Origin of the sequence: Coxiella endosymbiont of Dermacentor marginatus, from assembly GCF_907164955.1 — a bacterium.
Taxonomy (GTDB): Bacteria; Pseudomonadota; Gammaproteobacteria; order Coxiellales; family Coxiellaceae; genus Coxiella.
Genome location: NZ_OU015521.1, coordinates 115,343 through 173,013 on the forward strand (window position 1 = coordinate 115,343; position 57,671 = coordinate 173,013).

A 57,671-nucleotide genomic window follows, 5' to 3' on the forward strand; every position below is an offset into this window, starting at 1 on the left:
CCTAGCGCATAGCAAGCAATTACAATTCCTTCTAATAATTGATGAGGATTAAACCGTAAAATATCACGATCTTTAAACGTGCCAGGCTCACTTTCGTCAGAATTACAGATAACGTATTTTTGTCCTTGAATATCACGCGGAACAAAATTCCATTTTAACCCCGTTGGGAAACCAGCGCCACCGCGACCTCGTAAGAAAGATTCTTTAATTTCATTAATGATTTTTTCAGATGGTATTTTTTCCTTAAGAATTTTGCGTAATACTTTATAGCCCCCAATACTCTCGTATGATTTTAGTGTCCAAGGTTCAGCCAAATGAAGAGTACGATAGCAAACTGCATTAAGAAGCATTTGTTTTCGACTCCTGCTCTAATTTATCAATTATGGCCAACATTTTTTCTGGCGTTAAATTTTCGTAATATTCGTGATCATCAATCTGGCACATAGGTGCTCCCCCACAAGCTGCCATGCATTCCACACTTTTTAGGGTGAATAAGCCATCGGGCGTGGTTTCATTAAAATCAATTCCTGAGTGCTCTTTAATACACGCAACGATTTCGTCGCTTCCGCGTAAAAAACAAGACACATTCTGACAAATTCCAATTTTATGTTTACCAATCGGTTTCAAGTTATACATTTCATAGAAAGTAGCCACTTCATAAACCCATACTCTCGGTAGTTCTAGATAATCCGCTACAGCATGCATCGCTGCTCTGCTTAACCATCCGCCATTTTGTTTTTGTACAAATAACAACGCAGGTACAATAACTGATCTTTTTTGATCACTTGGGTATTTTACTAACCAAAGGTTAATTTCTTTTTCCACCTCTTCACTAATAATAAAGGATAATGAACTAACTTCTTTTTTCATTAGCGATCTATCTCACCGAAAACAATATCAATACTAGAGATAATAGTGACTAAATCAGCAATCATATGTCCACGACACATTTCATTTATTGCAGCCAGATGGGGATAGCTTGCCGCGCGTACTTTAACACGATAGGGTTTATTCGCTCCATCAGAAACAATATAAACTCCAAATTCACCTTTGGGTTGCTCTACAGCTGCGTAAGCTTCGCCTTCGGGAACAATATAACCTTCAGTGAATAATTTAAAATGGTGAATGAGCGCTTCCATATCACGCTTCATTGCTTCACGTTTTGGTGGCACGATTTTATGGTTATCGATCATTATAGGTCCAGGATTCTTACGCAGCCATTCTATGCATTGACGAATAATGCGACTGGATTGTCGCATTTCTTCAACGCGAACTAGATAACGATCATAACAATCGCCTTCACTACCGATAGGAACATCAAAATCTACTTGATTATAAGCCGCATAAGGTTGTTTTTTTCGAAGGTCCCATTTGATACCTGATGCACGTAACATTGGTCCTGTAAAACCTAATTGTAAAGCTCGTTCTGGGGAAATAACTCCAATACCTACAGTGCGTTGTTTCCAAATCCGATTGTCTGTTAATAGTGTTTCATACTCATCTACTAATTTGGGAAATCGCTCGGTAAAATCCCAAATAAAATCTAACAAAGAACCTTCCCGAACTTTATTTAATTTTTTAACTTCTTTTTCACTATGCCAATACGAAGGCTTATATTTTGACATGCTATCAGGTAAATCACGATAAACACCCCCAGGGCGATAATAGGTAGCATGCATTCTCGCACCAGATACAGCCTCATAGCAATCCATTAAATCTTCTCGTTCACGAAAACAGTAAAGAAAGACGGTTACCGCCCCCACATCCAATGCATGAGCGCCTAACCATAATAAATGGTTTAATATGCGTGTAATTTCATCAAATAGTGTACGAATATATTTCGCACGCATAGGTGGCTCAATTCCTAATAATTTTTCAATCGCTAATACATAACCATGTTCATTAGCCATCATTGACACATAATCCAAACGATCCATATAACCAATTGTTTGATTATAGGGTTTACTTTCTGCTAATTTTTCTGTAGCACGATGCAATAAGCCAATATGAGGATCCACGCGTTGGATTACTTCACCATCTACTTCAACAATAAGTCGCAACACACCATGAGCTGCAGGATGTTGCGGCCCGAAATTAAAAGTGAAATTACGAATTTTAGCCATTTATTCGTCCTTTTTATATCGGTTGTCGGAACGAATGACCTTTGGCACTGATACTCGAGGTTGAATACTTACAGGTTCGTAAACACAGCATTGTTGCGCTGCATCATAACGAAGTTCAACCTCTCCAATCAAAGGAAAATCCTTACGGAAAGGATGACCTATAAAACCATAATCGGTTAATAATCGTCGCAAGTCGGGGTGTCCACCAAAAACAATTCCAAATAGATCAAAGGCTTCTCGTTCATACCAATCTGCCGAATTCCATACCTTAATGACGGAGGGTGCCATCGGAGAATCACCATTGACATAAACTTTCAACCGCAAACGGTGGTTATTACGTAATGACAATAAATGATAAACAATAGCAAAGCGTGGTTTGTTCCAAGAAATCGTTTGTTCTTTTATGCTTTTTCTAAAACCGCGACTAAAGCTCGTGTTTGTTGTTTTTTCAGTACTCCATTCGCTAGTACCATATTCTAAATAATCCACACCACAAATATCTAACAATAATTCAAAATGAAAAGGGGGTTCATCTCGCAAAGCCATGCATACCTCTAGAAGAGAGGTAGGAAGTAATTCTATCGTTGGTATATCAAGCTCATCATCCAAGTTTTCTATAAGAGTCGAAAAACGATTTTTAATGGTCTTAGTCAAATTTTTTCTATCAGACATTCTGATCCTTTAAATCTTTTCGATTAAATACATTTTGGTGCCGAACTTTGTTTCGTAACTGAATGATGCCGTAAAATAAAGCTTCTGCTGTGGGCGGACAGCCTGGTACGTATACATCAACTGGTACAATTCGATCACAACCCCGTACTACAGAGTAAGAATAATGATAATATCCTCCTCCATTTGCACAAGAACCCATAGAAATTACCCATCGAGGCTCGGTCATCTGATCATAAACCTTACGTAATGCAGGAGCCATCTTGTTACACAATGTACCGGCCACAATCATTACATCGGATTGACGTGGGCTTGGACGAAACAGACCTGCTCCAAATCGATCTAAATCATAACGAGAAGAAGCACATTGCATCATTTCAATCGCGCAGCACGCGAGACCAAATGTCATAGGCCATAGAGAACTGCTGCGAGCCCATTGGACTAAATCATTAATCGATGCAAGAAGAAAACCTTCTCTGTTTAATAATTGCTTCATTTATTCCCAATCCAAAGCACCATGTTTCCATTCGTAAATAAACCCGACTACTAAAATCGTCAGAAAAACTATCATTGCCCAAAATCCTAACCAACCAATATGCCGTAAAACAACAGCCCATGGAAATAAAAAGGCAGTTTCCAAATCAAAAATAATAAAGAGAATCGCCACTAGATAAAAACGGACATTGAAAGGTAAGCGAGCGTCGTGAAAAACTTCAAAACCACATTCATAAGGAGATAATTTATCTCTATACGGCCGACGAGGGCCTAAGAACCAACCCATTGTCAGAGCTATCATTCCGATAAAAATACCTATACCAATAAATACTAAGATTGAAAAATAATGTGCTAACACGCGCTATTTCCGTTAAAAATAAAAATCAAAATCCCCTCTGAGTACAGAGAGTAAGTCTAGTTTTACTAAAAATTATCAGGTTTGATCTTACTACATCTATATAAAGTACAACAAAACCTTTTTGACAACAGCTGAGCTGGTGCCGAAGGCCGGACTCGAACCGGCACGGGCCTTCTTTCCCACTGCCCCCTCAAGACAGCGTGTCTACCAGTTCCACCACTTCGGCAATGTCAATTGAGCGTGGGTATCTTTGTTCCAGGTTAAAAGTTTTTCAGTGGTTGTGCCCGTAAAGGTTGCGTTTTTATCCCTTCACCTGAGTGATGTGACGCTAGATAACTAAGCCCAATACTCGTAGCAAAAAAACCAGCTGCCAAAATAATCGTCACTTTCATAAAAAAAGGTGTCGCACCCATACTTCCAAACATGGTATTAGAAGCACCGCTACCAAAAGCGGCACCTGCATCTGCTCCTTTACCATGTTGTAATAATACTAATCCAATCAAGCAACTTGCAATCAGTACATGAATAATTAACATAATTGATTGCATTGTTCTCCTATTTTTAAAAATTGTTCCACTTCCAAAGAAGCTCCTCCTACCAAAGCACCATCAATATTTTCCATTTCAAACAAAGCTTTTGCGTTCTCAGGTTTTACACTACCTCCGTATAAAATTTGTGTATTCTTAGCTAATGTAGCATCATATTGCCATAATTGTTCCCGGATAGCAGAATGGATTTTTTCTATCTGGATAGGCGCAGCGCTTTTACCTGTTCCAATAGCCCATATTGGTTCATAAGCAATTATGATATTATCTAATGATACCTGATTATCGTGCATACTTAATACAACCGCAAGCTGTTCTTGAACGATTTTTAATGTTTTGTCTGCCGAATACTGTGCTTTAGTTTCTCCGACGCAAAGTATAGGACGAATTCCATTCTCTAGAGCTTTCTTTACTTTCCGAGCCACAGATTCGTCTGTCTCACCATGTAACTTTCGCCTTTCAGAATGACCGACAATAACGTAATGGCACGAAAAATCGCGCAACATGGCCCCTGATATTTCACTTGTGTAAGATCCAACTTCATGCTCTGAGACGTCTTGAGCTCCCCAAGAGATTTGAGTTCGCAATAGAGCTTCTTTGCATTGTGGAATAAAGATATAAGGAGGAAAAATAACTAGCTTCGCCGTTTCCACACGTTCACAGCCATCTTTTAGCCCCTCTAATAGTCCGGCAACGGTTTCAGTACTCCCATTCATTTTCCAATTTCCCGCCACTAATGGACGACGGTTCATATGCTTTACCCTCTATGACATTTATAACTCCCACATACAGGAGTTAAGTCTTTTTAAGATCTCACCCTTCTGTCTATGCACAAAGAAATTTATTTATGATTTAACATAGCAGTTGGACTACCTTGTATCATGATTAGGATTACCGAAACTGTCTTGCCAAATAAACACCCAGGCCTCCTAGAGAATATCAGTCTCTTCTTAAATAGATATATTTCCATGTTTGAGCACCACACCGCTCCTTCATTATTTACTTTAGAATATAATACATCAAGATCCTGAACATTTCGTTTTCCAACAAAAGTTTCTACGTTACCTTGGTCTCCTTGAGAAATATGAGACAAGAACTATAACTAAAGTATGCTAATTAATAGCATTTTTCATTTTTCATCATTCATTGATCACGGATTATCATTAATAGAGATTAGTTGTTAGTAATAATAATTATCTACCGTTTTTATCTTAATTTTAATCTTCTAAATTATAAGGAGATTGCTAGTTTCATTTATGTCTAAATTATCTGTAATTACAAGTCAAAGAATTTTTCAGAGAGAAACTACTGAAATTACACAGGAAAAAATCATCTGTTTTCTTGAAAAACAAGCAACTTCCTGATTATTTGATGTAATTCTTGCATTTGCTTTTACGGGATTTTACTTTCTTCTGAGCTAGATTACAAATAAATTTGAAATTTTTTAAGGGAAAATAAGGTATGCAATATATCGTGGAGGTTTCGCAATATACACATTAACTCGTGACCTATAAACTCATACGACTCATATAAAATGGCGGAGCGGACGGGACTCGAACCCGCGACCCCCGGCGTGACAGGCCGGTATTCTAACCAACTGAACTACCACTCCTCTGCGGAAAAAAAAGACTAACAGCGATAGAAATTTGTCTTCTGTCCTCAGTCTTCCGGTCGTTCACAAATGGGTGCTAAGGGATTCGAACCCCTGACATTCGCCTTGTAAGGGCGACGCTCTACCAACTGAGCTAAGCACCCACAACATGTTCCGTTACTGCTAAACTTCGATATTCTTACTATAACATTCTCGGATACACGTCAAAGCACTGCCCCAACATTACTGAATAATCTGGGGCAATGAAGATAGCGAATATATTTAGGTTAATCAAGCCTAATTTTTCTTACTTTATTCAAAGCTTCTTTAAGCTTTTTGCCAGCTGAAAATCTCACCACTGTACTGGCCGGAATTCGCATAGGTATACCTGTTTGTGGGTTGCGTCCAGTGCGAGCTGCGCGTTGGCTCACTTTAAAGCTCCCAAAGTTAATCAAAACAATATCCTCATGTTTTTGCAATGATTGCGTCACAGAATCAATAAATGCATCCAGAGCTTGAGCCGCTGCATTTTTCGAAATGTCAGCTGATTTTGCCATGACTTCAATGAGATCGTTTTTATTCATAAATTCCTCTCGGTAGTTCCATCAATTAATGGTCGGGTTTTTACCCTTTCCTTAAATTCTTCAGGTTATACCAACTGATTTCCCTGACTGTCAAGCATAAGACTTTATTTTTAGAAGAATTTAGGAGCTTCTGAGTAATACCTACTTTATAATGCTTTTAAGAGAAAATCTCTTCATATAATAGAGTGTAAGGACTATATAAACAAAAGCTAACGAAATAGTGACTGATCTAGTATTGTTCAGTTCCACCTATCGTCAAAGCGTCTACTTTAATGGTTGGTTGTCCTACTCCAACAGGAACTAATTGCCCTGCTTTCCCACAAATACCCATTCCGGAATCAAGTGCTATATCACTTCCCACCATTGATACTTTAGTTAATATATCAGGTCCATTACCAATTAAGGAAGCACCCCTAACAGGCCGTGTGACTTTTCCTTTTTCAATTAAATAAGCTTCACTAGCAGAAAAAACGAATTTTCCTGAAGTAATATCAACTTGACCTCCAGAAAAATCTACCGCATATAATCCTTTTTCTACTGAAGCAATTATTTCTTGTGGATCACTTTTACCTGGCAATAAGTACGTATTAGTCATACGAGGCAGTGGCAAATGTGAATATGATTCACGACGACCATTACCTGTTGGCGTCATTTTCATTAGACGAGCATTGTGACGATCTTGCATATAATTTTTTAAAATTCCATTCTCAATTAAAATTGTTTTTTGCGTTACAGTCCCTTCGTCGTCTACACTTAGAGAACCTCGTCTATTCAGAATTGTTCCATCGTCTACCACTGTGCATAAGGGAGAAGCAACTCGCTGACCTACTCGTCCACTAAAAGCAGAGGTTCCTTTGCGATTAAAATCACCTTCTAAACCATGTCCAATAGCTTCGTGAAGAAGAATTGCTGGCCACCCAGGTCCCAAGACCACAGGTAAAGTACCCGCCGGCGCATTTTCAGCCTTTAAATTTTGACATGCTTGACGAACAGCCTTATCTGCATAGGAATAAGCGGTTGATAAAAATATGCCATAATCACATCGAGAACCTCCGCCCCCAGAGCCTTGCTCTCGGTGACCATTTTGTTCTACAATAACATGGACTCTTAGATTTACTAATGGTCGCAAGTCAGCTGCTATTAATCCTTCACTATTTAAAACTAATATGACTTCATAATTTCCTGTCAAGCTGACAGTTACATGCTTCACGTGAGGATCTTTAGCCCGAGTATATTGATCAATACATTTTAGTAATTCAACCTTCTCCATGGTAGTCATGGAATTAATAGGATTAATCGGAGAATAAAGAGGTTTAATAGATGCTTTATGTAAAGTATCTATAAGTATAGAGCCTCCAAAATAAGAAATGCTCTTTGCAGAATGCGCTGCTCGTAGCAAAGCTTTCGCATTAATATCATCAGCATAAGCGAAGCTAGTTTTTTCACCGCTAATAACTCGTAATCCAAATCCCTGATTAATGGCAAAATCACCTTCTTTCACAATACCCTCTTCTAATACCCAACTTTCTTCTTGGATGCTTTGCAAAAAAATGTCAGCACTATCAATAGAAGGGCCCATAACTCTCCCCACGATTTTTTCCAAATTATTAGCATTAAGATTAAAAGGTTTTAAGAGAGAATCAGTAGCAATTTGAATCAAGTCACTCATAGTTTTTATTTTCTTATTTATTTGTGCATTTAAAAATTTTGCCAGCAAGAGTCGGTAAGATGACTGCTGGCTTATTCCAAAATCCCAAAATATGGTAATTCACCTTAGCTGCTTTTCCAACATGTGGTGCTAAAACTTGATTGGCGACCCAGGTAATAACGCCTGCTAAAGGTCCGCCGGCAAGACTCACAATCAACGGCAAGGTAGAAGTTATATTTGGGATAATTTCTAAATGAAAATCATAATCCTTATTTACAAATCCAATAAGACCTTTAATCTGAACCCAGGCAATATCTCCTACTAAAGAAGCGTCTTTGGTCTTAGCAATTCCTTTAGATAAAGAAAAATTCCCCCTAAATAAGTTGAATGCAAATCCTTTTTTAGAAAAATTAGCAAGATTAACCGGTAGTTTTGGTAATGATTGTAAACTAAATAAATTAAGTAGGCGACCAAAGCCCAATTCGGATTCAGCTCCTTTCGTTAGTTCTGTTATACGTCCCTGATAAAAATTAATTTTAATACTTCCACTTAACCGAGCAGCTACAAATTGATCAGGTGATCCCGACCATTGTAACGAAAAATCAGTTCGACCCTTTCCTCCTTCGAGAACTTGAGTAACCCTCCATTTCTTAAGAAGCCCCCCTAAATTGGGGCTAACAAACTGTCCTACTAGTCGTGTTTCTGTCTGATCCTTTTTGCGCTGCCATTTTCCTGTAGCTCTAATATAAAATAAGGGACTTATTACAGTAAAATTATCAATATTTAACCCGGTTCTTATTCGCGACGTTTGCAATACTAATTTACCTGATAAATTCTTACCATAACGAAAATCGTTAATTGCTAAATCAATAGGTGGCAATTTTTTAGGATTCCATTTCATTTTCTTATCTTTTGCTTTTTTATTAGGCAAGTAAAAACGTAAAAAATACCCTTTCCATTGACGTTGATCAGAAGGGATTGAAAGGTCACCTATAATCAAAGGGCTATTTATATTCACAGTCCAACCTTCGTGTCGAGGAGATAAACCAAGCCATGTATCTGCTTTGGCTATCAAATGATTTTTATAATGGACTTTAATTATCAAGATTTTATTATTGCGAAAAAATGAGGTCAAATTTAAAAGAGCAGAATCTTGTGCTAATTTAGAATAAGGGGGGGGCAGCATGGATCTAATCCCAATTAAATTAGTTATCAGAAAAAAACTATTGGCTATAGAATCTTTGTTGCTTCGTAGTTTTAACAATGCACGATAGGAAGTTAATCCAGATAAATAATTTAAAATTGGAAAATTAAACTGCTTTCGTAACATCTTAGCTGGAATTTGCCCACTCATCCTAATCTGAAACACTGGTAGAGATGTACCTTGATTTGTAGTAGCAATGGAAAAATTGATTGGTGAATTCAAAAATTGAGCCTCAATATGGTCGGCTGAAAAATTTTCGTTAACAAAATTAAAATTTCCAGTGATTTGATCAAGCTTTATTCCCCAATTTTTTAAGAATAGTTGCGCGTTATTAACGAATAAATGTCCATCCACTTTTGCATTCACCCTACGCTGATTTACCGGAATTTTTAGATTTAAATTTATCTTCAAAGGCCCATTTAGGATAATAGCTTTGACTTTTTTAGCTATTAAAAGAGGAGTTGCTTGTAGAAAACGAAAACCGTCTGCTAGATTAGAAACAGCATCTCCACTAACTACCAAAATAGGGTTAGTCCAATGAGCAATAGTGGCTCTTAAATGGTTCAAAGGATTTCCCATGATTTCTGCGTGATCTGCAAAAATATCTAAACCATCGTCGTGAAAAGAAATTATACCATGAATATTGTGAAGATTCGGCCATTTAGGATTGTAATGTAATGTAACCCCATTCACATCAGCAACGACATTAAAATACCCCTCTTTGTGGGAAAAAGGAAATTTCTTAAGTGGGCCTTTTAACTCTACAGTGCCCGCAGTTATTTTCCCCGATATAAATGCTTTATTCAACCAGTCTGATAGATTGGAACTCATGTAACGGTAGGGTAAGTAAGATTTGATGCTATTTACATTTTCTACTTTGAATTTACCTTGTAAAGAAATATAAGGTGATTTGTTCACAGGCAAGAATAAATTTACTTTTCCCCACCATTGCCAATTTCTGCTAACTACATATGATCGTAATACATTAATATTCCATCCCTTAGGGCTCTGATACCATTGGGTAATTAAATGTAATTGTTTTAATGTAAGGGGATTTTTAAAAACTCCCGGAATTTTAATCACATTAGTGTTCGATTGTAATTTCAGTTTTCCTCCTGAAGGAGTTAAATCTATTGAACCGAATAATTGTGAACTACTGGACACATGATCTCGAGGTTGAAAACTTAAAGCAGTAAAATCTGTTTTTATGTGATAATAAGGCCTTTTTTTATCTGGAAAATAAAACAAACTGAAACTATGGAGCTCTCCGGATAGTTGAATCTTTCGATAAAGTTTTTGAAATTTTTCCGGCCAATACTTTATTTTTTTAGCAAGTGGACAGATGTCTTTTAATTGAAGGTAATTTGTTTTAAATAAAATCGTAGGGATTAAATTCTCATAAATAACACGAACGCCGAAACTATTTTCCAGCCATTTTTTTCCTCCTGTTTGCAGAAAAACATGATTGCCTATTAATCCCCAACCATCCGTATAGGGTCGCCAAAATAAATTTGCTGAAATGTGATCGAGTAATAATAAATGGCTTTGATTAAAGGTCAATCGAATATGATTACCTATCATCAAGCTTTGTATTGATTTAAGCATTCCCTTATGAAATCTTGCCCATAGTTGTATATCGCCTTCCCCAGATGACACTGACAAATTTTTGAAATACTTCTGTAAAAAATAACTATCTAGCCATTGTTTAAAAATTACTTTTTTAGCTTCAACATAAAGACTTGTATTATTGAACGAAGTAATAATCAAAAATTGAAATGGCATTAGGACTTTTTTTGATAAATTCCCAAATCCAGTCATCTGATGATGTAAAATTCCATTACTTATCTCAACACACAAATTACTAATAGAAATTAGATTCCCATGGAATGTGTGATAATTGATGCTAATCGCTTTTAGAGTGATACTAGATTTCTTTAACATCCAAAAAAGAATGTTTTTTTCATCTCCTAAATTAGTCAACACATATTTATGACTGAAATTGGTTATTCCGCATACATGCAGACTTCCATTTTCTGTTTCAGAAACATCAAATCGAGCTCCAGAAAGCACTAAATGACTAGGTAACAACTGCCAATGAAATAGGCTAAGAAATGGATTAATTCTAACAGAAAGCTGATTGATGTGTAACAGTAATTTCTGATGAACAGAGTTGATAATAAAAACATTTCGAAAGCTAACAACAAAATCAAGTCCGTACCAATTAGCTTTAATACCACCAACATATACCGATTGATGTAAAAAATTGCTTGCCCATCGTTCAAAAAAATAACGCTTATGATTAAGAACAGGAATTGTTAAACGGGCGACATTAATTAATACAGAAAAGAGAATGATGGCGCTCACCGCCATCATTAGCAACCATTTTCCACAACGACGCACTAAAATTTCAACATTCATCAGTCCAATTTAAATAGATGTTGGTAATCATTTAATAAAAACCTCAGCCATGGCCATAAAAGTGTAATACTTATGAAGGCATCCAGTATTTCCCAGTCAATAGAGAAGAACCCACTATTACCATGATCCAATATTGTAACGCGAGATACACTACTGTAGTGATCAAAACCAATATCATTTGTTGCCAAGCAGGAAGACTATGAATAATGATTTGAAAACGAATGAAAAAATAAGCAAGACGAGTAAATATTAGTGCGTGTTGTCCCAAAATGGTTCCCGTAAGCAAATCAAGCAAAAGACCTACTATAAAAGTTGTTCCGATTCCCACTTGATAAGGAATAGTAATCATCCAAAATAAAAGACTCATAAAAATCCAGACAGGTTGATACCATACAGCCCATTTGGGAAGAGGTAGGATAGTTAACATCATCCCTGCCAGAAAAGTGAGTCCAATGAAAACACTTCGTTTAAAATTATTATTTTCCACTTTATTTGGTCCTTTATTGAAAAAGACGCCAACTCCTCTCATACAGCATTTGTTAAAGAGCCCTATGGGGCCAAACCATTAATACTTGTTGCGACTGGTCTAAATGGGCTGATATGGCCGAAGGATAATTGTAGCAAAACGTTTAGTTAGGATTATGTGTTAACTTAGAAACTATTCCAACCGGATACCCTATTGGATAGCATAACCCAAGCCCAGAAGACATAAAAAAGTCACCTTCTTGGATATTGCTAGTATTTGGGACGTTAACTAGCATTAACTTTCCAGAGCCTCCCATGCCAACTGCAATTTCGGTAATTCTGAACAGGAACAGCACTCTTTTGGATTGGAAATTAACATAACTTTACTAGTTAGAAGGCTTGCATCAATCACTCGCCCAAAAATACCATAAGCATCTAACAACAGGTTGTCCTACATAAATATGGGATTGTGTTCCTCTATCAATTGTAACTTGTTGAAGATTTGGGTCTAAATCCGCATCCAGCTAATTGGACAACAAGTATTCGTACTGAGAAGCTGATTTTAATAATTTACGTAACTGAGCGTTCTCATTCAAGAAACAGAAGTTTTTGTAATCTCGATTCTAGATAACCACTTATGTACATGCAAACGCGCATTATCTGCCACTAACTGTTGTTGAGTGATAATATTTGTAGCATCCAATGCATTTGTTTTAATTGGTGTATTCACCAAATATTGAATAGGAAGCACGACTAATGACAGATTAGCACTAATCTTATGAAAAAATTCTGATTTTTGACTAAAAACAATTAATATAATTGATAAGCCCATATAAAAAAAAGCTCGCAACCCAGATTCAAATATTGAAGAACGTTTAAAAATTAATTTAATAGGCTACGTATTTTTTAAAACATGAAAATTCTTCCTTAATTGATTCTTAATTAAAACATTACAAAAAATATAAACTTACTTTAACCGAGAATTAAAATAGAAAACAAGGAATCAGAGAACATCCATCTTATTGATTAAGTGCTTTTCTCTCAAGCGCTACTCAAACCTATCTTCCATTGCTGATCTTCTGTATAATACACCCCATTATTATGGATGGATTGAATAATGTTTATAAACAAAATCAATATTGATAAAACAGCAGATTTAGCCAAACTCGTCATTTCTAAAAGTGAAAGTCAATTACTAGAACAAAATTTAAATGCAATTTTTAAGCTTGTGGATAAAATGAATCAAATAGATACAACACATATCGAACCCCTCGTATATTCTTTTAATGGAATACAGGGTCTTCGGAAAGATATTGTTACTGAAATGAATCAACGTACTTTATTACAAAAAAATGCACCTCAGGTAGAGGCTGGACTTTATATAGTTCCTGTAATTATTGAGAGCAAAGAATAACAGATAAAAACATGCACCGAAAAACTATAGTTGAATTAAGCAAAAACTTACACAACAAGAAAATATCAAGTTTGGAACTTACGCAGCATTTTCTCGATCGAGTTAAAAAATTTAATCCAAAACTAAACTGTTTTATTACCATTAGCGAGGAGCAAGCTATAGAACAAGCTAAAATAGCTGATGCGCTTTTAGCCAGAGATGAAGCAACAGTTCTTACTGGTATTCCAATTGCTCATAAAGACATTTTTTGTACCCAAGGGATTAAAACCAGCTGTGCATCCAAAATGCTCGATAATTTTATTGCTCCTTACGATGCTACTGTTGTAGAGCGTTTTAAAGCAGCCGGAACAATTTTAATCGGTAAAACTAATATGGATGAATTTGCAATGGGTTCTTCTAATGAGAATAGTTATTACGGGCCTGTTAAAAATCCATGGGATATTACTCGCATTCCAGGTGGCTCTTCAGGTGGTTCTGCGGCTGCTGTAGCAGCCCGAATAGTTCCAGGAGCAACAGGAACCGATACTGGCGGCTCTATTCGTCAGCCTGCCGCCTTATGTGGCGTCACCGGACTAAAACCTACTTATGGTCGCGTCTCTCGTCACGGCATGATTGCTTTTGCCTCAAGTTTAGATCAGGGTGGGCCATTAACCCAAACGGCTGAGGATGCTGCCTTGCTTCTTAACGTTATGGCAGCTCATGATAAAAGAGATTCTACAAGTATAAACAAAGAAACTCCTGATTATTCATCTACATTAAACCAAACTTTAAAAGGTATAAAGATTGGTTTGGCAAAAGAATATTTTGGTGAAGATTTAGATTCAGTCGTAGTGGAATCTATTGAAGCCGTAAAAAAAGAATTCGAAAAAATGGGCGCTATTTTAGTCGACATCAGTTTGCCTCATACAAACTACGCTGCATCGGCTTATTATGTACTCGCTTCTGCTGAGTGTTCCTCTAACTTGGCGCGTTATGATGGTGTCCGTTATGGGTATCGTTGTACTAATCCTATCGATCTAGAAGATCTTTACAAACGCTCACGTACCGAGGGCTTTGGTTCTGAAGTCAAGTGCCGAATTATAATAGGCACCTACGTGCTTTCAGAAGGATATTACGATGCCTATTATTTAAAAGCACAAAAATTACGTCATTTAATTAAAAATGATTTTTTAGAGGCGTTTAAACAGGTGCACGCTATCTTAACTCCTGTAACACCTACCCAAGCATTTAAATTAGGTGAAAAAACAAAAAACCCCGTTGCGATGTATTTATCAGATGTTTATACCATCTCCGTCAATCTTGCAGGATTACCTGCTATTGCATTTCCAGTAGGTTTTATAGACCAACTACCCGTTGGAGCTCAATTAATTGGAAATTATTTTAAAGAATCACGGCTATTAAAGATGGTACACTGCTATCAACAAGAAACAGATTGGCATAAAAAATTGCCACCCGAGTAGGAAGATAAGATGGAATGGGAACCTGTTATTGGTTTAGAAGTTCACGCGCAATTACGTACAAAATCAAAAATTTTTTCTGGTGCTTCCACAGCTTACGGTTCTAAACCTAACACTCAAGCCTGTGCAATAGACTTAGGATTTCCTGGCATTTTGCCTGTTTTAAATAAAAAAGTCGTAAGATTGGCTGTTCGTTTTGGCCTTGCTGTTCAAGCCACAATTTTAACTCATGCTGTTTTTGCTCGGAAAAATTATTTTTATCCAGATTTACCAAAAGGCTATCAAATCAGTCAATATGCTTTACCCATTGTTAAAGATGGCTATTTAAATATTGAAATTGAGGAAGGCATCTCTAAACGTATTCGAATTTCCCGTGCACATTTAGAGGAGGATGCAGGAAAATCTATTCATGAAAGAATACAAGGTTATTCTGGTATCGATTTTAATCGAGCCGGAAATCCTTTGTTGGAAATTGTTTCTGAACCAGATGTTTGCTCCGCTAAAGAAGCGGTAGCTTATTTAAAAACTTTACATACGTTAGTCCGTTATATCGGCGTGAGTGATGCCAACATGCAAGAAGGTGCCTTTCGTTTTGATGTTAATATTTCTTTACGTCTTAAGGGAGAAAAGGAGTTTGGAACACGAACAGAAATTAAAAATTTGAATTCGTTTCGGTTCGTTAAGCGTGCTATTTTGTTTGAAATTTCTCGGCAAAAAGAACTTTTAAAAGCTGGAAAAAAAATTACACAAGAAACTCGACTTTATGATGCAGCTTGCGATGAAACTCGGCCCATGCGTACTAAAGAAAAAGCACGCGACTATCTGTATTTTCCGGATCCAGACCTACTGCCTCTTGAAATTAAGGCGGAATTTATCGAATCAGTCAAGAAGGAGCTGTCTGAGTTGCCCAAAGAAAAATACCACCGCTTTCAAGAAAGCTATCAATTGAACAGTTATGATATCAAATTGCTTACCAAAGATATAGATACTGCTAACTATTTTGAGACTTTATTAAAAATAGATAACTCAATTTCTCCAAAGCTTGCTGCTAATTGGATTACTGGTGATCTTGCAGCTGCTTTAAAAAAAAATAATCTTGAGATTAGCGAAAGCCCAATTAGCGCCGAGCAATTAGTAGAACTCCTACGGCGAATCGCGGATAACACATTATCCGTCAGTATGGCAAAACAAGTATTCGATGCAATGTGGAGTACCAAAGGAGACGCTGATGCTATTATTGAACGTCAAGGCTTAAAACAAATAACAAATATCAGCGAGCTTGAAGAAATCATTAATGCAATTATCGCGAGTAACCCTCAGCAAGTGGACGAGTATCGCTTGGGTAAAATTAAATTGTTTGCTTTTTTTGTTGGGCAAGTTATGAAAGCTACTGTGGGTAAGGCCAATCCTCAACAGGTAAACGAGTTATTGAAGAAGAAATTATAATCATTATTGGCTTTGGGGAGGACTTTCTCTTTATAGCTCAGAAAACAAAGTATATGGAAGACTAATACCATAATTTTTACTTATCAAATCTATAAGAATAATTGATTTTAAGATGTTGTCTCGTTAATATAGAATTCAATGACCTTAAGGAGAAAAACATGATTAAAATTGGTGAAAGATTCCCTAGATTTTCATTAACTGGTGTTATTAGCAATGATAACAATAGGGCATTTACTCGGATCGATGAAAAAAATTATCCAAATAAGTGGTTGGTAGTGTTTTTTTGGCCCAAAGACTTTACGTTCATTTGCCCTACTGAAATCACTGAATTTGGAAAACTGTACGGCGAATTTGCGAGTCGTAATGCTCAGATTTTGGGTATTAGTACAGATTCTGAATACGTTCACCTAGCATGGCGTCGTGAAAAAGAAGAGCTTCATGAGCTGCCCTTCCCAATGCTTTCCGATATTCAACGCAATTTATCGCAACAACTAGGAATTCTCAATGAGAGTGAAGGCGTTGCAGAAAGAGCTACATTTATCGTTGATCCCAAGCAAACAATTCGGTTTATCATGATCAATGATTTAAATGTAGGGCGTAATCCACAGGAGGTCTTGCGTGTACTAGACGCTTTACAAACTAAGGGATTATGTCCTTGCAATTGGCAACGAGGTGAAAAAACCATAAGCGTTAATTAATTAGTTATTAAAGGTAATAAATCACAGGTTAATTAACGCTTATAGAAAATTGAGCTAAATCCCATTACATAACACTGCAATATTGACAGATTCAATAAGATACTTTTCACAAATATTGATACATACATAAGCCCACGACTACATGGTAGCAACATCCAAAGAATAAAGTTTAAAGTCTTTTTTATTCACTTCGAGATTATTCTTCGTCATTTCTGTTACAGTCGTAAAGAAGATCACGTCATCTATACTATTCAAAAAGATACGTCAGGTCATGCTTTAATAAAGGACAGCATTAATATAACTGTTCCATCAAGAACTATCCTTCAAGAACTATCCTTGGATTGCCAAGGAACTCCTATCTATATATTTCTAAGCTTTCCAAATTAGTAAATGTCTCAATTCTCATCAAAATCAAATTGAATAGCATTTACTATATTTTGTTCTCTTATCTAATAGCCTAGAAATTAGGATCTTCTATTAGAATTTTTGAATCGATACGTACAGAAACTTTTTTTATCCTGTAACTTAAGTTATATCAATGTATTTATTTTTTAAGAATAATCTATGGAATTAAAATAGACGTTGAAACTAAGTTATAAGTTTTAATTTCTATTTTAGACAATCAATTTAAATCAATAAGCGCAATATCTGCAATTGCATCATGACATGGATATTGATCATTATAAGAATCCTTAAGAATAAGAAAGTAACTCTAACTTTATAAAGAGACAACAACGAAAAAGTACTAATTAGTAGCAAAACTAGTTTAAGGATTGGCAAACAAATTGATGAATTATCCTACAATTGATATTCAGGAGATACACGAACTTCATAACACAAAGGTTGATCATTGTTGCTTCTTTATGCTTAATAACAGATCTTGCAATGAATTAGATGAGAAAGGGGAAATAATTATAGAACATAATAAGCGCGGACATGCTTAACAAATACCCTCGGTAGTAACTGGATATCCAACTCAAATCTCAACAATGCTATGGCTTTATTTTTTTATTTTTTAAATTAAAAAATAAAAAAATTCTTGTAGGAAATGTATCTTTAAAAACAGTTCCTAGAGCTCGTTAATGCTTCCAAAAAATAAAATTCCTTAGCTCTGTGCTAGTGCTGAACTACTGTAATGTTTTATAGCCATCTAAAATAGATGTGGTTTGAATTAGATCTATCTTCTCTCAATAATTTGTGCAGAAAAGCGAACTTCAAGCATTAAAAACATATAAAAACTTAAAGTAATACTTCCTATAAACCATGTTTTAAAAATATAACTCAGAAACTGCTTTGTCAGCAAAGACATGTTATACAGTGCTATTAACTTGATTATGAAAATGAAAGGATCATCATAATTAAAAAAAATATCTTTTGGTGGATGTTTATGTTTCATTTAGCTCTCGCAAAGCTATCTATAAGTTCTGTTGCTTTACAAACTTGCATGATATGCTAATTTAGCTTGACTAACTTCCAATTTTAACTGGAAGATGGCTAGGTATTCTGTTTTTATAAAGAAAATACATACTGAATACTCAATTGATCGACATTATCAATTAACTTCTTCTGCTACTTGAAAAACGTTTTTAGTATAATGTAATATCAAGAGTAATTATAAAGCAGATCTCCAGCGTAATAGTAAGTACAATGAGGACATTAACTTGTCTAATTTTCAAATAAAGAAATCTGATAAAATACTAAGTTAAGATAAAACATGTAATCATAACCTCAAGAAACATATGAAATCAGTGACTTAGTTACCAAGACAGATCAAAAATAAATAATTCAGATAGTTAAAGATCGTAGAAGTTGGAAGTGTGACTACCTGCTAAATAGAAATAAATTCGCTCAACCTTGCAATCTATTATTCATATTAAGTTAAATACGTCCTAAGATTTTTGAACCACTTTCAGAAGGTCGATTGGCATTGGAAATATAATGGTAGAAGTTTTATTACTAGATAAGTCCATTAGTGTTTGCATATAACGCAATTGTAGAGATTGAGGTTGTTGTGCTAGAATTTCGGCTGCTTCTTTTAAACGTTGTGCAGCCTGAAATTCTCCTTCAGCATTAATCACTTTTGCTCGCCTTTCTCGTTCAGCTTCAGCTTGTCGTGCGATCGCACGGACCATACTCTCTTCCAAATCGATATGCTTAATTTCTACATTAGAAACTTTAATTCCCCATGCATCAGTTTCTGCGTCCAGAATTTCTTGAATATCCTTGTTTAATTTTTCTCTTTCTGATAGCATTGCATCCAATTCATGTTGACCCAGCACTGAACGCAACGTAGTTTGTGCTAGTTGACTGGTAGCTTCATAATAATCTTCTACCTGAATGACAGCTCGCTCAGGATCAATTACTCGAAAGTAAATAACTGCGTTTACTCGAATAGATACATTATCTCGAGAAATAACATCTTGACTCGGTACATCCATCACTACAGTTCGTAATTGGATACGTACAACTTGCTGAATAACAGGCACTACGATAATTAAACCGGGACCCTTGATTTTCCAAAAACGCCCTAAGGTAAAGATGACCTCTCGTTCATATTCTTTAAGAATATGGATTGCTGAAAATAATAATAATGAGACTAAGATCGCGATTACAATTGTAACTATTATCATTGTGATTTTCTCCTACAAGTTTAACTCGTACAATTAATCCTTTCAAGCGTCCCACAATAAATTCACCACCATATTTAAGAAAAATATTACTTTATAAATTACCATCATTACCCACCCACACTCTACCTAAAAAGTAGTAATCGTGCATATTTATTAATGTTTTCTGTTTACCCCGCTTATAATCCGTAATGATAGGCTTTCTTTGTAAACGAAACACGAAATTTAAAACTAACCGGTTATCTATTTCTAACGTTCCAAAATTAGGTAGAAAAGTTTACATCCATCAATAAAAAATCGATCTCAATAAATATTAACGCTAAAATTAATGCCAAACCTACCGCGTAATTAGCCAACAACAATTTAAAAACGTAAAAAGTTAGCAATAAATCTCTCGTCTAATAACATCTCATAAATTTCTGTATCAATTATCTTCATCATAATACTTTGTAAGTTGGTTTTCCACACTGTTCGTTTATTCTAATAAAATTAGAACATTGGGTGCTTACAATACATACATGATATTAATTTTGAGTACTTTTTCAGTAGAAAGATCTCAGCTTTCAGACGTTGAGTTTTTATTTTTCTATCCAATCAACGTTATGATCAAAAAGTTTGCACTAGGTTTCTAAATATAGGATTTAATATTAATAGCAGCTTTTAATTCAGATAAAGGACAATAACTCCTACTTATTTTTCTTCTACTTATTTAAACCACAGATAAAAAATCTTTTTCTAATAACTATCCTTTGACTTCGATTAAAATTGCTGGCTTATTCGCTTTGTTTTATGCATAATGTCGATACTCAATTCTAGCAAGTTGAAAACCAGTATTAAAACCGAAATACAGAAAATGAATACTATCAATAACAACATATGATGAATCCCTTCTCTAAATTTATTATATTCAGCATTATGACATTTCTAAAGAAACAAAAAAAATCAATGCTTTATTATGGGATATCCATGAATAAAATACAAATAAAATATTGCACAGCGAGTGGTTATGGCAAAAAACACACAGCATTCCAAATCTTATATCTGGTTGGTTCCTTTTATCATCGGAATCATAGCCTCCTCCTTTTACGCTTATGACTTTTTAGTTCGTGTGATGCCGATGGCGATGGCACACGACTTATTAAGCGCATTTAAAATTCAAGCAAGTGAATTGAGTATTTTATTTAGCGGTTTCTTTTATGGTTATGCCTTAATGCAAATTCCTGGGGGTATGATGTGTGATAAATTTGGTGCCCGGCGTTTGCTTTCTTTTGGTCTTTTTATCTGTGCTATGGCAACTGCCGTCTTTGGATTCACAAGATGTTTTCCTATTGCTGTTATTGCTAGAATTATTATGGGCCTCACCGCTTCTATTTCTTATCTTGGTGCACTATGGGTAGGCGCTTATTGGTTAGGCTCTCAGCGTTTTGCTCTTTACGCAAGTCTTGTTCAAGTATTAGGATGTACTGGAGCCATTATTGGTTCAGCCCCAGTTGCTCATTTAACAACAAGTTATGGATGGCAAAATACTTCTTACTTGATTGCTCTACTTGGTTTTCTCCTCGCAATTTTAAATTGGTTTGTTATTCAAGATAAATCTAAAAAAAAGTCGAATCTTAAATCAATTCAAGAGAAGAAATTTATTCCTAAAGAGGATAAGTTCTATCTACGTGATGTTTTCAAAAGCTCTCAATCTTGGTGGATTGCTTTATTCGGTTTCGCGATCTGGGGGCCTGTAGTTCTGTTTGCTACATCGTGGGGAGCTTTATTTCTCACAAGCTCACATCATTTTTCTAATGTTTTTGCTACCGGTCTGCTTTCTCTGATTTGGATTGGTATTACCATCGGGGGGCCTATTTTTGGCTGGTGGACGAATTTTATCAAGCGTCGTCGTCTGCCAATTATTACGGCCGCATTACTTGGTTTTATTAGTGCATGTTTAATTTTATATGTCCCAGCATTACCAAAAATAGCGCTCAGTATCTGTCTTCTATTATTCGGCGCTGCTTCTTCCAGCCAGGCAATTGCGTTCGGGTTAGTGATTGATAATAATCAGCCACAAGCTTTAGGAACAGCTTCAGGTCTAACCAACATGGGAATTATTTTCGCTGGCGTAGCGTTACAGCCTTTTGTGGGGTTATTGCTTGATAAATTGTGGGATGGACAGATGGTAAATTCGGCTCCTGTCTATAGCATTCATGCTTATCAAATTGCCCTCACAATGATTCCATTTTTATTTTTCTTAGCTTTTATAATTAGTGGTTTTATAGTTAAAGAAACATATTGTAAAAAGCAATATCATTAAATGTTTTTAACTAAAAGGCGCAGGAGTCTCACGTTTTTCTTTGGAAGAAGAAGGGAATTCTGGAAAAGACTTCAAAAATTTACTAGAAGAGATTCTAAAACTCGATTGGCAGGTGGAGAGAGGATCTGGGTTAATTTTTTTCAGATAAACTTATATAACTCTTAGAATTAGCTAATTTCTTTTAAGAAACTTTTTCACTTTTAACTAGAAGACACTTTTATTAGTTTATAATTAGAAAAAATTTACTAGTTAGAAATTTTCTATTTCTTGGTTGTATTTCAAAAAATGACTCGCTACAAAAAGGCAGCAATAAGCAGTTGATGACAGTTAAAGAATGAATGTAGATAGAAATCTTATTTCAGTCATCTAAGGCTAATCTCCATCGGAAAGCAGTTCAAATAATCATGTCATATCATAATCTTTATCTGAAATAGCCAAAGAATATATGACTTTTATCTATATAAAAGGCTATAACGCTATTTATTCATAATGTGAGAATAGATAATACCAAGATAGTATCAATATTGAGAGGAGTAGAAGTTAAATCTGTTAAAGAAACCTTGATGGAATTAATATATTCAATTTTAATTGATAGATTTTTATAAAAATAGGATTAAACTATTTTATAAATAGTTATTAGTCTCTTTAGCATAACGTTTGTTATTAGAACTACTGTTTTTCCATCTATCAAGAGAAGTTGTAAAAGGATAATCGCAACTAATACAGACTGAAAGCGTGACGATTATTATTTGAGATTTAGCAAATAGAGATTCTTTATTAAATCTAAAATTGAAAGTTTATTTACGAACTTACTTATATGATGTTCTTTATCGAATAAAAATATCGTCTCATCATCTGTCATCTTGTCCTGCAAGCTAACCGGAAAATTAATCTTCCTTAAAATAGAGTGAAGTTGATGGACTTTTAAAACACCATACCTTGTAATAAAAGCAAAGGAGAGGAGTGGTTTTCTCAGCTAATTATTCTCTACGCCACGAAGTACCTTTAGGTGAGTCTTCAATCACAATGCCGATGCTGGCTAACAACTCACGGATTTCGTCAGCAGATTTCCAATCCTTGTCTTTTCGTGCCTTGTTACGGTCAGCAATAAGCGCCTCGATCTTTTCAACATTCGATGCGATTTTGGTGCCTTGAAAAAATTGCTTAGGAGAATAATTCAGTAAACCAAAGATATTACCTAAGTATTTTAACTCAATTGCTAATCTTCCTGCTTTTTCTATTTGATTGGCATCACGAAACCGATTAATTTCTCGAGTCATTTTAAATAAAATTGCAAAAGCAGCCGGCGTGTTAAAGTCATCATCCATAGCCTTGCAAAATTGCTCAGTGTATTCCGAAATTTCTTTTTTCTCTATCATAGGTAATCCGCTTATTGCAAAATAAAGTCGCTTTAAAGCCACACGGCTATTACTTAAATTTTCTTCAGAATAGCTTAAAGGACTTCGATAATGTCCTGACAATAGAAAATATCGCAATACTTCCGCATCATTTGTTTTTAACACTTCTCGAAGTAAAATAATATTTTCTAGCGATTTCGACATTTTCTCTTTGTTAATTTCCAAAAGTCCTGTATGCATCCATAAATTTACAAATTTCTTTTCCTTAGCTGCTTCCGACTGTGCAATTTCATTTTCATGATGAGAAAATTTAAGATCTAATCCTCCACCATGAATATCGAAAGGTTGCCCTAAAAGGCTGCTCGACATTGCAGAACACTCGATATGCCAACCTGGTCGCCCCTCTCCCCATGGTGACTTCCATTGAGGCTCCTCATCACCGGATTTAACTCGTTTCCACAAAACAAAATCTAATGGATTACGCTTGCTCTCGTTGATTTCTACTCGCGTTCCAGCATGGAGTTCGTCGAGATTACGGTGCGACAACTTGCCATATCCTTTAAAGCTGCGAACATCAAAATAGATATCTCCATTTTTTCCAACATAGGCATGTTGTTTCTCAATTAATTTTTTTATAAGTTTGATAATTTCTGGAATATATTGTGTCGCTCTGGGCTCAATATCAGGCGGTAAAACACACAATGCTTCTTCATCTTCATGCAAGATTTGAATAAATCGTTCTGCTAAAGCTTCTAGCTTTTCTTTATTTTTTCGAGCCCGTTTAATCATTTTATCATCAATATCCGTGATATTACGAACAAAAGTAACTTCATAATCACGCATGCGTAGGTATCGAACAACCATATCAAAAGTAATTAATGAGCGAGCATGTCCAATATGGCTATGGTCATAAACAGTAATTCCGCATACATAAAGTTTTACTTTTTTTGCTTTAATGGGTTTAAGAAGTTCTTTTTTTTTTGTGAGACTATTAAAGATTTTCACTGGAAAGCCTCTGCAATCGCTCGTATACAATTTTATCATCCATTAATAAAATTAATTTAGCTAGTTCAGGACCGTATGCTACTCCTGTCAAAGCTATACGCAAAGGATGGTATAATGCTTTTCCTTCTAGTATTAAATAGTCTTTCATATAATTTATAATAGATTTTAAATCCTTATCAAATTTCTTAAATCCCTCTAGAGCCAATTTGAAATAATTATTCTCTATGTGCTGTTTTAATTCCTTTTGATTAAAAGGTAATAAAAAATTGCTATTAAAACAAACATCTGCCCAATAACCAATATCCTGAGGAAACATTACATTAGACTTTATTGTTATTAAAAATAAATTGAGTTTATCATCAGGAATTTTTGATTTTAATTCTCTCCCTGTCCATTGCCAAAATCGATCTTCTGCCATTTGTTTTACAGCTCTTTTTTGCCAATAATCCAATTGTTGCGCGTTAAACTTAACAGGTGATTTACTAAGTAATTCAATATTAAACCCTTTAGCTAAATCACCTAATGATAAAAGTTCATTACTTTCGTAATAATGACCCAAGCGCGCTAGATAGTTTGTTATCGCCTCAGGCAAATACCCTGTCTCACGCAACTCTTTAATACTACGACTCCCATGGCGTTTAGATAAAGGACTACCATCAGACTCTAACATTAAGGCAATATGTCCGTAAGTAGGAATAGTCAATCCTAAAACCCGCAAAATTAAAAGTTGTCTTATGGTATTTGTTAAATGATCTTCACCGCGTAGAACATGAGTAACTTCCATTAAGGCGTCATCAATAGCATTACAAAATATGAAAGGTGAAGTACCGTTGGCTCGACGAATAATAAAATCTCCAATATTACTAGTTTGAAATTGCTGTTTTCCCCTTACAAGATCAGTAAAAATAATTACTTCATTATCAGGTACATGGAAGCGCAAAGCGGGTTGTAATCCTTCAGCCAATTTTTTTTCTATTTCTTTTGAAGACAAAGAACGACATGTACCGGCATAATGCGGTGGTTTATCAATCGATCTTTGGATTTTACGGGCGAGCTTCAATTGCTCTTTACTGCAAAAGCAAGGATACGCATACTTCGCTGCTTCCAAAAGTTGATAATAATTATTATAAATAGTTTGCCGCTTAGACTGACAATACGAGCCATTCCCTTTATTTTTGTCAGGGCCTTCTTGCCATTCCAATCCTATCCAACGCAAGTCTTCTTGAAGGCTTTGTTCAAACATATCCTTTGAACGCTCAACATCAGTGTCTTCAATTCGGAGTAAAAACACTCCTTTTTTATCCATTATAAACAAGAAATTAAAGAGTGCCGTACGAGCATTCCCAAGGTGCATAAGACCAGTAGGACTAGGACAAAAACGGCTTTTAATCATTAATTCTTCCTCAAAAACGTATCATTATGACAATTTTTAATTGGCTTTCCAAGGAGAGTGATCTTTTGGAATCTGATGATTTTAAAATATCCTCATTTTGATCTCTTCCTACAAGGTGAAGAAGGGATTAATATAATTAACAGAGAATTATAGACTATGAAATCACACACTTTATTTATTTCTGATCTGCATTTAAAAGAAGAGGCTTCTAACGTCAAAATGCTTTTTTTTCGATTTATGAAAGAGCAGGCACCAAAGGCTGATTCACTTTATATTCTCGGTGATCTCTTTGAAGCTTGGATAGGTGATGATGACAAAACTACTTTTAATCAACAAATTATTTCAACACTTTATTCTCTAGTTAAAAATGGAACCCCCATTTACTTCATGTGCGGAAATCGTGATTTCTTGATAGGGAAAAAATTTGCGAGAAACACAGGAGTAATTTTAATAGAAGACCCTATTGTCATTTCCTTATACGATAAATCCGTCTTATTAGTACATGGTGATAGTCTTTGCACTTTAGATCATAAACACCAAGCATACAGACGAAACATTACTAAAAGATGGGTAAAAAAGTTAACGCTATCACTTCCTCTAAGTCTGCGTCGCAGACTAGCAAGAAAATTACGTGAAAAAAGTCGTAATCACAATCGCTATTTATCTAATGAAACTACTGACGTTAATTTAGAAGAAGTCCTACGTATTATGTATCAAATGAACGTGGAATTATTAATCCACGGGCATACTCATCGCCCGACTATTCATAATCTCTTAATAAATAAAAAGCCTGCCAAACGTATTGTATTAGGAGATTGGCATGAGAATGGGAGCATCTTCCGCTATTTTTGCAATGGTGAATTCGAGCTCTCTTCTTTTTAAAAACGGAAAGGTTAGGGTATATTAGCTGTTAATGAAGAGGGTTATCCTCACAAACCGCGTCCCCTCCTTCTCGCGCCAATTTGTTTCTTGCACTAATAATCAAAGTCTTCATTTCCTTAATAGCTTTAGGTAAACCAATCAGAACAGCACGAGAAATAATACTATGGCCAATATTTAGTTCATTAACTACAGGAATAGCTGCAATGGGTTGGACATTATAAACTGTTAAACCATGACCAGCATTTACTACAAGACCCAAACTATTGGCATAATTAGCTGCAGAAGTAATACGTTCTAATTCCTTTTTTTGGTCATAACTGATCTTCGCATCAGCATAATGCCCTGTGTGAATTTCAATGATGGGAACCCCGCAAGCTTTTGCGGCATCGATTTGTTTTTCATCAGCATCGATAAACAAAGAAACTTCAATACCTACATCTGCAAGATGAGCACAAACTTCTTTTATGCTGTTTTGTTGATTAAAAACGTCTAAACCGCCCTCTGTCGTTAATTCCTCTCGTTTTTCAGGCACCAAACAACAGTACTCGGGATTAACTTCTTTGGCAAATTGCATAATAGTCTCAGTCGCTGCCATTTCTAAATTCAAAGGCACTGTCAATTTTCGTTTTAAATTACGGACATCATCATCCTGGATATGGCGTCGATCTTCGCGCAAATGCAGAGTGATGATATCAGCACCCGATTTAACTGCAATTAAAGCTGCGTCAACAGGATCTGGATAGCGAGCTTTACGAACCTGACGTAACGTAGCCACGTGATCAATATTCACACCTAAACGAACCATAGTATCTCCTTTGAATTAGCAGTATACTCTTTTAGCGAAACAATTCCCAAGTTTTAAGGAGATTCTTCCCAAGTAACCTTCCTAATGCTAATCGCATTAGACGCTTCATTTCTTTGAGTAGATCCACATTGAAAAACACTTCTCCTCGTAAGGCAAGTAAACTTTTTCCTGAAAACACATTTAATTCTCTGCTCTTTTTACAGAGTAAAAACCCTTGCTCAGGGATATATTGATAAAATTGATCTTCTTCAAATGGAATATTTTTTTTAATATCACGTTCTAAGGGTAAGCCGTAACCCAGCTGTTCTAATAGTCGTTTTTCAAAACTTCGTAAAGAAGCGTCTATGTCACCCTTTGATAATTGATCCAATGTATTTTTATAATGTTGAAATAAATAATTGTCTGGATCACCTGGATGTAATAGACGTAATATCAATTCATTTAAATAAAAACCGCATAATAAAGATTCTCCTTCTAAAAGATATGGAATCCCATTCAATTCTACTTTCCCTAAAAATTTTAAATCTGTTCGACCTGACCAAGAAATAAGAAAGGGAAAAAATAATTCTAACCTACCTTTGTAGCGCGATTTTAACCCTCGGGCACTTCGTGCAAGAGCAGAAACTCGACCGTAATTTAGTGTTAAAAATTCAAGAATTAAACTTGTATTACTATACGGTCGTCGATGTATGATAAAAGCAGGCTCCAAAAAAACGCGATGTGTCATTCCTAAAACCCCAATTCTTTTAATAAAGGCTTACTATCGGACCAACCGCTTTTGACTTTAACCCATAATTGTAAAAATACTTTTTGATTGAATAATCTTTCCATATCAATGCGTGCAGTTGTGCCAACTTTTTTAAGCTGCTCTCCGTCTTTCCCTATTACAATTCCTTTTTGCCCTTTCCGTTCAACCCAAATCACAGCTGAAATATGAAAAAAATTTTTTTCTCTTTGGAATATTAAAATCTTGATCGCCAACGAATAAGGAATTTCTTGACCCAATAGTCGTATAAGCTTTTCGCGGATTATTTCAGTTGCCAGAAATTGATTACTATGATTAGTAATTTGTTCGGCAGGGAAATAAAAAGAGGATTTTGGCATCTGTTCATTAACCTTTCGCTCCAAAACTCCTATGCGATTACCAGTTTTCGCAGAAACAGAAATAATTTCTTTAAAAGAATGTAGGTAGGAAACTTTTTCAATTAAAGTCAATAATGCTGAATGATCTTTAATTTGATCAGTTTTATTAATAACTAAAAAAATAGGCGTCTTAATATCTTTAACCTGTTTTAACACCCAAGCATCTCGTTCATCCCAACGAGGTTCAATAACAAAAATAATAAGGTCGACATCTTGTAATGTTCTCAAAGCAATACGATTCATATAGCGATTTATCAATTTAGGTATATGTGGGTGCAAACCAGGCGTATCAACATAGATTACCTGAATATTTCTAAAAGTTTTGACTCCTAAAATCTGATAGTGAGTAGTTTGAGGCTTTCGTGATGTAATACTTATTTTAGAGCCTAAGATCCTATTAAGTAATGAGGATTTGCCCATGTTAGGTTGACCAATAATAGCAGCATAACCGCAGTAGGTAATATGCTTATTCATCTATTAATTCCAAAAACCGCAAAGCAGCAATTTGTTCTGCTCGTCGACGCGTGGTACCGATACCTTCTGTTTTATAAATTAGTCCTTTAACGTAACAAATGGCCATAAAAATTTGGGCATGCGCTTCTCCACTTACTCGCACTTCATAAACAGGAAGGGGCAGCTTCTGAGCTTGTAACCATTCTTGCAGGCGCGATTTAGCATCCTTTTTTGGAGTTAACTTGGACAAATTATCCACACGCTTACCATACCATTGTAACAAACAACGACGACATTCTTCTAATCCAGCATCAAGATAAATAGCACCAACTATAGCTTCTAAAGCATCTGCTAAAATTGATGGTCGTGTTCCTCTACTTTTACATTCACCTATCCCCAAGTGCAAATTATCACTTACCCCTAAATCAATCGATAATTGCGCTAATATATCACCATTAACAACAGAAGCGCGCATTCGACTTAATTCTCCTTCCTGTGCCTGAGGATGACGTTGATACAATTCTAACGCAATGATAAATCCCAAAACGGAATCTCCTAAAAATTCTAAACGTTCATTATTGTGAGCTCCCACACTGCAGTGACTTAAAGCTATTCTTAATAACCCAATATCGTTAAATTGATGTCCTAAACGTTGCATCAATTCATCAAGTTTGTTCATGAAATTTTCCCTATAATTTTTAATAGAAATAAAAGAGAAAATGCTTATTGGAACCAGTTTCTGATTCGATCCTATCCAGATGTATTTACTCAAGAAAAAATCCAACTAAGCCGAATCCCAATAGGAACTTCCTTCCTGAGAATTATTATCATGATTATCTCAATTGTCACTTATCATGATAATTCTATGATAGAAAATGCTAAATCATAATGTTCGGTTTCTTTCTTTATGGTTAAACGTAGTTTAGTTTATATTGATACCTCCAAGATCTTCTTTTTTACATATACAATGCTGACTATCTAATACCAAAAATAATTCGCGTCATCCGCAGTGTAGAGAAATTTTTACTTTTATTTCTCAATTGATATAAAGTTACTCGTTTTATAAAAGATCACATGGAAGTCAAATAGCATGTTATTTTAAGAAAAAATAACCGATAAGAAAAATTATTCCGGTCAAAAATACTGAACTTACTGAATAAAAGCAAAGTTAAGTATCATTTTTTATTCTTAAAACGGTTAAAAATGCCTCTTGCGGAAGAGCTACTTTACCTACTTGTTTCATACGCTTTTTACCAGCTTTTTGTTTTTCTAATAATTTTCGTTTCCGTGTTATGTCTCCTCCATAACATTTAGCTGTCACGTTTTTGCGCAATGCTTTCACTGATGTACGCGCAATTATTTTAGCACCAATCGCGGCTTGAATAGTTACCTCAAACATTTGTTGAGGAATTAAATCCTTAAGTCGCTCTACCAATTCACGTCCTCGAGAATAGGCTTGATCTTTGTGTAAAATAGTTGCTAGAGTATCCACGGTTTTATCACCTATTAAGATGTCTAATTTTATCAGATCTGCCTTTTGGAAGTGACTAAAACTATAATCTAAGGAGGCGTACCCGCGACTTGCGGATTTTAAGCGATCAAAGAAATCTAGCACCATTTCACTCAACGGAATTTCATAACTCATTGATACTTGAGTATTTAAATATAGTAATTTTTTTTGAATGCCTCGTTTCTCTATACACAAACTAATTACCGCCCCTAAAAATTCAGGCGGTACTAATATGTTTACTACTGTAATAGGTTCACGAATTTCAGAGATTTTACCAATCTTTGATAATCGACTCGGATTATCCACATATAAAATCTTATTTTGTTTAGTAACGACTTGATACTTTACCGTGGGTGCCGTGGCAATTAACTCAAGATCGTATTCGCGTTCCAAACGTTCCTGGACAATTTCCATATGGAGCATACCGAGAAAACCACAACGAAATCCAAACCCAACAGCATTTGAAGAATCTGGTTCATAAAATAAAGCTGCATCATTCAAGTGTAGTCTAGCAAGCCCTTCTCGAAGGGCTTCATATTGACTAGAGTTAACGGGAAAAAAACTGGCAAAAACCTGTGATTTAACTCGACGAAAACCAGATAGAGGTACACTAACAGGCTCTTTAGTACGTGTCAACGTATCTCCTACAGGAGCACCAAAAATATCTTTAATTCCAGCAACTATAAACCCTACCATACCGGCCTTCAATGCTTCTAGAGTTTGGCGTTTTGGTGTAAAGTGACCTACCTGCTCGACATAATAATCTTTTCCTGTCGAAAGAACTTTGATCTTATACCCCTTACGCAAAGTGCCTGCTTTAACTCGTACTAAAGAAACCACTCCCAAATAGCTATCAAACCAAGAATCAATAATCAAAGCTTGTAACGGCGCTTCAGGATCTCCCGATGGTGGAGGAATAATAGCAACAATTTGTTCTAGCAGTTCTCGTACTCCATGACCTTCTTTAGCACTCACCTGAATAGCACCATGTGCCTCGATACCAATAGTATTTTCAATTTCTTGAATAGTGCGCTCAGGATCTGCTTGCGGTAAATCAGTTTTATTTAATACTGGCAATACTACGAGACCTTGTTCGATAGCTGTATAACAAGTTGCTACCGTTTGCGCTTCTACACCTTGAGTAGCGTCTACCACTAATAAAGCGCCTTCACAGGCTGCTAATGATCGAGATACCTCATAAGAAAAGTCTACATGCCCTGGGGTATCAATAAAATTTAATTGGTAAGTAAGCCCATTTTTAGCTTGATAAACCAAGGTAACACTTTGGGCTTTGATAGTAATTCCACGCTCCCGTTCAATATCCATCGAATCAAGAACTTGAGATTTCATCTCGCGATTAGTCAATCCACCACAAAGCTGAATGAATCGATCCGCTAATGTGGATTTACCGTGATCAATGTGTGCGACAATCGAAAAATTACGAATAAACTTTTGGAGCATTGTTGTCATCAGTTTTGTCATCTTTCAATGGGTAAATAGTAGCATATTCGCGCGAACGCAGCGAGATTCCTAATTCTAATCGCGATTATTAAAAGAATTGAAAAATTCTTATGTTTCTCAGAGGAAGTTGTTTCTTTAAAATGCTTGACATATGGATTTTCTCTGGCAACATAAAAATCAATACTCAATAAACGCGCACAGTTACTGCAGCATGCTCAAAGTAATGGAGGAAAATAGCTGTAGTTAACGATTCTTAACTATCCTCAGATTCATAATTTGGAAATTACAACTGTATTTACCCCTATTAAGTCGTTTATTGAGTTAATATTAGTGTTTTTAACGCTACACTTTCTTTATTCTAGTGCAGAACTAACATCAGCTATAATCAAAAACAGTTTATCATTCAAGTTCATCGCTCATTATTTTAATTTTTCCTCTTTTTACTGAAATTCTTATACTTTTTTTACTTTATCTTTATAAAAACACTTCAGTAATTACTTGAAACCTTCCCCACTACTCAATTCATCAAATCTGCTGTAATTAGACTGTTCTAATACCAAATGACAATTTTTAATCTTATATAATGAAGTTCAATGATTATTTTTTAAAATCATCTGTTTTAAGGATCTAGCAACACAGCTAAAATACTGAGAATTGTCTTAATTACAGGTTTAAAATAGATATTAACTATGATGTCTTATATTACTTTAATATGCACTAATACTAGTTTTTCGATAATGATCATTCTATTTTATCTAAAACAATAATAAATGCACGATTTGAATAAAAATATGATCTTTTTTGCATGGTGATTCGATAAATAAAGTTTGCTATATTGCCGCTTTCTGGAGTAACCTCGTCATCTTTTTTTATGGAATAGATTCTTGTGTTAGCTTCATCGATAGGATTTTTCGCCTGGACGAAACTCTACCTCCATATTTAACCATCAACTTTTAAATTTTCTTGTACTAGGCATGTCCATTTCCTCATTATCACAAATAACACGCGCAGTTTTAAGACATAATTCCATGAAAATAAATGATGTATCAAGATTAACGTTCCTTGCTCATGATAATGAGACCTGCAAGAAAATGAACACAATAATTAAAACATGGCTATTCTAACAACCGCTTGCTCTAGCTAACTAAGATATTGCAATATTAGTAGGATATTTCAAAATATCCTACTAAACAGCTCAATACCGTATAACCCGCAACTGCTAAAATAATTAAAAATAAAGAAACTAAGAAGTCTGTTAACCAATCATATCCACTGGATATGTAGTTGATTTACTTATGAAAGAAAAACCATTATTAATTTCAGCAATCATCGAATAAAGTCTCATAACAGCTAATAAAAAATGATTTTCAATTAAACTATAATTAAGCTATAGAAATATTTTAGATTCGTTAGTACCTAAATTTTCTTTGTCAGATAAAAAATACGTTTTATATCCTTAAAAAAATTTACTGAAATGAATTCCATGTCAAACACTTTTGTAATGTGCGCCTCAATGCTGACCACAAGAAGTATCATAACATGTGTTATGATACTTAATTAACACTTTATATTCAGTCGGATATAGGAACAAAGTTTATTTTAGCTTGTCTGTCTCAAAATTAACAACCCATCCCCATTCTGAATTTTTCGCCATACAATCTTCACAAACACAATAACCTACGATAGCTGCTAATTTTTCATTACGATAAATTAACGGAATAGAATCACGTTTCCAAGCTGGGATTTTCCATGCCTGCATTAGTTTTTTTAATGCATGGCTTTCTTTTCGACCTACCGGCTGACATCGTTCGCCTCCTTGTCGAAAACGTACTGTTATTTGATGAATATCAGGCGTAACCTTAATTCCCTCACCCTTTCGTTTTGTAGCCTTTAAAATTCCAAAATTATTGGGAAGAATTAACAACCTTTGAAAATCCCATGGAATGACTAAATTGGCATCATGTGGTGGTGAAAAATCTAACAAATAGAGCTCATTTCTATATCGACGAATTTCCACATTATGATAAATAAAAATGGGATTTGCATTTTCTTCTGCTTCTAATACGTCTTTTCGTATCTGTTCTAATTGCTTAGTTTGAGGCGTAAGGAATCCCCTGCAAGAAATCCACCGTCGTAAAACATTTCTCTGCCTCTCAGGAGTTAATTGTAATAGTGTCTTAATCGCTAATTTTGTGCCAATTTGTATAGCTTTCAAGTCATTATCCGCTAACTGATTAAGCAAAAAAGTCGCTTCAGCACAATGGCTCGCCGATCGGGAAATAATGGCGGGTGCTTCATGCCATCGTCGCTGTAAAATAGGCAGCACTGTATGACGTAAATAGTTGCGATTAAATCGCAACTCTAAATTCATATCATCTTCAATCCAATGTAAATAATTTTTTTCAGCATAAACTTTTAATTCACTGCGATTAAAATCCAGTAGCGGACGCAATAAATAACCAGAACCTAATTTCTTTTTCATTGGAATAGCGCTTAATCCTTTAATACCGGAACCACGCATTAACTGCAACAAAAAAGTTTCCGCTTGATCATTTTGAGTATGAGCTGTTAAAATGTTTTCATTCTCGCGAATAATACAGCGAAATATTTCATGACGAGCTTCTCGGGCAACTGCCTCAATACTGTCACCTGGATAAATTGTTAGCCTTAATTGTTTTGTCTGAAAAGGCACCTTTAATTTTTCACAGGTATGTTGACAGTGTTGTTCCCACAGATCAGACTTTGGGTTAAGTTTGTGATTGATGTGCAGAGCTTGAATCTGTAAGAGTGGATTTTTCTTAAGGCATTCGTTCATCGCATGCAGCAGGACATGCGAATCTAAGCCACCACTATAAGCGATATAAAAATGAGAACTACTAGTAAGCGTGATCAAAACTGTAAAAAGTTTCTCTGACGTAAAGCATTGCTCAACACTTGCCATAACTTAACCATCGGCGATAACGTTCTTCTAGAAGAGTGTCAATAGGTTTAGATTGCAAGGCAGACAAGTTTAACTGTAAGCGTTTCTTAAGTTTCTCTGTCATAGCCTCAATATCGCGGTGTGCCCCCCCAAGCGGTTCTTCTATCACTTCATCAATTAAGTTCAATTCATAGAGTCGTTCTGCGGTTAGTCCAAGTGCTTCAGCCGCCTCGCTTGCCTTTTCAACACTTTTCCATAAAATGGAAGCGCAACCTTCTGGCGAAATTACAGAATAATAAGCGTATTGCAACATTAAAGTACGATCTCCTACACCAATAGCTAATGCACCGCCTGAACAACCCTCACCGATTATGATACAAATAATTGGGGTCCTTAACTGTGACATTTCATAAAGATTTCGAGCGATGGCTTCGCTTTGATTGCGTTCTTCAGCACCCACTCCAGGATAAGCCCCTGGTGTATCAATCAATGTAATAACCGGAATTAAAAATCGCTCAGCAAGTTTCATTAATCGCAACCCTTTTCTAAATCCTTCTGGCTTCAACATGCCAAAATTACGGTAGATTTTTTCTTTAGTAGTTCGGCCTTTTTCTTGACCGATTACCATGACTGGTTCATTATCTAGACGAGCTAATCCTCCGATGATGCTAGCATCATCGTCATAATGACGATCACCGTGTAGTTCGTTGAAATATAAAAAAATCCTCTGAAGATAATCGATGGTATGCGGACGCAAAGGGTGCCGTGCCAGTTGCACAATCTGATGTGCTCTTAAATTAGAAAAGATTTGGCGTGTCAGTTGAGCATTTTTTTCTTCTAGCTTAGCAATTTCTTCGATAAGATTAAGTTCTTGATTGGTATCTACACGACGGAGTTCATTGATTTTTTCCTGAAGCTCTGCAATGGGTTGCTCAAAATCTAAATAGTCCAAATTCATAATTAACCCTATCAGTGAAACAAATATGGTTAAATGTAGCAGTGCCAATTTATTTCTGCTAGGAGTTAATATATCACTCTTTGATTATAAGTGTCTAATTGCCTTCATTATTGCTATTGTTACTCTAACGGTAGGTTTTACGTCGTTACACTTTGTGCGTCGCTATCAGCATTTATTGCTAATGAGCGATGCCTTTGCCGACGGGATCTTTTTAGGAACGGCCGTTTTCCATTTATTTCCTGATGCTATTCAAGGGCTATTAAACAAGGTTGGTGCATTAAGCTCCTATATCCTAGTTATTGTTTTTATGGGGTTCGGATTTTTACTTCTGTTTAGTCTTGAACGTTCAATTATACGAAGAGAAAAACAACATAAAATTAAGTCCACGGACCAAATGTGTATGCCGAGCACTTGGATGCTAACAGGAATTTTATCGGTTCATGCTCTTATTGTTGGAGCTGCGTTCGGCATTTCAGATACGATCAATGTCATATCACTTCTGTCGATTGCTATTCTTGTGCACAAAGGATTTGAGAGTTTTGCTTTAATAATGGGACTTCATTTTGGTATTAAAAGCGAAAACAAAATAAAAGGGACTTTATGGGCTTTTTCTTTTGTGACTCCATTTGGAATTATTATGGCTGCTTTTATTGAATTTTTTCTTCAGACACGACTGGCTGTTGTTATTACAAGTTTACTTAGCGCATTTGCTGCCGGTAGTTTCTTTTATATTGGGGCGCTCCATGGGGTCGTCAATGAACATTTTCACTCTCTACATGACCCCTTAAAGTGTTATCAAAAAGTACTTGCCATCTCCTTTGGGATTATTGCGATGGCCATCATGATGGTTATTATTTGGTTCTTAAAGCCAATTATTATGTAACTTCAATAGAAATCCGATCATCGAAAATAAAACATTTACCTTTAAAAAAGGCTCCACCACAATTGCTAAATGATTGAATGTTAAGATCAATAACATCAGTAAAGGTTCCCATTGACTTCAAAATCGCTACGTATATCGAGAACTACCATATCATGCTTTTCTTGATACCAGTGATGAAAAGTTTCAGGTGAAACATGCGAATTGTTTCTTTTTCTGGATTAATATCAGGGCAGCGTATCGTGATGATTTCTTCTTTAATCTGAACAACAAATTTCTTGAAGGAGTAAATTTTGAGCTGCTTTTTATTAGTTTTATACCCTTGTTTGCTTCCAAGTTATTTGTCTGGGATGATTTGGTTTTTTTGAGCATAGGAGATGAGATAGATTGCTCTCTGTTATAAAATGCGTTGTTATTTTCACGGACGATAATAAAAGAAATTATTTAAAGAAATAGAAGCCTAAAATCTTCCAGAAGATCACTAGAAACCTAGAAGATCGCTATTCTTAATCCCCGGTCTCTTGTTCTGAAGTCACTAGCAAAAAAAGGTTTTAATAATGTTTCATATAATTCTTTTCCAGCCTAAAATTATTGCCACAGCGAATAAAGAAACATCATTCATGCTCTCTTATCGATCTGCAGATGTTTTTACTAACTTTAAAAAATAAGGATCTAACTCATCTCTATAATAGTAAGGGTTTTTTAACTTTTAGAACATCATACTAAGGTTCTGTTTTAGTAGACCGGTGTAAAAGTTCTTGAACAGCCTGCTTTGGTTCAAGATTTTCATGCAGAATGCGATAAATTTGCTGTGTAATAGGCATATCAATTTTATATTTTTTTGCGAGTGCCAAAACTTGATTAATATTATAAAGACCCTCAATTGCTTGACCAATTGCTTTCTCTGCATTTTCCTTGATTACACCCCCACCTAATGCTAAACCAAATTGACGATTACGTGATTGATTATCCGTACAAGTAAGAACTAAATCCCCTAATCCAGCTAATCCAATTAAGGTTTCTTGCTGGCCTCCTAAGGCCCTAACTAAACGGCCCATCTCAGTTAGTCCTCGAGTGATTAAGGCAGCTCGAGCATTCGCACCTAAGGCCAACTTATCACTGATTCCGGTCGCAATGGCTAATATGTTTTTTACACTTCCGCAAATTTCAGCCCCTACTAAATCGTTATTTTGATACACTCGAAAATAGGGACTATGAAACCGTTCAATTAAATCATGAGAAAATACTGTATTATTACTGGCTAATGTTATCGCAGTTGGCAATCCAGATGCTACTTCGATAGCAAGACTTGGACCTGATAATACCGCAATAGGTATTTTTCCAAATTCTGCTTCAATAACTTCATGCAACAGACGATTATCAGAAGAAAGACCTTTAGTTCCAAAGGCAATACGCCCACGGGAATTAATATAAGGTTTAATCTCCTGAACTACTTGCTGAAAAGCAAAGCTAGGTACAACGATTAATATATCAGTTACTCCTTGCAAGCTTGCTTTTAAATTGTGATAAACACGTAATGACTTCGGAAAATGATAATTCGGTAAATAACGGCCGTTAACACCATCCAATTGCATTTCCTGCGCATGTTTCTTTTTATAAGACCAGAGTCGAATATTTTGACCTTTGCGAGATAACAAAAGAGCTAGAGCCGTTCCCCAAGAACCAGCACCAAGGATGGTTAGCGGACGGTTCATCATATATAATGCACACGATCTCTGTCGTTATTCTCTTGGGAACGATTATGTTGTTCTACAAGTAAGTCAAAATTTATTGGTGCTAAATAAAGCTGAGGAAATCCTCCACGCACAACCATATTCGTAATCGCTTCGCACGCATAGGGATAAAGGATATTGGGGCAAGAACTTTCTAACATCAGTCGCATTTGGTTCTCAGGAAAATTTTTTATAATAAAAATGCCGGCCTGAAAAGTTTCAGCTATAAAAATAGTTTTTTCTTTTATTTTAACCGTAGCCTTCACGATTAAAATTACTTCGTGATTATCGCTTCCTAAATCATTTATCTTAGTGGCTAAATCCAAATCTAATGCTGGACTCCATGGTTCAAAAAACACTTGAGGGCTATACGGAGATTCAAATGACGAATCTTTCACATACAATCGCTGGATTGTAAATTCAGGATCATTATTTGATTGATTAATCTTTTGATTTTTTTCCATCAAGCTTCCTCAATTTTTATTTTATTAGAAATTAATACATTATCTAATTCTTTTCTTTATTCTAGCTTCTAAAAATCATCGAAACTACAAATTCCTTGGTCATTTATAAAATTTATAAATATTTGTGTAACACTTCGTTGTTTATTGGTTCCATTTAATCATTTCTCCAAATTTCTCTGGTTTCTTATCTACAATAAAGGATTTCTAGATAATCCACACTTTTTTGCTCGAGAAGAGCTTTTGTCATCAAACAATAAAAGCAATAAATAGTCAGTGATATAAACCTACTTTATTTACATTACTTTATTACTGGCATATTCGCATTGATCCAAGCGCTCATACCACCAACGAGCATATAAACTTTTTGATAATCTTGTTTATATAATTTATTAACAAAATAAGCAGATTCTTTGCCTGTCGTACAAACAATAATTAAAGTTTGTTGTTTATATTGCTCAATCTCTTTAAAACTCTTATTCAATTCGGTGACAGGAATATTAATCGCATGGGTGATATGCCCTTTCTCAAATGTTTTAGAGTCACGAATATCAATAACTACAGCTTTTTCGTTGTTAATTAACTGAACTACTTGAGCAGGTGTCAAGCGATTATTTCTCCCTAGCCCTTTATTCAATACCTCTAAAATAGATAAGACAATCAACATAATGATAAATGTTGTAACTAAAAGCCAGTGGTTATTAATAAATTGAGATAATTTTTCCATAATACGAGTCAATAAAGTATACATGATTCAAACAGGGGATGTAAGCTAACAATTCCCTTTAATATATGCTCACTACTCGAAATACTTGCTACTCGAAATACTTGTAATCTTTAGGACTTTTAATTTATTAAGAGTGAAAACATTTGAGCAAAAGCTTCCTTTTTACTATCTGTCAAATTCGTAAGTGTTAAAGTTGACAAACCAAGTACTTTATAAAGCTCTATTAAATTAGTTTTTGACAACGCTTGCAAATGACTTCTAATCACCTCTAAGTCACCACGGCTAATAGGACCTGTTAATGCTGTTTCGGTTGATTGAGTAAATTCAAGATTATCTATGGTATTTTTCATTAGATTTAAAATTACTTTAAACCCATTTTCCTTTGTTATCCCAGCGTTTTTTAAACAAGATAAAGCACTTTCGAATAGTGTGACCAAATAATTTGAAGCGAAAACACCTGCGGCATGATAAATGCTTTTATTTTCCTTATCAATCGGATGAATCGAATAATTCATTGTCTTAAAAAGATAAGATAATAAATTTAATGCTTCAGCATCACCCTCGAAAGTACAATAATTATTGTAATCACGATTTATATCAAAAGGAATAGAAAAACTTCGCATAGGATGCACGCTAGCAATGTAACAGTCTTTTTCTTTTAGAGAAATCAATAAATCTGATGAAAAAGAACCACTACAATGAAGTATAATACTGCCTGTTTTGAGATTACAACTTTTTGTTAGATTTTGACAACAATTTGTTATTACATCATCGTAAGTGGTAATAAAAGTGACATCGGCTGGTGGTAGTTCTTGAATTTCCGCAAAAGCTTTACCTTGTCCAATAAAGGCTATTGCTTTTTTACCACTTTCCAATGAGCGATTACATACTCCTTGAATAGTAGCAACCTTGCTGTCTACAATTTGTTTAGCGATAGTTTTTCCAACACGCCCTGCACCGATGAAATTTATTATAATGGATATGGAGTTAATCAACTAAATTGTGCCAATTTTTTATTTAAATTATTATCCGAAAGACTTGATCGGGGGCTGTTTTAATATTTTTTGCGTCTCGAATTTCATGTTGCTCGAAAGAAAAAGTCAAATAAGCATAAGGAAGTTTCTTTTTTTTCATTTCAGTAACCATTTATCTTAACTTGAGCCGGCAGAAAAACTTTACCTGCTAGTCCTTTTTAAAAATAGGTAGGACAAGATAGCTTTTTACATGATGAATGAGCGACGAACTTTATATTCATAAATGACTTTTTTCCGGTACTACCTAAGCTAATGTCTCTAAAACAATGTGACTCAAATTTACACATTATCTATAAAAAACTTTCTAAATCCGCGATATCAAAATTGCTCACACCTAGTGAAAAAATATCATAAAGAACTAAAGCACATAATGTCGCACAGCCTCCCTAATTTCTCTTATAGATAATTAATCGTTTAGAACCGACCTTTCCTTAATACAATCAGCAACCTCAAGCCAACACCCTATTAACCCCCCCCTAGGTATTTTATTAAGTTCTTCCATACCTTGCCTCCCATAATTAACGTCTAAACTGGTCTAAAATTAATTTTTTAAATTTAGTATGTTGTAGAAGTAACGCCAGTTGGTCCACTGTGTCTAAACAACAATCAGTGGAAGTTTTTCATTTTGAGAAGCTACGTAGTTTTCATTATAGAGAGGATAATAAAAACTACAAGCTGATTTTCCTTCCTCTTTAGGAAGTCTGATCGATTTTGGTAATGAAAGTATTTTCCATCAATTTTTATCAATGTGTGTTCATTATAAAACATACGTTCATCATAGAATACAAAGTTGGCTGCTATTAATATTTTATTATGCCAAAACAAGAAATCGATTTGCTTCAATGAAAATAATTTGATTATTTTTCACTACTAAAGCTAATGAAAAATTTGAAAAAAGCAATTTAAAATCAAAATAATGACTATTTCTAATGAGCCCCAATATTTGTTTATCCTTATTTGTTATCATAATAAATAAGAAACTTTCATCACAGATTCAAGATAGTTTTTGATCTTCTAAAGCATTTTTAATGATTTTTCTAAGTGATTCCTGCAACGAGGAGCAGCTATTTTCCATCAAGAGTGATCACTCCATCGACATAAAGAATTTTTATTTTCTTTACAGTAAGTGAAAATTGGCTTTAGTGTTTTGCCAAGCTTTCGGAGATACCAATGCTCTTTATCACAAAAAAAATAAATTATGTCTCCGTCAACTAGATAATTTTTTCTACTGTATGCACGCGAGTACGGGCATGCAAACCAGGTGGTGTAACAGCTTGTACTCTTTCCTTGAGTTGAGAAGCGCATAATTATATGACATGCTTATTTTGCTTCTTCCAAATTAACATCCAAGATAAATTCCTCGTCTGAGGATGTGTAACGTTTGCGAGAATACAAGAGAAAGATACTGTTATTTCTGCACTATATTAGGTGATTTTATAGGAATCGTAAAAAACTTTTTTATAACTACCGTTTAACTGTAAATTAAGATGAAAATTCAAAAGTTTTTTTTCGAATTTCGAACAATAATCAGCTCTCTCTCGAAATAACTTCTTGAAACGGATAAAATGATTATCTTTTTAATTAAGTTCTAAATCTAAATAAAGTTGTTGATGAACTCACTAGCTAATGAAACAGAAAAGCATTACCATAAGCCTATGACGCTTGTTATTCTTGATGGTTTTGGTGAAAGTGAAGAAACGGCCCACAATGCAATCAAGCTTGCTGATACACCAACCTTAGATGAATTGTGGGCGCACTGCCCGCATACACTATTACAAGCTTCAGGAAGTGCAGTGGGCTTGCCCGAAGGGCAAATGGGCAATTCAGAAGTAGGTCATCTTCATATTGGCTCTGGTCGGAAAGTTCCTCAAGATTTAACCAGAATTGATGAGGCCATTTCAACCGGTGAATTTTTCAAGAATCCTATTTTTGTTGAAGCTATCAAAAAAGCTAAACAATGCAATAAAGCCGTTCATATAATTGGCTTATTATCTCCTGGCGGAGTACACAGTCGGGACACACAAATTGCAGCGATAATCAAGTTGGTGCATCTTCAAGGAATAAAAAAGAATTATTTACACGCTATCTTAGATGGCCGTGATACTCCACCAAAATCAGCATTATCTTCTATTAAAAGAATTAATGAACAGTTCCTCAGTTATTCTCATCAATCCTCTTTTTCTACAGGCGCTACCCAGGGGGGCAAGATTGCATCTCTTATCGGACGTTATTATGCTATGGATCGAGACAAACGCTGGGATCGAACGCAAAAAGCATATGATTTATTAACCCAAGGAATTGCTACTCGTCACGTTGCAACAGCTGAAGAAACACTTGCTCTTGCTTACAAAAAAAACGAAACCGATGAATTTATTAATCCCACTAGCATTTGCTACGATGGAGAAAATCCAGTAACTATGCAAGATGGAGATGTTATTATTTTTATGAACTTTCGTGCTGATCGCGCTCGACAACTCACACATGCATTTATTGATAAAGATTTTATGGCTTTTGAAAGAAAGATAACACTAAAACTCGCGAGCTTTGTAACTCTAATAACCTATGAAAAAAATCTCAATGTCGCCGTTGCTTTTCCACTTCTCCAATTAAATAATACGTTAGGTGAATATTTATCTACTTTAGGACTTCGACAACTACGACTTGCTGAAACGGAAAAATATGCTCATGTCACTTATTTTTTGAACGGAGGTCAAGAAGCACCTTTTCTGGGGGAAGATCGAGAATTAATTCCCTCACCTAAAATAGCCACTTATGATCTTCAACCTGAAATGAGTGCTAATGAAATAACTGATAAGCTTGTAAAAGTGATTAAAAATAGTAATTATGATCTTATAGTCTGCAATTTTGCTAATCCAGACATGGTGGGACATACTGGCAATGAAGCTGCTACTAAATTAGCTATTCAGACGATTGACGGTTGTCTAAAACGCATTATCGAAGCATTAAAATCCGTTGGCGGCGAAGCTCTAATTACAGCTGATCATGGTAATGCAGAAAAAATGTTTAATGAAAAAACAAGACAACCGCATACAGCTCACACAAATAATCTAGTACCATTGATTTATGTAGGAAGGCACGCCCAATTCCAACAAGGAATTGGTGCTTTGGATGATGTAGCACCAACTTTACTCTCCCTTATGGGACTTAAAAAACCTTCTGAAATGACAGGACGCAATCTAATTATTTTAAAATAATATAAAAGAGAATCTGATATTCTGCTCTTACTTTTTTACGTGGATAATTTTCCACTGAGTTTTTTCGAAGATCTTTCTGACGTTAAATAAAATAATAAAATTTCAATTACTAAAATAGTTCTGTCATTAAGATCAAAATAAACAAGTTTTTTATTTGGAAAAACTTAAATTCGCCACATTGTCTTCTTTGCTACTAACCAGATATAGTTCCATTTTTTAAAAAAGCAGATTTAAAAAAAATCAATACGCTATATATGAAATTAAGCGTGGACCCAATATTAATGGCTCATCCAAAAATTCATCCTGATTACAACAACTTGAAGTGGGAATTTTATTTCAACAGACATCTTATCCTAACATTGATTTTAAGTCAAAATGATACGAATTTTTATTAAAAGGCATTTGTTTTTGCTATCACAACTGCAATTTGCTCTTGTTAGTTATAAAATAATTTAAGACGAAATTAAAGTCTAAAACCGCAACCTTACAAAAATTGCTAAATTAAGAATGTGGAACGTGTGCTTAGGCATGTAAAAACAAGAGCATCAGATAAAGTAAATTAAAAATAGAATAGAATTTCGATTACTGCACTCTAAAGACGAATCTAATTTATTATAGCAGCAAGTAGGTTCAAGATTGGTAGTTTTCGTTAAGTGATTGCAAGAAAGAATTCTTATTGATTGTCAATCACGAACATGGTTATATGGCACTTTAAATACAGATAAAATTTTTCTTATTTTATATAAAAGTTCGTTAATGCGATTCAAAAAAAACGATTGGTAGCTTTACAGATGTAAAGCGACAGTGAGAAAGCTATTGTACTTTAATTTGGCTATTCGCGATAAGCCAAAAAAACTGCTAAATACCCTTTTAAGATAATACAAGGTAAGGAGAAAATTGATGAATTTACAGCAGTTAATTAGTATAGTTAAACTGCAATCCAAGTCTATTTTTAAAAAAAAAATGGTATTTATAACATCATGTTTTGGATTTGGTTTGAGCTTTTTAACATCCACCACAGCTATTCATCGTCCCTTGTTGTCAACAATAACATCTGCGCAAGTCGAAAATCAAAACGACGAATTATCAAAAAAGAATGTTCAACGTTTTACTACTACTATAGCTTTTATTCACCGTTACTACATTAAAAATGTAAACAATGATCAGCTGTTTGATAGTGCCATTAGTGGCATGCTTACTAGTCTTGATCCTCATTCCAATTACCTTGACTCTAACGATTTGAAAGAACTTAAAACAACTGTATCAGGAGAATTCGTGGGCGTTGGTATCGAGCTTATCCTTTCAAAAGATGGGTTATTAGAAGTTATTAGTCCGTTAGATAACTCTCCTGCCGCCAGATCTGGAATTAAATCAAATGATTTTATTGTAAAAATTAATGGACAACTTGTTCAAAATATGAGTTTATCAAAAGCAGTTAGTATGATAAAAGGCAAAAGGGGTACTAGCGTTAAATTAACAGTTTTACGGAAATCTAATGATAAACCTCTTATTTTTACGATTACTCGCCAGCCTATCCATTTAATTAGCGTGAAAAGTAAGATGTTGGAGCCTGGCTACGGCTACGTTCGAATTACCTTTTTCCAAGTTCACGCAATCTCACAATTACGTGAAGAGATTTATAAATTAAAAACAAAGTCTAACGGTCATTTGAAAGGTTTAATTCTTGATTTACGTAATAATCCTGGTGGACTTTTGAATGTTAGTTCCAAAGTAGCTGATAGTTTTCTTGATTCTAATAAAATTCATCAATATAACAATTATATTTTTTATACTAAGGGTCGTGTGCCTGGCGCTAACATTCATATCAAAGCTACTCCGGGAGATCTAATTCCCAATACCCAAATGGTAGTTTTAATTAACGGTGGCTCTGCTTCTGCTTCAGAAATCGTAGCGGGTGCTCTTCAAGATTATAAACGTGCTGTTATTATGGGCACGCCCAGTTTTGGGAAGGGATCTATTCAAACTATCTTGCCTATTAATCAGAACAATGCTATTAAGTTGACAACAGCCTTATACTACACCCCATCTGGGCGAGAAATTCAAGCAAAAGGAATTATTCCGAACATTACCGTGCCAGAACTTACCGTCAAGACTACTGCTTCATCAGGGTTGACCCTCGATGAAGCAGATTTTCAAAATCATTTACTTAACAGTATGGACAGATCGAAAACAACCACTGCACAATCAAAGAAACTATTACAAACTCAATTAAAGCTAGCAAAAACAGATTACCAATTGTATGAAGCACTTCTTATACTACATGGATTAAATGCTCATTTCTAAATAAAATTGGAATTATTGCTCGCCTAAATTACTATAATTAGTGGTCAAGAGAGACTGATAGCTTTAAATTTATCTGGTTTACTACTTTTCTACAATACAAGAATATTCCTTTAGAATATTCTTGTTCCCTTTACAAGGGTGTATTAGCGACAGAAGCCAGAAAGAATTTTTCAAATCTTTATTAAATAAACCCCTTATACGTATCATCATTACTGTCGATTCTATCTGTATTGAAAATATTTAAGACGATGAGGCACAGTCCGCGAATTTGGGCTCTGCTAATCGATTTATTTTCATTAATTACTATGTACTTTTTTCTCATAAAATTAAACTGTGGTAATAAAGATATGTTTATTAACATAAAGGGCAATTTAAATTGCCCTTTATGTTGTGCTTCTTTCTACAAGCTGGCAGCATCTTCTCTTATAAAAAACTTAAGCTTTATGCAGCAGGATAGTAACATTTATGGATTTTCCTAGCATCTGTTAACTCTATACTTTAATCTAGAGATTTCTCGAGAGAATAAAGTAAATGAAGAAAAAAATAAAGTAGATCACAAAACCAAATTAAAGGTTCGTTTATTTTAATGAAGTTAATTTTAATTCATAAATTCAAAACCCATACCGAAATTAGTAATCACAGAAACTAATAAATCAAGTCCAAAATAAAGGAAAGGGTCCTTGATTTGAAAAGTAGTCTTGTATTAATTTACAACTCTAGTTTAACTATCTAAAGTTAGAGACTCAACTGACTCACTGTTTTCGATATTCATTTATTTGTTAGTGAAAAGAATCTTTTTCTATAATTCTATAATCAAAAAACACAAACCGGAACAAATACGTAATACTACAACAGCTATCTTAAAGAAAGGAAATAGCTTTCTTTACAAAGTTTTTTAAGGTTTATTAGTTAGGAGAGTGGGTCTGGTCTATAGCGGAAAATTAAACAAGATTCGCTAATGGATTAGTTTGGGCATCCTGATTGTTACTTAAATATGAAGAGTCGTATCATAAGGAAGGAACTATACTCTTGCTTTATCGGATTGAAAAATTTTATAAACAAGTACAAAGCGCCTAAAGGTATACGATGACGATTGAAGCGAATGCTTTTGGGTCATGAGAGAAAGAGTGTAATCTGGTATAATATTCTACTTTTTATTGAAATTCTATAAATGGAAGATATCCCCTCTCTAATTTTTGGAAAAATCAAAACTTTTTTAGATAATAGGATTGTACAAAATCCTCAGCTCATCTTTATCTTTTTTGTCTCAGTTTTCTGAATGGAAAAACCTATATTAAGAAATGCAAGATTATTTAAGACGAGTTTCACCAATATTGCCCTTAGAAGAACTATCATTATCCAGAATCAGATTATAATAAATGCTGGTAAAGAATATCTTATCCTACGAAAAATTTAAAGCCTTTTCTCTCAGTAATAGACGGAATATTTAAATATTTTTAAAGAAATAAACTTATCAGCTAAAAAAGTATTTAGCAATTTTCAAACATTGAGAATTCCTGCCTAATAAATTTCATTAAATGTTCTTAGGTCTTTTTATGAGAAAAAGCAAGTTTTATAAAAGATAATGACTATTTTATTTACTGGGTTTAGGGAATAATCAGAAATACAGAATAAAATTAGTGAGCGTAAAACTATTAAAAATATGGTCAAATGATTGAGTACTTTTAAAATCTCGAAGCAGCATAAGATTTACAAAATAAAACGCGTTTAGAATACTAGCAATGGTAATAAGAATGGAATCTAGAATTAAGCAACTATAGATTAGTTTATATATCGAAGAAATCTTGGAAAAATGAAACAGGGTACCTTTTCTTAAAGGTATTACTTTTACTGTCTTTTATGCCTAAATAATGAAGAGATTATGGGACTTCAATTTGAGAATTGAGTACTAAATATAACCTCGGGCGATATACAGATTATTAAATCTGTACCCTAAAAAAATTGCAGCTTTTACATTTTATTTATATTATAAAATCCACATTTTCTAAAAAAAAGGATTGAGTTTATGAGCCAAGGAAATGAAAACAAATTGTATATCTCCTAAGCATGATATTCTTTAGCTTTAGCTTGATTGCTTAAAATTAACTTGCAAGAATTTATGAGTAAGTCAGTCGAAATCCTCGTTCGTTATTAATTCTTAAGACCCCTGAATAATGTTTTCAAAAAACAGAATATTGGATTTCTTGAGAAAATCGACTTAGTAATCTGAAATGCGCTTTACCTCCTCACCCATATCCGGATTAAAAAACTAGACAGCTACCGGAGCTTTAATAAACGGATAAGGATTGTAATTAATAATTGCAAAATCGGAAAAATTGTAATTGAACAATGATACAGGTTTTCGTCTAGTTTTTAACTGCGGCAATTCACATGGAGAGCGCGATAATTGCTCACGAACTTGGTCAAAATGATTATTGTAGATATGACAATCACCTCCAGACCAAATGAACTCTCCTACTTTTAAATCACACTGCTCGGCAACCATATATGTCAATAATGAATAAGAAGCAATATTAAAAGGTACCCCTAAAAAAGCATCCGCTGATCGTTGGATTAACTTACAAGAAATCATCCCATTAACCACATAAAACTGAAAAATCAGGTGACAAGGTAATAAGGCCATTTGATCTAGTTCAGCTACATTCCAAGCACTCACAATCAATCGTCGTGAATCAGGATTTTTTTTTATAGTCTTAAGAAGACATTCCATTTGATCAATGACTCGCCCGTCAGCACATTGCCAATGACGCCATTGCTTTCCATAAATAGGTCCTAGTTCACCACTTTCATCCGCCCATTCATCCCATATGGTAACACCGTTACTATTTAAATAATGAATATTAGTATCACCTCTTAAAAACCATAATAATTCATAAATAACACTTTTAAAATGAATTTTCTTTGTTGTGACTAAGGGAAATCCTTTTTGCATATTAAATCGCATTTCGTAACTAAAAATACTCCGTGTTCCAACACCAGTTCTATCTTTTTTGTCAACACCATGCTCCAAAATAAAATTTAAAAATTCGAGGTATTGTTTCATCGTCCAATCACTGTTTAGGTTAAATTTTTGATTAAGCTTATACAATATGACAAAGGATCACACGATTTTTCGCTTTATCACGTTTTTATCAGTTTTATCAAGATTAACTAGAACAAAGCAACTTATATTTAAAGATTATCTTGTACACTACCGCATAGTCAGCCAAAATTGATGATGATAAAACTTGCAAGTAAAAGGATAAGCAAGAGAGACATTATATTTTGAATTAGTCTCTTTTTCCGATCATCAAATAAAGATAACATGGAAGCACGTTCGCAATACAATTGCGAACGTAAATTAATCTATCTGAAAATGAGTTTCGGTTCTAAAAATATTATCATCCATCAAAATAATACAATTGAAAATAAATTGTTTAATCATTTTACTGTTCCCTGTGTCGGTGGTATGCCCACCAAAAACCTAACCCACCGCTAATAATCATTGGTAGCGATAGAAGTTGTCCCATAGTTAACCAGTCAAATGCAATATATCCTAATTGTGGGTCTGGTTGGCGAAAAAATTCCGCCGTAAAGCGGAATAATCCATAAAAGAACAAGAACGATGATGTTATTGCAAAACGTGGCCTAAGTTTATCAGAAAATCGCCATATAATGACAAAGAGCAAAATCCCTTCTAGAAATAATTCATAGAGTTGTGAGGGATGACGTGGCAAGGGCCCAGCGTTAGGAAAGATCATTCCCCAATAGGCCATCGTAACTCGACCCCATAACTCACCATTGATGAAATTTCCGATCCTTCCTACCGCCAAACCTAAGGGTACTAAAGGCACGGTAAAATCGATCACATCCATCCATCGCCTTTTAATACGACGGCTGAAAATCCACATAGTTATTGCCACTCCAATAAGCCCACCATGGAAAGACATACCTCCATACCATATTTTGAAAACAGTTAAAGGGTTAGCAATAAAATTAAAAAAATCATAAAAAATCATGTATCCTAAACGCCCACCAATAATAACCCCTATTGTACCGTAAAAAATTAAATCACCAATTTGCGCGGCATTCCATTCTTCCTGGGATTGACGAGCACGATATAAAGCTAAGCCCCAAGCAGATACAAATCCTATCAGATACATGAGACCATACCAATGCACCTTAATTAGCCCTAGTTGAAAGGCAATCGGATTAATATCTGGATAATACAGCACTATATAATATCCCTTAAAATCTAAGTTAATCTAATCAAGAAAGATTTAAAGATAGAAATAAAAATACTTGTGGAAAGCTCAGTTATTTTATCTTCCTGCACGAATTAAACTGCCTAAACCTACTTCTTCCAGAGCATTTTCCATATGAAGACGAATATCTTTAGCATCATCCATTTTTAAAGCTTTTTCTAATAATTCCCTAGCTTTTTCTAACGAGAAATTACGAATAACCCATTTCACACGTGGTAATATTCGAGCGTTCATACTTAATGTATCAAATCCCATCGCTAGTAACAAAACCACAGCTAATGGATCACCAGCCATTTCTCCACAAATGCTGACTGACTTTCCTGCTTTATGCCCTGCTTTTACTACAACTTTTAGCGCTTGTAAAACTGCTGGATGTAGACCATCGTAAAGATTCGCCACTCGTGGATTATTGCGGTCAACAGCTAATAAATATTGAATCAAATCATTGCTTCCAACAGAAAGAAAATCTACCCGTTTCGCTAACCCATAGGCTTGATAAACTGTTGCAGGTACTTCAATCATTAATCCAATTGCCGGCAATTGGATTTTCACATTTTCTTCGGTTAATTCCTTGTATGCTTGATTGATCATACGAATAGCCGTTTCTACTTCGCTTACGGAAGTAATCATCGGTAATAACAAGGATAAATTATTTAATCCCTCGCTGGCATGTAACATTGCTCGAACTTGTTGTAAGAAAATTTCTGGATGATCTAAAGTAACTCGAATCCCCCGCCATCCTAGAAAGGGATTATCTTCTTTCACAGAGAAATAAGGTAAAATTTTATCACCCCCAATATCTAATGTACGCATAATGACCGGTCGAGGAGCAAACGTATTTAGTAGTTGTCGATACATAATACGCTGTTCTTCTTCACTGGGAAATCGATCTCGGATCATAAAAGTCATTTCAGTACGGTATAATCCAACACCTTCAGAACCTACGCTTAATGAAAATCCTCCCTCGATAGCTAAACCTGTGTTAACGTAAAGTGCTAACACATGCCCATCGGTTGTTTCAGCTGGTAAGTCTCGCAATAATTTTAATTCTTCGTCGAGTTGTTGCTCTTCATAAGCCAATGCTTTGAATTCTTTTTTAATTTCAGTCGAAGGCGATAAATAAATTTGGCCATTATAACCATCCACAATAAGTTCTTTTGAAGATAGTTTAAAAAGCGGAGTTCCACGCACCCCCATTACAGCCGGAAGTCCTAGGGCGCGTGCTAAAATAGCTACATGAGAATTACTTGATCCAGCCCCTGATATCACACCCTTTAAACGATCACGAGGAACTTCCATCAGAGAAGCGGGTGTCACTTCATCGCTTACTAAGATCGTATTTTTAGGATATTCCAATTCTTCTTGTTCGCTAAATTGCAAATGACTCAGGACCCTACGCCCTAAATCTCGAAAATCTGCAGCACGCTCTCGTAAACAAGCATCCCCTAAAGATTCAAAATGGAGTATGTGCTTTTTGATAACGCGTTTTAATGCCCCTTGTACCCATTGTCCTTTTTTAATTTCAGAAATAACTTCATTAATGAAAGTGCGACTATCAAGTAAACGAAGATAAGCATCGAATAGTGCGTTTTCTGCTAAGCTAAGAGAATTTTTTGCTCGCACTTGTAATCGATGAATTTCATCGCGCGCTGCGGCAAGAGCAGTTTTAAAATCAGAAATTTCTGTCTCTATATCTGTAATTTCTTGATCAGGAACTGCATCTAAATCTGCTGGCGGATAAACAATCGTAGCAGTTCCGATAGCCACACCTGAAGAGCCAGGTATACCGAATAAAACCATTTCTGTTTTTTTACGACGCCGCTTCTGAGCTTCCAGTGTCTCCAATGCGCCTTTAGCACGAGCGTGAGCAATTTCAGCAGCTAAATGAATGGCAACAGTGACACAGAAAGCTTCTTCTTCTTCAGAAAAAGGACAATTCTCACGCTGTTGGACCATTAATACACCTAATAATTCTCCTTGTTCAATAATGGGAATTCCTAAAAAACCATGATATTCCTCTTCACTTAATTCAAGACAGCGTTTGAAATTGGGATGAAGAGGCGCATCCGTTAAATTAATAGGTTCTTCTCGCTCACCAATCAATCCAATTAATCCCTCTCCAAATTTGAGACGTGCTTTACCTACTTGTTTATTGTTTAATCCTTGAGTAGCCATTAAAACGTATTCTCCGTGTACATCATCACAAATAAAAATACTACAAGCATCAGTCGGCAAAGCCTCACACAATCGTCTAACCACAAGCGTCAATGCTTCTTCCAAATTCGGAGCAGCATTGACTTCTTGAGTAATCCGGCGAAGAATTTTTAACATCATAGTTAAATAAATTCAAAAAATTCTTTCAAAACAGTGAGATTTATCTCACATGTTCAACGTATATAAGGTCCTGTCGTGTTGTTGTAACAACAATCTGCAGGTAATATTATCCATAAACGGTGATATCAATATTGGACGCTATGTGAACAATGCGCTAGCATTCAAACCTATTGCTTCCATTAGCTTTTAAATCATGAATTTGCAAGGAGGTATTACAGTAGGTAAAATTCCCCTTAAACAATTGCCAAGTATTTAAATTTCCTATCCGGTTTACTCATACCCACTCCACTCGGTTGTCTTAAATAAAGAAAAGTATTTTCTCCTGTTGATTAAAAACTATTTTGGCACCCTATTGAATTCACGCTTAATCAACCTACTTACTCTACTAAACTTAATATTAACTCATTGTCGCTTTGCTAACGACTTTCCATAAACTTTTTACAAGAAAAATTTTTATCAATAACACCAACCTTTATGAATGTTAGTCATTTCAAATTCTGAATTTATCCATAACCTTTCTCCATGTTGTTCTACTTGTAATTCACACTAAAACACATTATATTGTGTATAAAAATAGGGAAAGTACCCATATGTTGTGGGTTCAAGGACATGAGCTAGTTCGGTAAGGAAAGCTGCTGCTGTTCCGGATATCGAAACTTTATTCCTGATTCAATGTTAATGGTATAAACCTAATTTTATCGGTCAGGAGACCTCATGGAAATAAATACAAAACGAGACGACCAATTAACTATGGAAATAAATACAAAACGAGACGACCAATTAGCTCTTGATTCTCAAACCACCGTTCCAATGAACGGTGTTCATCTCAGTCAATTACGTGTAATTAAGCATGATGGACAAGTAGTGAAATACGATGTTAGTCGAATCATCACAGTAATAAAAAAAGCTTTCTTATTTGCAGAAGGAAAAGTAGCTCAAGATTCTAATCAAATCCAAGAAATCGTTATTAAAATTACCAATCAAATCACTGCTATATTTCAAAAGTGCTGGCCATCCGGTGGTATTATTCATGTTGAAGCTATTCAAGACAAAATAGAACTTGTATTGACATGCGCTGGACTACATAAAGTCGCTCATGCTTACGTTCTATACAGAGAAGAATGTCGTAAGCAAAGAGAAGAGAAAAGAACATATAATTTAGAAAGTAATATCATTCACGTGACACTTGACGATGGCGCTAAAGTCATACTGGATGATTTATGGCTAACTCACATTGTCCATTTAGCTTGTAGTGATCTAGAAAACGTAGATGCCAATAAAATCTTGATGGAAACAAAGAATAACCTATTTGATGGAGTCGCTTTGAAAGATATCTACAAAGTATTGGTAATGACTGCGCGCACGCTAGTGGAGAACGAACCGAATTACATCTATGTTGCTACACGATTACTTTTACATGATCTCTATAGCGAAGTGCTAAACGGTTTGAGCATAGATCACAATCTAATGCACGAAGAAATAGCTAACTATTATCCTGAAGCCTTTAAAACTTTTATTCAAAAAGGAATCGAGACCGAACATTTAGACCCTAACTTAAATAAGTTCGACTTAGATCGCCTTATCCAAGCTTTAAATCCTAAGCGTGATCAGCAATTTACTTATTTGAGTTTGCAAACACTATACGATCGTTATTTAATTCATCATCGTCAAGTACGTATTGAATTACCTCAAGTTTTCTTTATGCGTGTAGCAATGGGGTTAGCTCAGCCGGAAGGAGAAGACCGCACTGAGCGAGCAATTGAGTTCTATAATGTTCTGTCCTCCTTTGATTTTATGAGCTCAACACCAACATTATTTAACTCAGGCACACTCTTCCCTCAACTTTCTAGTTGCTTTTTAACTACGGTACCTGACAGTCTAGAAGGTATTTACAGCGCTCTTAAAGATAACGCTTTGTTATCCAAATATGCTGGGGGTTTAGGAAATGACTGGTCCTCAGTACGCGCAATGGGTGCTTATATCAAAGGCACCAATGGAAAATCGTTGGGAGTCGTTCCTTTTTTAAACGTGGCTGATGCTACCGCTATTGCAGTGAACCAAGGAGGTAAGCGTAAGGGTGCTGTTTGTGCTTATTTAGAAACTTGGCACATGGATATTGAAGAATTTTTGGATTTACGTAAAAACACAGGTGATGACCGTCGCCGTACTCATGACATGAATACTGCTAATTGGATTCCGGATTTATTTATGAAGCGCGTTTTTGAAAACGGATTCTGGACTTTGTTTTCCCCAGATGAGGTGCCTGACTTACATGATAAATTTGGTGAATCCTTTGAAAAGACGTATGTCACATATGAAAAAAAAGCTCAGCGAGGTGAAATTCGCGCGAAAACTATGCCTGCTATTTCATTATGGCGTAAAATTCTTAGCATGCTGTTTGAAACCGGTCATCCTTGGGTGACTTTCAAAGACGCTTGCAATTTACGATCTCCTCAGCAACATGTTGGGGTTATTCATAGTTCTAATTTATGTACAGAGATTACTCTAAATACCTCGATAGATGAAATCGCTGTTTGCAATTTGGGTAGTATTAATCTTGTCAACTATATGAAAGAAAAAAAATTAGACGTCGAGAAATTAGAACGCACTATTAAAACAGCGATTAGAATGTTAGATAACGTCATCGATATTAATTATTACAGCGTGCCACAAGCACGTAATTCCAACCTTAAACATAGACCCATCGGTTTGGGCTTGATGGGATTCCACGATTCTTTGTATATACAAAGAATTCCTTACGCTTCTGAAGAAGCTATAAAATTTGCCGATCAAAGTATGGAAATAATTAGCTATTATGCTATTCAAGCCTCAATGGAATTAGCTAAGGAGCGTGGTGCTTACGAAACTTTCACAGGCTCCTTGTGGAGTCAAGGCATTTTACCGATCGACTCTATTCAATTATTGAGGAAGAGTCGTGGTAAATATTTAGAACAAAATACTCATCAAACTTTAAATTGGGACCAGTTACGTCAGCAAGTACAGACTTATGGGCTACGTAATTCCAATATCATAGCAATTGCGCCAACAGCAACGATCTCCAATATTTGTGGCGCTTCTCAATCCATTGAACCAACTTATCAGAACCTATTTGTTAAATCGAATTTATCGGGCGAATTTACGGTCATAAATCCCTATTTGGTCAAAGAACTTAAGAGTCGTCATTTATGGGATAGTGTTATGGTACATGACCTTAAATACTATAATGGTAGTGTACAAAAAATAGATCGTATTCCTTCAGATCTTAAGGAGTTGTATGCGACCGCATTTGAAGTAGAACCACGATGGTTAATAGAAGCGGCATCGCGACGACAAAAGTGGATTGATCAGGCGCAATCGCTTAACTTATATATGGCAGAACCTTCAGGTAAAAAACTCGATATTCTTTATCGTATGGCCTGGTTGCGTGGATTAAAAACAACCTATTATCTACGCAGTATGGGAGCTACCGGAACAGAAAAGGCAACCATCCACGATGCGACATTGAATGCGGTTACTAACCAAACTACTCAAAATATGTGTTCAATTAGTGATAACTCTGATTGTGAAGTATGTCAATGAGACGTAGGCTCAATCCATCAAGTCGTCATTTTTAAGAGTGGAAATTCGAAGGAAAAAACAATAATGCCGTATCACCTCTCGTTTTTAAAAATAGAGCATCCGAACTAAATTAAGGAGAGCACAAATGTCAAATCAACAAGAAACAAGAAACCTGCTTGACTGGGATGATTATTATGATCCAGATGTCTTATTAAGTGATACTTTAGAGAAACAGCTTGGAAATAAGCAAACTTCTCTTTTTAGAGGCAAATCCAATGCAGAAAATGAAGATAGTGACAAAAAATCTGACAGCAGCAATGCCACTTACAGTGGAGCAACAGGTTTAGAAAAGCTTGAGATGGGAGCAGCACGAATCCAAGTGGATGACAAAAAAATTATTAATTGTCGCGCTGATCTTAATCAATTGGTCCCCCTCAAGTACAAATGGGCATGGCAAAAATATTTATCTGGTTGTGCCAATCACTGGATGCCAAATGAGATAAATATGGCAGCAGACATTACTCTATGGAAAGATCCTCATGGTCTAACTGAAGACGAACGGAAGATCGTGAAGCAAAGTCTTGGATTCTTCTCAACTGCGGATTCTTTGGTAGCTAATAATCTAGTTCTAGTAATATACCAACATATTACCAATCCTGAATGCCGTCAATATTTATTGCGTCAAGCATTTGAAGAAGCACTACATACGCATGCCTATCAGCACATCATTGAAAGTTTAGGATTAGATGAGGCAGAGGTTTTTAACATGTATCGAGAATTACCAGCAGTCGCTAAAAAATCCGTGTGGGCCTTACCTTTCACGCAAAGTCTTGCATATCCTGCTTTTAAACCTGGAACTCTAGAAAATGATCGTCGTTTAATGCGAGATTTAATTGCATTCTATGTAGTTTTTGAAGGACTTTTCTTCTATGTAGGCTTTACTCAAATTCTGGCAATGGGACGACGTGGTAAAATGACTGGCACCTCTGAGCAATTTCAATATATTTTGCGCGATGAATCAATGCATGTAAATTTTGGAATTGATGTGATTAATCAAATTAAAATTGAAAATCCGCATTTATGGACGCAAGATTTTCAAGAAGAAGTTATTGAGATGATTCTCGATGGTGTAGAGCTTGAATATCAGTATGCTAAGGACACTATGCCACGAGGCATTTTAGGATTAAATGCCGAAATGTTTAAAGATTATCTGCAATATATTGCTAAT

The 57,671-nt window shown here is 35.2% G+C and carries 43 protein-coding genes and 3 tRNA genes (2 of these 46 running past the window's edge); 11 read left to right on the forward strand and 35 right to left on the reverse strand.

Going from position 1 to position 57,671, the window contains the following annotated elements:
• The 18 genes from nuoF to ONG85_RS00560 form a co-directional block, all read right to left on the reverse strand.
• Window positions 1–350 carry the beginning of an NADH-quinone oxidoreductase subunit NuoF gene (nuoF, locus tag ONG85_RS00475; RefSeq protein WP_264435631.1) on the reverse strand. 919 nt of this gene lie to the left of the window's left edge, so only the first 350 of its 1,269 coding nucleotides appear in the window; its start codon is at window positions 348–350; its stop codon lies off the left edge, out of view.
• Window positions 340–870, reverse strand: a complete 531-nt coding sequence (gene nuoE / locus ONG85_RS00480; protein ID WP_264435633.1) for an NADH-quinone oxidoreductase subunit NuoE — start codon at window positions 868–870, stop codon at window positions 340–342. Before nuoE ends, nuoF begins: the two co-directional genes overlap by 11 nt.
• Window positions 870–2,123, reverse strand: coding sequence for an NADH-quinone oxidoreductase subunit D (locus tag ONG85_RS00485; protein WP_264435634.1), 1,254 nt, complete (start codon window positions 2,121–2,123; stop codon window positions 870–872). The genes nuoE and ONG85_RS00485 overlap by 1 nt, the downstream gene beginning before the upstream one ends.
• The gene (locus ONG85_RS00490) at window positions 2,124–2,795 is read right to left on the reverse strand and encodes an NADH-quinone oxidoreductase subunit C (protein ID WP_264435635.1); all 672 of its coding nucleotides are present in this window, start codon (window positions 2,793–2,795) and stop codon (window positions 2,124–2,126) included.
• Window positions 2,788–3,288 (reverse strand): NuoB/complex I 20 kDa subunit family protein, encoded by a 501-nt coding sequence (locus ONG85_RS00495; RefSeq protein ID WP_264435636.1) that lies wholly within the window; start codon window positions 3,286–3,288, stop codon window positions 2,788–2,790. Before ONG85_RS00495 ends, ONG85_RS00490 begins: the two co-directional genes overlap by 8 nt.
• Entirely contained in the window at window positions 3,289–3,588 is a 300-nt protein-coding gene (gene ndhC / locus ONG85_RS00500; RefSeq protein WP_264435854.1) for an NADH-quinone oxidoreductase subunit A, read from the reverse strand. It lies immediately after the preceding gene.
• 194 nt (window positions 3,589–3,782) lie between these two features.
• A tRNA-Leu gene (locus ONG85_RS00505) sits at window positions 3,783–3,871 on the reverse strand.
• Between the two features lie 34 nt (window positions 3,872–3,905).
• On the reverse strand, window positions 3,906–4,193 hold the full coding sequence (secG, locus tag ONG85_RS00510; RefSeq protein WP_406566711.1) for a preprotein translocase subunit SecG: 288 nt from the start codon (window positions 4,191–4,193) through the stop codon (window positions 3,906–3,908).
• Window positions 4,175–4,942: a triose-phosphate isomerase gene (tpiA, locus tag ONG85_RS00515; protein ID WP_264435637.1), complete on the reverse strand. Its 768-nt coding sequence runs from the start codon at window positions 4,940–4,942 to the stop codon at window positions 4,175–4,177. Before tpiA ends, secG begins: the two co-directional genes overlap by 19 nt.
• A 783-nt stretch (window positions 4,943–5,725) precedes the next feature.
• Window positions 5,726–5,802 (reverse strand) — tRNA-Asp (locus ONG85_RS00520).
• 70 nt (window positions 5,803–5,872) lie between these two features.
• A tRNA-Val gene (locus ONG85_RS00525) sits at window positions 5,873–5,945 on the reverse strand.
• Window positions 5,946–6,068: 123 nt separating this feature from the next.
• Window positions 6,069–6,365 carry an HU family DNA-binding protein gene (locus tag ONG85_RS00530; RefSeq protein ID WP_264435638.1) on the reverse strand — a complete coding sequence of 99 codons (297 nt, stop codon included), beginning with the start codon at window positions 6,363–6,365 and terminating at the stop codon, window positions 6,069–6,071.
• Window positions 6,366–6,594: 229 nt separating this feature from the next.
• A complete protein-coding gene (gene tldD, locus ONG85_RS00535; RefSeq protein WP_264435639.1) occupies window positions 6,595–8,034 on the reverse strand; it encodes a metalloprotease TldD in 1,440 nt (479 codons plus the stop codon).
• 13 nt (window positions 8,035–8,047) lie between these two features.
• Entirely contained in the window at window positions 8,048–11,635 is a 3,588-nt protein-coding gene (locus tag ONG85_RS00540; RefSeq protein ID WP_264435640.1) for a YhdP family phospholipid transporter, read from the reverse strand.
• Window positions 11,636–11,705: 70 nt separating this feature from the next.
• The gene (gene mreD / locus ONG85_RS00545; protein ID WP_264435641.1) at window positions 11,706–12,122 is read right to left on the reverse strand and encodes a rod shape-determining protein MreD; all 417 of its coding nucleotides are present in this window, start codon (window positions 12,120–12,122) and stop codon (window positions 11,706–11,708) included.
• 142 nt (window positions 12,123–12,264) lie between these two features.
• A complete protein-coding gene (locus tag ONG85_RS00550) occupies window positions 12,265–12,396 on the reverse strand; it encodes a hypothetical protein (protein WP_264435642.1) in 132 nt (43 codons plus the stop codon).
• Complete coding sequence (locus tag ONG85_RS00555) at window positions 12,396–12,542, reverse strand: hypothetical protein (protein WP_264435643.1); 147 nt, start codon at window positions 12,540–12,542, stop codon at window positions 12,396–12,398. Before ONG85_RS00555 ends, ONG85_RS00550 begins: the two co-directional genes overlap by 1 nt.
• A 150-nt stretch (window positions 12,543–12,692) precedes the next feature.
• A complete protein-coding gene (locus ONG85_RS00560) occupies window positions 12,693–12,932 on the reverse strand; it encodes a hypothetical protein (RefSeq protein ID WP_264435644.1) in 240 nt (79 codons plus the stop codon).
• 285 nt (window positions 12,933–13,217) lie between these two features.
• Between ONG85_RS00560 and gatC the strand changes: the two genes are divergently transcribed.
• The 4 genes from gatC (at window position 13,218) to ONG85_RS00580 (ending at window position 17,115) form a co-directional block, all read left to right on the forward strand.
• Window positions 13,218–13,514 carry an Asp-tRNA(Asn)/Glu-tRNA(Gln) amidotransferase subunit GatC gene (gatC, locus tag ONG85_RS00565; protein ID WP_264435645.1) on the forward strand — a complete coding sequence of 99 codons (297 nt, stop codon included), beginning with the start codon at window positions 13,218–13,220 and terminating at the stop codon, window positions 13,512–13,514.
• Between the two features lie 11 nt (window positions 13,515–13,525).
• Complete coding sequence (gene gatA, locus ONG85_RS00570; protein ID WP_264435646.1) at window positions 13,526–14,974, forward strand: Asp-tRNA(Asn)/Glu-tRNA(Gln) amidotransferase subunit GatA; 1,449 nt, start codon at window positions 13,526–13,528, stop codon at window positions 14,972–14,974.
• A 9-nt stretch (window positions 14,975–14,983) separates the two neighbouring features.
• Window positions 14,984–16,417 carry an Asp-tRNA(Asn)/Glu-tRNA(Gln) amidotransferase subunit GatB gene (gene gatB / locus ONG85_RS00575; RefSeq protein WP_264435647.1) on the forward strand — a complete coding sequence of 478 codons (1,434 nt, stop codon included), beginning with the start codon at window positions 14,984–14,986 and terminating at the stop codon, window positions 16,415–16,417.
• 158 nt (window positions 16,418–16,575) lie between these two features.
• On the forward strand, window positions 16,576–17,115 hold the full coding sequence (locus tag ONG85_RS00580; protein ID WP_264435648.1) for a peroxiredoxin: 540 nt from the start codon (window positions 16,576–16,578) through the stop codon (window positions 17,113–17,115).
• Between the two features lie 1,889 nt (window positions 17,116–19,004).
• Here the strand turns inward: ONG85_RS00580 and ONG85_RS00585 are convergent.
• Window positions 19,005–19,745: a slipin family protein gene (locus tag ONG85_RS00585; RefSeq protein ID WP_264435650.1), complete on the reverse strand. Its 741-nt coding sequence runs from the start codon at window positions 19,743–19,745 to the stop codon at window positions 19,005–19,007.
• A gap of 1,003 nt (window positions 19,746–20,748) precedes the next feature.
• On the opposite strand from ONG85_RS00585, the gene ONG85_RS00590 reads away from it, so the two are divergent.
• On the forward strand, window positions 20,749–22,044 hold the full coding sequence (locus ONG85_RS00590; RefSeq protein ID WP_264435651.1) for an MFS transporter: 1,296 nt from the start codon (window positions 20,749–20,751) through the stop codon (window positions 22,042–22,044).
• A gap of 980 nt (window positions 22,045–23,024) precedes the next feature.
• Here ONG85_RS00590 and cysS read toward each other — a convergent pair.
• Both cysS and gltX read right to left on the reverse strand, forming a co-directional pair.
• The gene (cysS, locus tag ONG85_RS00595) at window positions 23,025–24,407 is read right to left on the reverse strand and encodes a cysteine--tRNA ligase (protein ID WP_264435652.1); all 1,383 of its coding nucleotides are present in this window, start codon (window positions 24,405–24,407) and stop codon (window positions 23,025–23,027) included.
• A complete protein-coding gene (gene gltX, locus ONG85_RS00600) occupies window positions 24,394–25,800 on the reverse strand; it encodes a glutamate--tRNA ligase (RefSeq protein ID WP_264435653.1) in 1,407 nt (468 codons plus the stop codon). The genes cysS and gltX overlap by 14 nt, the downstream gene beginning before the upstream one ends.
• A gap of 156 nt (window positions 25,801–25,956) precedes the next feature.
• Here gltX and ONG85_RS00605 point away from each other — a divergent pair, with 156 nt between their 5' ends.
• On the forward strand, window positions 25,957–26,682 hold the full coding sequence (locus ONG85_RS00605) for a UDP-2,3-diacylglucosamine diphosphatase (RefSeq protein WP_264435654.1): 726 nt from the start codon (window positions 25,957–25,959) through the stop codon (window positions 26,680–26,682).
• Window positions 26,683–26,710: 28 nt separating this feature from the next.
• Here ONG85_RS00605 and pdxJ read toward each other — a convergent pair whose 3' ends face one another.
• From pdxJ to ONG85_RS00640, 7 genes are all read right to left on the reverse strand, one after another.
• The gene (gene pdxJ, locus ONG85_RS00610; RefSeq protein ID WP_264435655.1) at window positions 26,711–27,487 is read right to left on the reverse strand and encodes a pyridoxine 5'-phosphate synthase; all 777 of its coding nucleotides are present in this window, start codon (window positions 27,485–27,487) and stop codon (window positions 26,711–26,713) included.
• Window positions 27,488–27,518: 31 nt separating this feature from the next.
• Window positions 27,519–28,214, reverse strand: coding sequence for a DNA repair protein RecO (gene recO / locus ONG85_RS00615; RefSeq protein WP_264435656.1), 696 nt, complete (start codon window positions 28,212–28,214; stop codon window positions 27,519–27,521).
• Between the two features lie 2 nt (window positions 28,215–28,216).
• A complete protein-coding gene (gene era, locus ONG85_RS00620; RefSeq protein ID WP_264435657.1) occupies window positions 28,217–29,104 on the reverse strand; it encodes a GTPase Era in 888 nt (295 codons plus the stop codon).
• Window positions 29,097–29,762 (reverse strand): ribonuclease III, encoded by a 666-nt coding sequence (gene rnc / locus ONG85_RS00625; RefSeq protein ID WP_264435658.1) that lies wholly within the window; start codon window positions 29,760–29,762, stop codon window positions 29,097–29,099. The genes era and rnc overlap by 8 nt, the downstream gene beginning before the upstream one ends.
• 489 nt (window positions 29,763–30,251) lie before the next feature.
• On the reverse strand, window positions 30,252–32,063 hold the full coding sequence (gene lepA / locus ONG85_RS00630) for a translation elongation factor 4 (RefSeq protein ID WP_264435855.1): 1,812 nt from the start codon (window positions 32,061–32,063) through the stop codon (window positions 30,252–30,254).
• Window positions 32,064–33,648: 1,585 nt separating this feature from the next.
• Window positions 33,649–34,995: a tRNA lysidine(34) synthetase TilS gene (gene tilS, locus ONG85_RS00635; protein ID WP_264435659.1), complete on the reverse strand. Its 1,347-nt coding sequence runs from the start codon at window positions 34,993–34,995 to the stop codon at window positions 33,649–33,651.
• The gene (locus ONG85_RS00640; RefSeq protein ID WP_264435660.1) at window positions 34,982–35,932 is read right to left on the reverse strand and encodes an acetyl-CoA carboxylase carboxyltransferase subunit alpha; all 951 of its coding nucleotides are present in this window, start codon (window positions 35,930–35,932) and stop codon (window positions 34,982–34,984) included. The genes tilS and ONG85_RS00640 overlap by 14 nt, the downstream gene beginning before the upstream one ends.
• Window positions 35,933–35,957: 25 nt before the next feature.
• Between ONG85_RS00640 and ONG85_RS00645 the strand changes: the two genes are divergently transcribed.
• A complete protein-coding gene (locus tag ONG85_RS00645; RefSeq protein WP_264435661.1) occupies window positions 35,958–36,815 on the forward strand; it encodes a ZIP family metal transporter in 858 nt (285 codons plus the stop codon).
• Window positions 36,816–37,534: 719 nt separating this feature from the next.
• Here ONG85_RS00645 and ONG85_RS00650 read toward each other — a convergent pair.
• From ONG85_RS00650 to ONG85_RS00665, 4 genes are all read right to left on the reverse strand, one after another.
• Window positions 37,535–38,530, reverse strand: a complete 996-nt coding sequence (locus tag ONG85_RS00650; RefSeq protein WP_264435662.1) for an NAD(P)H-dependent glycerol-3-phosphate dehydrogenase — start codon at window positions 38,528–38,530, stop codon at window positions 37,535–37,537.
• Window positions 38,527–39,012 carry a protein-export chaperone SecB gene (gene secB, locus ONG85_RS00655; protein WP_264435663.1) on the reverse strand — a complete coding sequence of 162 codons (486 nt, stop codon included), beginning with the start codon at window positions 39,010–39,012 and terminating at the stop codon, window positions 38,527–38,529. The genes ONG85_RS00650 and secB overlap by 4 nt, the downstream gene beginning before the upstream one ends.
• Before the next feature lie 295 nt (window positions 39,013–39,307).
• Window positions 39,308–39,757, reverse strand: a complete 450-nt coding sequence (locus ONG85_RS00660) for a rhodanese-like domain-containing protein (protein ID WP_264435664.1) — start codon at window positions 39,755–39,757, stop codon at window positions 39,308–39,310.
• A 95-nt stretch (window positions 39,758–39,852) separates the two neighbouring features.
• Window positions 39,853–40,728, reverse strand: coding sequence for a Rossmann-like and DUF2520 domain-containing protein (locus ONG85_RS00665; RefSeq protein ID WP_264435665.1), 876 nt, complete (start codon window positions 40,726–40,728; stop codon window positions 39,853–39,855).
• A 1,649-nt stretch (window positions 40,729–42,377) separates the two neighbouring features.
• On the opposite strand from ONG85_RS00665, the gene gpmI reads away from it, so the two are divergent.
• Window positions 42,378–43,982: a 2,3-bisphosphoglycerate-independent phosphoglycerate mutase gene (gene gpmI / locus ONG85_RS00670; protein WP_264435856.1), complete on the forward strand. Its 1,605-nt coding sequence runs from the start codon at window positions 42,378–42,380 to the stop codon at window positions 43,980–43,982.
• Window positions 43,983–44,882: 900 nt separating this feature from the next.
• The gene (locus ONG85_RS00675) at window positions 44,883–46,286 is read left to right on the forward strand and encodes a S41 family peptidase (protein ID WP_264435666.1); all 1,404 of its coding nucleotides are present in this window, start codon (window positions 44,883–44,885) and stop codon (window positions 46,284–46,286) included.
• 2,269 nt (window positions 46,287–48,555) lie between these two features.
• Here ONG85_RS00675 and ONG85_RS00680 read toward each other — a convergent pair.
• The 3 genes from ONG85_RS00680 to ptsP form a co-directional block, all read right to left on the reverse strand.
• Window positions 48,556–49,350 carry a thymidylate synthase gene (locus ONG85_RS00680; RefSeq protein WP_264435667.1) on the reverse strand — a complete coding sequence of 265 codons (795 nt, stop codon included), beginning with the start codon at window positions 49,348–49,350 and terminating at the stop codon, window positions 48,556–48,558.
• Between the two features lie 382 nt (window positions 49,351–49,732).
• Entirely contained in the window at window positions 49,733–50,521 is a 789-nt protein-coding gene (gene lgt / locus ONG85_RS00685; RefSeq protein WP_264435669.1) for a prolipoprotein diacylglyceryl transferase, read from the reverse strand.
• A gap of 87 nt (window positions 50,522–50,608) precedes the next feature.
• The gene (ptsP, locus tag ONG85_RS00690; protein WP_264435857.1) at window positions 50,609–52,882 is read right to left on the reverse strand and encodes a phosphoenolpyruvate--protein phosphotransferase; all 2,274 of its coding nucleotides are present in this window, start codon (window positions 52,880–52,882) and stop codon (window positions 50,609–50,611) included.
• Window positions 52,883–53,635: 753 nt separating this feature from the next.
• Here ptsP and ONG85_RS00695 point away from each other — a divergent pair.
• Together ONG85_RS00695 and ONG85_RS00700 are read left to right on the forward strand one after the other, a co-directional pair.
• Complete coding sequence (locus ONG85_RS00695) at window positions 53,636–56,464, forward strand: ribonucleoside-diphosphate reductase subunit alpha (RefSeq protein WP_264435858.1); 2,829 nt, start codon at window positions 53,636–53,638, stop codon at window positions 56,462–56,464.
• 124 nt (window positions 56,465–56,588) lie between these two features.
• A protein-coding gene (locus ONG85_RS00700) for a ribonucleotide-diphosphate reductase subunit beta (protein WP_264435670.1) crosses the window boundary here: on the forward strand, window positions 56,589–57,671 show its 5' portion. Its footprint extends 159 nt past the window's final position; 1,083 of the gene's 1,242 nt are visible here — the first part of the coding sequence; it begins with the start codon at window positions 56,589–56,591; its stop codon lies off the right edge, out of view.

What these genes read in the sequence shown, in the direction of transcription:
- gltX (WP_264435653.1), bottom strand. Translation starts at nt 25,800, where the DNA reads ATGATTAAAAGCCGTTTTTGTCCTAGTCCTACTGGTCTTATGCACCTT.
- secG (WP_406566711.1), bottom strand. Translation starts at nt 4,193, where the DNA reads ATGCAATCAATTATGTTAATTATTCATGTACTGATTGCAAGTTGCTTG.
- ONG85_RS00550 (WP_264435642.1), bottom strand. Translation starts at nt 12,396, where the DNA reads ATGCTAGTTAACGTCCCAAATACTAGCAATATCCAAGAAGGTGACTTT.
- ONG85_RS00540 (WP_264435640.1), bottom strand. Translation starts at nt 11,635, where the DNA reads ATGAATGTTGAAATTTTAGTGCGTCGTTGTGGAAAATGGTTGCTAATG.
- rnc (WP_264435658.1), bottom strand. Translation starts at nt 29,762, where the DNA reads ATGAACAAACTTGATGAATTGATGCAACGTTTAGGACATCAATTTAAC.
- gpmI (WP_264435856.1), top strand. Translation starts at nt 42,378, where the DNA reads ATGAACTCACTAGCTAATGAAACAGAAAAGCATTACCATAAGCCTATG.
- tpiA (WP_264435637.1), bottom strand. Translation starts at nt 4,942, where the DNA reads ATGAACCGTCGTCCATTAGTGGCGGGAAATTGGAAAATGAATGGGAGT.
- ONG85_RS00585 (WP_264435650.1), bottom strand. Translation starts at nt 19,745, where the DNA reads ATGATAATAGTTACAATTGTAATCGCGATCTTAGTCTCATTATTATTA.
- ONG85_RS00640 (WP_264435660.1), bottom strand. Translation starts at nt 35,932, where the DNA reads ATGAATTTGGACTATTTAGATTTTGAGCAACCCATTGCAGAGCTTCAG.
- ONG85_RS00660 (WP_264435664.1), bottom strand. Translation starts at nt 39,757, where the DNA reads ATGTATACTTTATTGACTCGTATTATGGAAAAATTATCTCAATTTATT.
- ONG85_RS00495 (WP_264435636.1), bottom strand. Translation starts at nt 3,288, where the DNA reads ATGAAGCAATTATTAAACAGAGAAGGTTTTCTTCTTGCATCGATTAAT.
- ONG85_RS00605 (WP_264435654.1), top strand. Translation starts at nt 25,957, where the DNA reads ATGAAATCACACACTTTATTTATTTCTGATCTGCATTTAAAAGAAGAG.
- ONG85_RS00680 (WP_264435667.1), bottom strand. Translation starts at nt 49,350, where the DNA reads ATGAAACAATACCTCGAATTTTTAAATTTTATTTTGGAGCATGGTGTT.
- ONG85_RS00695 (WP_264435858.1), top strand. Translation starts at nt 53,636, where the DNA reads ATGGAAATAAATACAAAACGAGACGACCAATTAGCTCTTGATTCTCAA.
- gatC (WP_264435645.1), top strand. Translation starts at nt 13,218, where the DNA reads ATGTTTATAAACAAAATCAATATTGATAAAACAGCAGATTTAGCCAAA.
- ONG85_RS00645 (WP_264435661.1), top strand. Translation starts at nt 35,958, where the DNA reads ATGGTTAAATGTAGCAGTGCCAATTTATTTCTGCTAGGAGTTAATATA.
- ONG85_RS00485 (WP_264435634.1), bottom strand. Translation starts at nt 2,123, where the DNA reads ATGGCTAAAATTCGTAATTTCACTTTTAATTTCGGGCCGCAACATCCT.
- gatB (WP_264435647.1), top strand. Translation starts at nt 14,984, where the DNA reads ATGGAATGGGAACCTGTTATTGGTTTAGAAGTTCACGCGCAATTACGT.
- ONG85_RS00650 (WP_264435662.1), bottom strand. Translation starts at nt 38,530, where the DNA reads ATGATGAACCGTCCGCTAACCATCCTTGGTGCTGGTTCTTGGGGAACG.
- ONG85_RS00560 (WP_264435644.1), bottom strand. Translation starts at nt 12,932, where the DNA reads ATGGGCTTATCAATTATATTAATTGTTTTTAGTCAAAAATCAGAATTT.
- ONG85_RS00490 (WP_264435635.1), bottom strand. Translation starts at nt 2,795, where the DNA reads ATGTCTGATAGAAAAAATTTGACTAAGACCATTAAAAATCGTTTTTCG.
- ndhC (WP_264435854.1), bottom strand. Translation starts at nt 3,588, where the DNA reads ATGATAGCTCTGACAATGGGTTGGTTCTTAGGCCCTCGTCGGCCGTAT.
- gatA (WP_264435646.1), top strand. Translation starts at nt 13,526, where the DNA reads ATGCACCGAAAAACTATAGTTGAATTAAGCAAAAACTTACACAACAAG.
- tldD (WP_264435639.1), bottom strand. Translation starts at nt 8,034, where the DNA reads ATGAGTGACTTGATTCAAATTGCTACTGATTCTCTCTTAAAACCTTTT.
- ONG85_RS00530 (WP_264435638.1), bottom strand. Translation starts at nt 6,365, where the DNA reads ATGAATAAAAACGATCTCATTGAAGTCATGGCAAAATCAGCTGACATT.
- lepA (WP_264435855.1), bottom strand. Translation starts at nt 32,063, where the DNA reads ATGACAACAATGCTCCAAAAGTTTATTCGTAATTTTTCGATTGTCGCA.
- ptsP (WP_264435857.1), bottom strand. Translation starts at nt 52,882, where the DNA reads ATGTTAAAAATTCTTCGCCGGATTACTCAAGAAGTCAATGCTGCTCCG.
- era (WP_264435657.1), bottom strand. Translation starts at nt 29,104, where the DNA reads ATGAATAAGCATATTACCTACTGCGGTTATGCTGCTATTATTGGTCAA.
- ONG85_RS00580 (WP_264435648.1), top strand. Translation starts at nt 16,576, where the DNA reads ATGATTAAAATTGGTGAAAGATTCCCTAGATTTTCATTAACTGGTGTT.
- recO (WP_264435656.1), bottom strand. Translation starts at nt 28,214, where the DNA reads ATGACACATCGCGTTTTTTTGGAGCCTGCTTTTATCATACATCGACGA.
- nuoE (WP_264435633.1), bottom strand. Translation starts at nt 870, where the DNA reads ATGAAAAAAGAAGTTAGTTCATTATCCTTTATTATTAGTGAAGAGGTG.
- pdxJ (WP_264435655.1), bottom strand. Translation starts at nt 27,487, where the DNA reads ATGGTTCGTTTAGGTGTGAATATTGATCACGTGGCTACGTTACGTCAG.
- ONG85_RS00675 (WP_264435666.1), top strand. Translation starts at nt 44,883, where the DNA reads ATGAATTTACAGCAGTTAATTAGTATAGTTAAACTGCAATCCAAGTCT.
- tilS (WP_264435659.1), bottom strand. Translation starts at nt 34,995, where the DNA reads ATGGCAAGTGTTGAGCAATGCTTTACGTCAGAGAAACTTTTTACAGTT.
- ONG85_RS00590 (WP_264435651.1), top strand. Translation starts at nt 20,749, where the DNA reads ATGGCAAAAAACACACAGCATTCCAAATCTTATATCTGGTTGGTTCCT.